We start from the raw sequence: 55,411 nt of genomic DNA on the forward strand, positions 1-55,411 counted from the left end.
TGCGGTGAAGATTCGACACCTCCACCACACACGGGGGCCTTCGCCATGATCAAGCCCGGCCAGTGTTAACAACGCTCGTGATCAATACACCTAGTCGCCGGCGGCCGGGCGGGTGGAATCGCGCAGGACGAGGCCGGGGGCGAAGACGCGGGTCTCGTGGACGTGGTCCGCGCGGGCCTCGATCTCGTCGAGGAGCATCTCCACGGCCGCCCGGCCGAGGTCCTCGACCGGCTGCCGGACCGTCGTGAGGGTGGTGGCGCCGAAGGTCGCGATGTCGAGGTCGCCGTAGCCGACGACCTGGACGTCCTCGGGGATGCGCACGCCCCGGTCGGTCAGTCCGCGGCACAGGCCGGCGGCGAGGAAGTCGTTGGTGCAGAAGACCCCGTCGGGCAGTTCCCCGAGGTCGTGCGCGATCTGCGTGCCGTACGCGACGGTCATGCGCTCGGCGACGACCTGGTCCAGCCGGGCCTCGCGCCGGCTGCGCACGGCCTGCCGGGCACCCTGGTAGCGGTCGGCGCACTGGCGTATGCCGCGCTCGCCGTTGACGACGAGGACGTCGCGCGCGCCTCGGTCGAGGAGGTGTTGTACGGCGATACGGCCGCCGGCGATGTCGTCGACGGAGGCCGAGCAGCCCTCCCGGTCGGGCATCGCGCGGTCGGCCAGGACGAGCGGGATGCCCCGCTGGCGCAGCCGGGCGAGCCGGCCCGGGTCGGCGCTGAGCGGCACGACGACGACGCCGACGGCCCGCTGCTCGACGAGCATGCTGAAGTAGCCCTGCTCCCGCTCCGGGGCGTCCCCGCTGTGGCAGAGGACGAGGGAGTAGCCGTGGTCGTAGGCCGCGTCCGCGGCGCCCCGTGCGATGCGCGCGTAGAAGGAGTTGGTCACGTCGGGCAGCACCAGGCCGATGGCCGAGGCGCGCCCGGTGCGCAGGCCGGCGGCTCCCGGGTGGGGGACGTAGTCGAGCGCGGCGACCGCGATGCGGACGCGCTCGGCGGTCTGTGCGTTGACGCGCTCTGGCCGGTTGAGCACGTTCGACACGGTGGACACCGAGACGCCGGCGGCGGCCGCGACGTCCTGGATGCGCGCGGGGCGTGCCTGAATGGCGTCCACCCCCTCGCTGTGGAAGCCGTGCGACCAGGCACGACGGTGTCCTTCATGGGCGCCGCAAGTATAACGTGACCGGGCGTGGAACGTTTTTCCCGCCCGGTCGCCGTTGTCTCCGGGTCAGGCGGAGGGCGCGCCGGTGAGGACTTCCACGCGGCCGGTGTCGAGCGAGTAGTAGGCGCTGACGACGGCCAGGTCGCCCTTCTTCACGAGCGGGGCGAGGTCCCTGTTGGTCCGCAGCTCGGCGGCGGTCTGCTCGGTGTGGATCCGCACCATGGCGTCGACGGGGTCGGCGTGCTTCGCCCTGGTGGTCTCCCGGTAGGCGGGCCGCAGGGCGTCGGAGATCGCCTGGAGGTTGCCGGGCAGCTTCTTGCCGTCGCGCATCGCCTCGTAGGCCGCCTTGACGGCACCGCAGCGCTGGTGTCCGAGGACCACGATCAGCGGGGTGCCGGACGTCATCGGCCCGTACTCCACGGAACCGACGACCACCGGTCCCACGACCTGCCCGCCCGTGCGCATCACGAACAGGTCGCCGAGGCCTGTGTCGAAGACGAGCTCCGGCGGAACGCGCGAGTCGATGCAGGAGAGGATGACGCCGTAGGGATCCTGCGCCTCGGCGACGAACTCGCGCCGCTTGGGGTCGCGGTCGGGGTGCTGGAGCTTTCCGTCCACCCAGCGCTTGTTGCCCTCCATCAGCCGCGCGAACGCCGCCCAGGGCGAGTCCGGTCGCGGGCCCGCCGCGGGCGAGGGCGAAGGGGTCTTCGCCGCGCCCACCGCCGACGTCTTCCCCGCGTTCGTGCTGTCCGAGTTCGACGAACAGGCGGTGAGCATGGCTGCCGTGGCAGCCAGCCCACCGGTGAGTATGGCCCTGCGCTGCGGTGTCCTGGCGGTACTCATGTGGCCGTCCCTTTCGGTCTCCGTTCTCCCTGGCGGGAGCGGTGATCCAACTGTCGTGGGAGGCCGGTTAGCGCTCGTACAGCGCTGATGCAGCGCAGGAGAAGTGCTGTTCCAAAACGCGGGGAGTGAGGGCTTCGGACCCTGTGTGATCCCTCGTCACAAGCCGACTGTCGTGCGGTGCTCGTAGTCCAGCCCGTGTTCGGTGCAGCGTCCCTCCCCGCGCGGGCAGATCATCGAGTACTCGCTGACCCGGGCCCGGTACACCCGCCACGGGGCGGGCGGACGCACCTCCTCCGGGGCGAGGGAGCGGCCGCCGCGCCCGGCCGGGCCTGGGATCACTCGCAGGCCCTCCAGGGCTTCGTCCCCGTGGAGTTCCTCCGCCGTGGCCTTCAGGTACAGGGCGAGGGGGCTCGCCGTGCCCACCGGGGCCCGGGAGTCGTGCAGGACGATGCCGATCCCGGGCTCGTGGGCGATATTGCGGGAGTGCGTGACCTCGGGGGACGAGACCCAGTACAAGTCCCGCCCGTCCTCGGTGGAGTAGAAGACGGGCGAGGCCCAAGGGGCGCCGTCCACGCCGACCGTGGCCAGCACCATGTACAGGTTCCGGTCGATGATCGCGCGTGCCGCGCTGCGGGTGTCCTCGCTCATGCGGTCCCCCTGTTTCCGGTGTTTCCGGTCGGATGGGGGTCACTCTAGGAGCGCTTGCCGGGGGCTTGCGCGGCACTGGGGCTCGCCCGGCGTGAACCACACGCTCGGCGTGAACCGCACAACTGCCGGTCAGGGCTGGGCCGTGCCCGTCGCCGCCGCGCTCGGCGCCTGCGGTCCGCCGCTTCCGAAGCGAACCCCTTTGGCCTCCTTGCCGATCGCGCTCAGCAGGATCACCACGGCCAGCGTGGGCACGATGGTCCATGCCATCGCCGACGGATACCCGTGGCGCTCGGCGAGGGCCTCCTGGATCGGCAGGTTGAGCGCGGCGATCAGGTTGCCGAGCTGGTAGGTGACGCCCGGGTAGAAGCCCCGGACGGCGTCCGGGCTCATCTCGGTCAGATGGGCCGGGATGACGCCCCAGGCTCCCTGCACGCACACCTGCATCAGGAAGGACGACAGCATCAGCCAGCCGACGGTCGTGGACAGCACGAAGAACGGCACCACGACCAGGCCCCCGGCCGCCGCGATCATGATCGTCCGGCGTCGGCCCAGCCGCTCGGAGTACGCACCGAGCAGCACACCGCCGATCATGGCGCCGATGTTGTAGACGACGGCGATCGCGATGGAGGTGTTCGCGGACAGGTCCAGGCCCTTCTTCACGAAGGTCGGGTAGATGTCCTGCGTGCCGTGCGACATCCAGTTGAAGGCGGTCATCAGCGCGACCAGGTACACGAAGCGCCGCAGCACCGCCGGGTTCTTGAACACCTGGTACGCGGGGGTGCGGTTGAGCCGGACGCTCTTCTCCCACACCTCGCTCTCCTCCACCCGGCTGCGCACCCACAGCGCGACCAGTGCGGGCAGCAGACTGAAGGCGAACAGTCCCCGCCAGCCGAAGACGGGCTCGATGACGAAGAACGCCACCGCGGCCAGCAGGTATCCCAGCGAATAGCCGCTCTGCAACAGCCCCGACCAGAAGCCACGCCTGGAGGCCGGGATCTTCTCCATGGCCAGGGCCGCTCCCAGGCCCCACTCGCCGCCCATGCCGATGCCGTAGAGCAGGCGCAGCACCAGCAGCACGGTGTAGTTGGGCGCGAAGGCGCAGGCGAATCCGACGATCGAGTAGAAGACGACGTCGACCATGAGCGGTATGCGGCGACCGCGGCGGTCCGCCCACATGCCGAAGAGCAGAGCACCGATCGGCCGCATCACCAGCGTCGCGGTGGTGAGGAAGGCCATGTCGGTCAGGGACACATGGAAATCGTCGGCTATCTCGCTGTAGACGAGCACGACCAGGAAATAGTCGAACGCGTCCATCGCCCAGCCGAGATAGGCGGCCAGGAAGGCGTTGCGCTGGTCTTTCGTCAGACCCGCTGCCTGCCCTTTCACGGTCTTCAGCACTGCGGCCTCCCAAGTTCGGAGCCGAGGCTAGGCACGGAACACCGGGAATCGGGCAAAGCACGAACCACGATTGGACCAAGAGCGCCGACGCCCCTTACCTGCCGGGGACCCGCCTGCCCGGCGCCGCGACACCGCCGGACGCCGCGGCGTCGAGGAGGCGGCGGAAGGTGGGGCATTCCATGTGGCTCGGCGCGGGGCACGCGGCGGCATGGCGCAGGGAGTCGCGCAGGACGCCCAGTTCCCGGATCCTGTTGTCCAGTTCGTCCGCCTTGGCCGCCAGCATCCGCCGGTCGATACGCGGCCGCCCGTCCGGCGCGAACATGAGCGCGATCTCGTCCAGCGAGAACCCGGCCGTCCGCCCCAGCGCGATCAACGCCAGCCGCTCCAGAACACCGGGATCGTACTGACGGCGCAGGCCTCGCCGGCCCGTCGAGGAGATCAGCCCTTTCTCCTCGTAGAAGCGCAGGGTCGATGCCGGAACCCCGGCGCGGCGCGCCACTTCGGCGATGTCCAGTTCTGCCATTCTGCCTTGACCTCAAGTCGACTTGAAGTAGAACGCTGTCATCCCGGTACGACGAAGGCAACACCAGAAGGAGAGAAAGCCATGGACGCTGCGCGCAGGGCCGACGACGAGCAGCCGGCCCGCTGGAACGGGCGTGCCGGCCACGCCTGGGGCGATCTGAAGGGAGTGCTGGACGAGATGTTCAGGCCCATCGAGGAGCTCCTCGTCGATGCCGTCGCCGCCGAACAGGCGAGGCATGTGCTGGAGGTCGGCTGCGGTACGGGCGGTGTCATGCTGGCCGTGGCGCGACGTCTCGGTCCGGAGGGTCGCTGTGTCGGCATCGACATCTCCGAACCGATGATCAGCACCGCCCGGGAGTACGCCGAGCAGGAGGACGTACCGGCGTCCTTCGTCTGCGCCGACGCGCAGGACCACGCCTTTGAACCGGGCACCTTCGACGCCGTCATCTCGCGTTTCGGCGTCATGTTCTTCGATGATCCCGTCCGGGCCTTCGCCAACCTCCGGCGCGCCGTCAGGGACGAGGGCGCGCTGCGGTGCGTCGTCTGGCGCGATCCGGCCGAGAACCCGTTCATGACGACGGCCCAGCGCGCCGCGTCACCGCTGCTCCCGGACCTGCCCGTCCGCCGCCCGGACGAGCCGGGACAGTTCGCCTTCGCGGACGCGGACAAGGTCCGGCGCATCCTGGCGGAGAGCGGCTGGGCCGGGATCGACATCCGGCCGGTCGACGTGGTCTGCGCCCTGCCCGAGAAGGAGCTGGTCCGTTACTTCACCCGGCTCGGTCCGGTGGGCATGTACCTGCCCGAGGTGGACGAGCAGACCCGCGGACGGGTCGTCGAGATGGTCCGTGCCGCCTTCGAGCCCTTCGTGCACGGGCCGGAAGTCCGCTTCACCGCGGCCTGTTGGACGGTCGGCGCCCGAGCCTCGACAGCGAAATTTTCGTGAGGCCCGGCCCCCTTCCGGGAGCGCGGACGCCCGGCGCATAGTGAGATCACGATGACGCCGAAGAAAGTCCTGGTGGTACGCGGCGGCTGGGAAGGGCACCAGCCGGTCGAGGCAACGGAACTGTTCCTGCCCTTCCTGCGAAGCAACGGATATACCGTCCGGGTCGAGGAGTCGACCGACGTCTACGCCGACGCCGCCGAGATGGCCGGCACCGACCTGATCGTGCAGTGCATCACGATGTCGGAGATCACGCGCGAGCAGCTGGCGGGGCTGAGCTCCGCGGTCGTGGCCGGCACCGGGTTCACCGGCTGGCACGGCGGCATCGCCGACTCGTTCCGCGCCTCCTCCGACTATCTCCACCTGGTGGGAGGGCAGTTCGCCACGCACCCGGGCAAGGAACCGTGCGAGCGCCGGGGCGGACCGGAGGACAACTTCCTGCCGCACACCATTACCCTCACCGAGACCGGCCGCGAGCACCCCGTCACCGCGGGCATCGAGGACTTCGAGCTGCACACCGAGCAGTACTGGGTGCTCCACGACGACCTCATCGACGTCCTGGCCACCACCACGCACCCCACCCGGGCGTGGGAGCCCTGGCACCGGCCGGTCACCTCACCGGCGGTCTGGACGCGCCGGTGGGGCGCCGGGCGGATCGTGGTGACGACGCCGGGGCACAGCCTCGACGTGCTGGAGAACCCCAACGTGCGCACCATCATCGAGAGGGGCATGCTGTGGGCGACGCGCACCGCATCGGCGTCGTAGGGCTCGGAGTCATCTCCCGCGCGTACCTGGACACGCTGGTCGGTCACCCCGCCGTGCGCGTGACCACGGTCGCCGACCTCGACGCCTCCCGGTCGGCCGCGGTCGCCGCCGAACTGCCCGGCGTGCGGGCGCTGACCGTCGAGGAGCTGCTGAGCAGCCCGGACGTGGACACGGTGCTGAACCTCACCACCCCCGGGGCGCATGCCGAAATCGCCCTCGGTGCCATCGGTCACGGCAAGAACGTCTACGGGGAGAAGCCGCTCGCCGCCACGCTCGACGACGCCCACGCCGTCATGGCGGCCGCCGCGCGGGCGGGCGTCGGTGTGGGGTGCGCGCCGGACACCGTGCTGGGCACGGGGGTTCAGACGGCGCGGGCGGCCCTGGCGGCGGGGAGCATCGGACGCCCCCTGTTCGCCTCGGCCGTGATGGTCACCCCGGGCCACGAACGCTGGCACCCGCACCCCGACTTCTACTACACCGAGGGCGGCGGCCCCCTGCTGGACATGGGGCCGTACTACCTCTCCTCCCTCGTCCATCTGCTGGGTCCGGTGCGGGCCGTGACGGGGGCGTCCAGCCGGCTGCGCGCCGAGCGGGTCATCGGTTCCGGCCCGCGTACGGGAGAGCGGATACCGGTGGAGGTGGACAGCCATGTCTCCGGTGTGCTGGAACACGTGGGCGGGACGCTGACGACGATCACGACGAGTTTCGACGGGGTGGCCACCACGGCGTCCCCGATCGAGGTCCAAGGCGAGGTGGGAACCCTCGCCGTCCCGGACCCGAACCGCTTCGGCGGCGACGTACGGCTCTTCGAACTCGGCGACACACAGTGGCGCACGCTCCCGCCGTCCGCGGGCTACGCCGACGGCGCACGGGGCCTCGGGCTGCTCGACTTCATCGCCGCCGACGGGCAGCGGGCACCGCGCGCGAGCGGTGAACTCGCCCTGCACGTACTGGAGACGATGACCGCGCTCCTGCGTTCGTCGGCCGAGGGACGGCGGATCGAGCTGACGACGTCGGCGCAGCCGCCCGCTCCCGTCCCGCTGACGGCCGCCGAGGAGTGGCGAGGCCCCGCCGAGGAATGGGGCGGCCAGGCCGCGCCCAGTCCCGCGTGATCCTGTGATGTCGCGACGGTCAGTCCACGGGCCAGGTGTGCGCGGGCGCGTTCATGTGCATGTAGTCCATATACGTCGTGGTCATCTGCCGCAGTGCCTCACGCCGGTCGGAGACGCCCGCCTTCTCCAGGTGGTGGACCGTCTCCGCCTGCCACAGGGCGCCGTTGCGGGCGGTGACACAGCGCTGCTCGATGACGCCCAGCAAAGGTTCGCGCCAGGCCGCGTCCATGCCGGCCAGCTCCAGGCCCCGGTGGGCCAGCGGCAGCAGGCGACGCAACACCAGTTCCGTGACCGGCACTTCGCCCGTGCCGGGCCAGTAGATGCGGGCGTCGATGCCGTCGCGGGCCGCGGTGTGCAGGTTCTCCTCGCGCAGATGCGGGCCGCTGTCGGTGACGGCGTAGACGGGGCGGTTCCAGCGGTAGATCGTGCCGTTGTGCAGGGTCAGTTCGCCCAGTTGCGGAACGCCGCCGCTGTCGAGCGTCTGCTGCGGGTCCTCGTCGTCGCACAGCGGCAGCAGGGCCGGGAAGTAGCGCACGTTCTCCTCGAAGAGATCGAAGACGCTGGTGATCCACCGGTCCCCGAACCACACCCGGGGCCGTACGCCCTGGGCCTTGATCTCCTCGGGGCGGGTGTCGGTGGCCTGCTCGAACAGGGGGATGCGGGTCTCGCGCCACAGCTCCCTGCCGAACAGGAAGGGCGAGTTCGCCGCGAGGGCGATCTGCACGCCGGCGATGGCCTGGGCCGCGTTCCAGTAGTCCGCGAACTGCTTGGGGGCGACCTGGAGATGGAACTGGGTGCTGGTGCAGGCGGCCTCGGGAGTGATGGTGTCGGCGTACGTCGACAGGCGCTCCACGCCGTCGACCCTGATCCGCAGGTCCTCGCCCCGCGCCGCGAAGATCTGCTCGTTGAGCAGCCGGTAGCGCGGGTCACCGGAGAGGGCGGCCTCGCTGACGTCAGCCTCGTCCAGGGTGGGCAGGATGCCGACCATGATCAGGTGCGCGCCCACGGCCGAGGCACGGTCCTCGGCGTGGTTCAGCGCGTCCCGGATCGTCTGCTCCCAGGCGCCGGGGCCGCCGGTCGTCAGCTCCCGCGGCGGGATGTCGATCTCCAGGTTGAAGCGGCCCAGCTCGCTCGACCAGGCCGGGTCGGCGATCGCCTGCAGCACGTCGGTGTTGCGCATCGCGGGCAGCCCGTGGTCGTCCACCAGGTTGAGCTCGATCTCGAGCCCGACCCGGGGGCGCTCGCTCTCGAAGCTGGACTCGCGCAGCATCCGGGCCAGCACCTCGAGGTCGGTCTGCATCTTGGCCCGGTACCGACGGCGGTCCTCCCGGGTGAACACCAGGGCCGGCACGTCACGTCCCATGTACGCTCCCGAGTTCCCTCGGCGGATGGCTCTCGTCCCAGCGTCGCACCTTCTCGTCCCGGCGGCGCACCTCGTCATCCCGGCTTTGCGCCTTGTCGTGGTACCCGCACCCACCTAGCCTGAGTTTGTGCCGCAAATAAACAAACCCCGAACGCACAGTGCCGTGCCGGGCAACGGCAACTCCCTCACCCGACTCCGCACGGCGATCACCGTCTTCTTCGCCCTCGACGGCTTCGTCTTCGCCGGCTGGGTCGTGCGCATCCCCGCCATCAAGGAACAGACCGAAGCCTCCGCCAGCGCCCTCGGCCTCGCCCTCCTGGGCGTCTCCGCCGGAGCCGTCGTCACCATGATCCTCACCGGCCGGCTGTGCCGCCGCTACGGCAACCACCGGGTCACCGTCGCCTGCGCCGTCCTGCTCTCCCTCAGCGTCGCCCTGCCCCCGCTGACCCACTCGGCCCTCGCGCTCGGTCTCGTCCTGCTGGTGTTCGGCGCCGCGTACGGCGGGATCAACGTCGCCTTCAACAGCGCCGCCGTGGACCTCGTGGCCGCGATGCGGCGGCCGATCATGCCGAGCTTCCACGCCGCGTTCAGCCTGGGCGGCATGATCGGCGCGGGGCTGGGCGCCCTGGTCGCGGGGTCTCTCTCCCCCACCCGGCACCTGCTGCTGCTCACCGTCGTCGGACTGCTCGTGACCGCCGTGGCGGGCCCCACGCTCCTGCGGCAGAAGCCGCCGGTGCCGCCGGAACGGGAACGGCCCGCGAAGGGCGCCGCCCCGCGCCGCCTGGACGGCCGTACCCGGGGACTCGTACTCGTCTTCGGCCTGATCGCGGGGTGCACCGCGTACGGCGAGGGGGCGCTGGCCGACTGGGGCGCCCTGCACCTCGAAGAGGACCTGGGCGCCTCGCCGGGTGCCGCGGCCATCGGCTACTCCTGCTTCGCGCTCGCCATGACGGTGGGCCGCCTGACCGGCACGACGCTCCTGGAGCGTCTGGGGCGGACCCGGACCGTCGTGGCGGGCGGTGCAACGGCGGCGGCCGGGATGCTGCTCGGCTCGCTCGCCCCCGCACTATGGGCGGCCCTGCTCGGGTACGCGGTCACGGGCATCGGCCTGGCGAACCTCTTCCCCGTGGCCGTGGAACGCGCGGGCGCGCTCGCCGGTCCCAGCGGAGTCGCCACCGCCTCCACGCTGGGTTACGGCGGCATGCTGCTGGGGCCGCCCGCCATCGGCTTCATGGCGGACTGGTTCTCCCTTCCGGCCGCGCTCACCAGCGTGGCGATCCTTGCCGCCGTGGCCGCGCTCATCGGTTTCGCGACGCGCCGCGCCGCGGCGCGCTGATCCTTCCACGACCCCGACCACTGACACGTGCATACGGAATGCGGGCCGGGCCACAGCCAACCATGTCCACGGCCAGGTGGTCCGTACCCCGGCATCGGGGTACCCGGGGCCTCGCCCGTTGTGATCACAGGGTGTGATCACCGGGCCGTACGCCATGGACAAGGAGGCAGACCCGTGACCGATCAGCAGCACCCCGGCGACCAGCACCCCACCCCGGAGTTTCCCTCCCAGGACCAGCCGCACCCGGGCTGGACCGGCCCCATGGACCCGCCCCCGGACCACGGTGAGAAGTCCTACCGGGGCAGCGGCCGGCTGTCCGACCGCAAGGCCGTGATCACCGGCGGCGACTCCGGGATCGGCCGCGCGGTCGCCCTGGCGTTCGCCCGGGAGGGAGCCGACGTGATCTTCACCCACCTGGACGACGAGAAGGACGACGCCGCCGAGACCGCCCGGCTGGTCGAGGAGGCCGGGCGGCGTGCCGTACCCGTCTCGTGCGACGTACGGGAGGAGGAGAACTGCCGGGCGCTGATCGACCGTGCCGTCGCGGAGTTCGGCCGGATCGACGTCCTGGTGAACAACGCGGCGTACCAGATGTCGCAGCCCGACGGCATCGAGGCGATCTCCACCGAGCAGTTCGACCGGGTGCTGCGCACCAACCTGTACGGCATGTTCTGGCTGTGCAAGCTGGCCCTGCCGCACATCCCGGAGGGCGGCAGCATCATCAACTCCACGTCGGTGCAGGCCTACAAGCCCAGTCCGCATCTGCTGGACTACGCGACGACCAAGGGCGCGATCGTCACCTTCACGCAGGGGCTGGCGCAGATGGTGATCGACAAGGGCATCCGCGTCAACGCCGTGGCGCCCGGCCCGGTATGGACGCCGCTCATCCCGGCGACCATGCCGGACACCCGGAAGTTCGGCGAGCAGGCGCCCATCGGGCGGCCCGCACAGCCGGCCGAGATGGCTCCGGCGTACGTCTTCCTCGCCTCCCAGGACGCGTCGTACATCACCGCCGAGATCGTCAACGCCACGGGCGGCACACCGCTGCCGTAGCGCCCCCCGGGAAGATTCCGGCGCTTGGAGCGCGCTCCATACGGCAGACTCGGCGCCATGGAGACAGCCGAGTTCCTGCAAGCGCTGGACACAGAGGGCCGGTTGCTGGCCGCGGCCGCCGAGGAGGCCGGGACGGACGCCAAGGTGCCGACGTGCCCTCAGTGGCATGTGCGCGATCTGCTGCGGCACACGGGCGCGGTGCACCGCTGGGCCGCGTCGTACGTCGCCGAGCGGTACACCGAGCGCCGCCCGCTGGATGAAGCCCCGGACCTCGACGGCGCGGAACTCGTGGCCTGGTACCGCGACAGCCACCGCCACCTCGTCGCCACGCTGGCCGACGCCTCCCCCGATGTCGAGTGCTGGTTCTTCCTGCCCGCGCCGTCCCCGCTGGCCTTCTGGACCCGGCGGCAGGCGCACGAGACGGCCGTGCACCGGGTCGACGCCGAGTCCGCACGCGGAGCCGGCACCACCGCCGTCACCCCGGACTTCGCGACCGACGGCATCGACGAACTGCTCCGCGGCTTCCACGCCCGCTCCAGGAGCCGGGTGCGCACGGACGAGCCGCGAGTCCTGCGGGTACGCACGGACGACACCGACGCGGTATGGACCGTACGGCTGTCATCCGAGCCGCCCGTGACCACGCGCGGCGCCTTCGGGGAAGCCGAGTGCGAACTGTCCGGCCCGGCCGAGAAGTTGTACCTGGCGCTGTGGAACCGGGCTCCCCTGCCGTCGGTCACGGGCGACCAGGCGCTCGCCGAGCTGTGGCGGGAGACATCGGGGATCTGACCGGACTCAGCCGTCCGCCAGCATCCGCGCCAGCACCGCACGCTGCACGGGCAGCACCTCACCGTGCAGCGTGCGCCCCTTCGCCGTGAGCGCCACGCGAACTCCCCGCCGGTCCTCCGGACACATGCAGCGCTCGACGAGCCCTTCCTTCTCCAGCCGGGCGATCAGCCGCGACAGCGCGCTCTGACTCAGATGGACCCGCTCGGAGATCTCCTGGACACGGTACGAGGGAGTGCCCTTCGCCGCCCGGCGCCCGGCGAGGACGTCGAGCACCTCGAAGTCGCTGGCGCACAGGCCGCGGTCGTGCAGAACCCGGTCGAGTTCACACTGTGTTCGCGCGTGCAGCGCCAGAATGTCCCGCCACTGTTCCACGAGCGCCTGCTCGGCCTGCTTCGCCGCCATGCGCGGCACCGTAACAGAGAACCAGGTTTGTTGCACCTGAATTAAATGCATTTGCATCTCATGCATGCGCATGTAGTGTCTCGGCCATGACCTCTCCGCTCACCTCCCCCACGTCCGACGGACGTTGGACTCCCCGGCTCTGGGGCACCCTGTTGGTGCTCTGCGCCGCGATGTTCCTGGACGCCCTGGACGTGTCCATGGTCGGCGTCGCGCTGCCCTCCATCGGTGCCGACCTCGGCCTGTCGACCTCGGCGCTGCAATGGATCGTCAGCGGCTACATCCTGGGCTACGGCGGCCTGCTGCTCCTCGGCGGACGCGCCGCCGACCTGCTGGGCCGACGCCAGGTCTTCCTGGTGGCGCTGGGCGTCTTCGCGCTGGCCTCGCTGCTCGGCGGTCTCGTCGACTCGGGGCCGCTGCTCATCGCCAGCCGCTTCATCAAGGGCCTGAGCGCGGCCTTCACGGCCCCCGCCGGCCTGTCGATCATCACCACGACGTTCCCCGAAGGCCCGTTGCGCAATCGCGCCCTGGCCATCTACACCACCTGCGGCGCCACCGGCTACTCGATGGGCCTGGTCTTCTCCGGCCTGCTCACGGAGGCCAGTTGGCGGCTCACGATGCTCCTGCCCGCTCCCATCGCGCTGATCGCCCTGCTCGTGGGCCTGAAGCTGCTGCCGCGCAGTGAGCGCGAACGCGGCCAGGGTGGCTACGACATCCCCGGCGCGGTCCTCGGCACCTCATCGATGCTGCTGCTCGTCTTCACCGTCGTCGAGGCGCCCGAGGTGGGCTGGGGATCGGCCCGGACCATCCTGTCCTTCGCCGCCGTCGCCGTCCTGCTGGCGGCCTTCGTCGCCGTCGAGCGGCGCAGCCCCAGCCCGCTCATCCGGCTCGGCGTGCTGCGCTCGGGGCCTCAAGTACGGGCCCAGCTGGGCGCGTTGACGTTCGTCGGCAGCTACATCGGCTTCCAGTTCCTGGTGACCCTGTACATGCAGCAGTTGCTCGGCTGGTCGGCGTTGCACACGGCCCTGGCCTTCCTGCCGGCGGGCGCGCTGGTGGCGCTGTCCGCGACGAAGGTGGGGGCCATCATCGACCGGTTCGGCACGGCCCGGCTGATGGTGCTGGGCTTCGCCCTGATGGTGACCGGCTACGTGCTGTTCCTGCGCATCGACCTCAATCCGGTCTACGCGGCGGTGATCCTGCCGACGATGCTGCTGGTCGGCTCCGGCTTCGCGCTGACCTTCCCCTCTCTCAACGTCCAGGCCACCAACGGCGTTGACGAACACGAGCAGGGCATGGTCTCCGGGCTGCTCAACACCTCGGTCCAGGTGGGCGGCGCGATCTTCCTCGCCGTGGTGACGGCGGTGGTGACGGCGAACTCCCCCGAGCAGGGCAACGCCTCCCCGCAGGCCGTCCTCGACAGCTACCGGCCCGGGCTGGTGGTCGTGACGCTCATCGCCCTCGCCGGCCTGCTGATCACCCTCACGGGCCTGCGCACCCGGCGGGAGCAGCCCTCCGTCGTGGTCGCCAAGTCCACCCCGAAGGAGACGGAGCGCGTCGCCGTACGCGACTAGGGAGCGTATCCCGTGGTGATCTCGACGCCCTGCGTGACCTACGGAGGGAGCGCAGGGCTGGGGCGAAAACAACAATAAAATGAAAAAGTGTACGTTTCATTCTTTTCCGGACTTCGAATGAGTTCTACCCTCAGGTACAGATGGCGGGCGGATGGCCGGCCAGTCGACCACCGCCGCCTGTAACGAGCGGAGGCGGAGATGAAAGCGTCGATACGGCGGTCCGCGATCTTCGCAAGCGCGGCTGCTCTTGTGATAGCCGTCTGCGGTACGACGGGCACTGCCCAGGCCGAGCCGGGCGATGGTGAGCTCCAGTTCGGCTACGTCCTGCCGGAGACGGGACAGCTGGCCTACCTGGGCCCGCCCCAGATCGAGTCGTTGAAGTTCGCGATAGAGAAGGTCAACGAAGCCGGCGGAGTCCTGGGCAAGCCCGTGCCGACTGTGGTCTCCAGTGACGAGGCGGGCCAGGAGGCCGTTGCCGCGCAGTCGGCGGACCGGGTCCTCGCGGCAGGCGTGGACGCGATCATCGGCGCCGCGGCTTCCGGCATGTCGCTGTCGTTCATCGACCGGGTGACCGGAGCGGGCGTCGTGCAGTGTTCGGGGTCGAACACCGCTCCCACCTTCACCGACTACGAGGACGACGGCTTCTACTTCCGTACCGTCCCGAGCGACGCGCTGCAGGGGCCCATCCTGGCGGATGTCGTCCGCGATGACGGCCACAACCGGGTGGCCCTGGTCGCACGGGCGGACGACTACGGGCGCGGCCTGATGGAGGCCACCCGGAAGTCGCTGGAGGAGCGCGGTGCGACGGTGACGCTCGCCGAGACCTACGACCCGAAGGCGACCAACTTCGACCAGGTCGCCCAGCAGATCGAGAACTCCAGGCCGGACGCCGCCGTGGTGATCGCCTTCGAGGAAGGCGCCCAGATCCTGCAGAGCATGATCGAGTCCGGTCTCGGGCCCGACCGGATCGGCGTCTACGGCGCCGACGGACTGCGCAGCGAGGAGCTGCCCTCGCTGGTCGCCCCGGGTCAGCCGGAGAGGCTCTCCGGGATGAAGGGGACCGCGCCGGCATCGGCGGAGAACGAGCAGTACGTGAAGGACCTCAAGGAATTCGCGCCGAAGCTGAAGGAGCTGCAGTTCGCGCCGCAGGTCTTCGACTGCGTGACGACGATCGCGCTCGCCGCCGAGAAGGCGGAGTCCGACGATCCCGGCGAGTACGTGAAGGAGATGAACGGGATCACCAAGGACGGCGAGAAGTGCAACTCGTTCGCCGCCTGCAAGGAGCTGCTCGCCGACGGCAGGGACATCGACTACGACGGTGTGAGCGGTCCGCTCAACTTCACCGACAAGGGCGAACCCGGCCAGGCGACGATCGAGGTGTACGGCTACGACGACAAGGGAGCGTTGCAGACCCTGCGTACCGAGACCAGCAGGGCCGAGGAGTGACCGGGAGGAGCGACACCGGGAGTCAACGGACGCGGGCGAGCGTGCCGAGGTAGAGCTCGATCACCTTCTCGTCGTGCAGCAGGGCCGTACCCGTGCCGGTGTACGCGTTGCGGCCCTGGTCGAGGACGTAGCCGCGGTCGCAGAGCTGAAGGCACCTGCGGGCGTTCTGCTCGACCATGAGCACGGCGACGCCCGCGCTGTTGATCATTCTGCACCGGTCGAAGACGTGGTCCTGATGGAGCGGTGACAGGCCGGCCGACGGCTCGTCGAGCAGCAGCAGCTGCGGCTCCATCATCAGCGCGCGGGCCATCGCGAGCATCTGGCGTTCGCCGCCGGACATCGCGCCGGCCTTCTGCCTGCGGCGGTCGGCCAGCACGGGGAAGAGCTCCTCGACCGCCGCGACCCGCCGCGCGTGGTCCTTGGGCCGCAGATAGACCCCCATCCGCAGGTTCTCCTCGACGGTCAGCGTGGGGAACACGTTCTGCAGCTGCGGTACGTAGCCCACGCCCCGCCGGACCAGCTCGTGCGCGGGCCGGCCGGTCACGTCCTCACCCCGCAGCCGCACGGTCCCGCCGCGCACCCGCAGCAGCCCGAAGACGGCCTTGATCAGCGTCGACTTGCCCGCGCCGTTGGGGCCGATCACGCCGACCACCTCGCCCGGCCGCACCTCGACACTGCATCCGCGCAGCACATCGACACCGGGGACGTAACCGGCGACGATGTCGTCGGCCGCCAGCACCGGTGCCTGTTCCTCGGTGGACATCGCTACTCCTGCCTGCCCTTCTCCTCGCCCCTCGCCCCGCCCTTCTCCTCGGTCGCCTCCGGCTCGTCGTGCCGCTTGCCCAGGTAGGCATCCACGACGGCGGCGTTCCGGCCGATCGTGTGCGGTGGGCCCTCGGCCACCAGGTGGCCGTCGGCCATGACGGCAACCCAGTCGCTGATGCCCATCACCACGTCCATGTCGTGCTCGACGAAGCACACCGTCAGCCCCTCGTCCCGCAACCGCGTGATGTGTCCGAGCAGCGACTGGGTCAGCGCGGGGTTCACCCCGGCCATCGGCTCGTCGAGCAGGAGCATGACCGGCCGGGTCATCAGCGCGCGGGCCAGTTCCAGCAGTTTGCGCTGACCGCCGGAGAGCGTGCCGGCATGGTCGTCGCGCAGCGCCCCGAGCCGGAACCGGTCCAGCAGTTCGTCGGCCCGGCGCTCGAACTCACGCTCCTGCCCACGCCACAGCGGCCGCAGCAGCGCGGGCAGCGCCCGCTCGCCGCGCTGCCCGGGCGCGGCGAGCAGCAGGTTCTCCAGCACCGTGAGCCGGGCGATCGCCCTGGAGAGCTGGAACGTACGGACCATTCCGCGCCGCGCCACCCGGTGCGCCGGGGCGCCGGTGAGCGGCTGTCCGTCGAACGACCACCGGCCGCCGTCGGCCCGGTCGAACCCGCTCACCACGTTGAACAACGTCGTCTTGCCGGCGCCGTTGGGCCCGATGAGCGCCGTGATGGCCCCGCGCTGCACCTCCAGGTGCTCGACCCGCACGGCGACGAGGCCGCCGAAGGTGCGGGTCACCTGGTCCAGGACCAGCAGGGGATCGGGCTTGCGCACCCCCGGCTCGGGATCGATCGCGGAGAGCCGGCCGGTGTGGGGCACGACAGGGTCAGCGGCCACTGAGCAACATCTCCTTCCGGCTGCCGAGGATGCCCTGTGGCCGGAACGCGACCAGCAGGATCAGGGCGACCCCGACCAGGGCGAAGCGCACCGCGCCGACCTCCGAGGTGCTGATGAGGTCCGGCGAGATGTACTCGGCGTCGATGGCCTGGCGCAGCGCGCTGTCGAGGAAGCTGAGGACGAACCAGAACAGGACCGAGCCGACGACCGGCCCGAGGATCCGCCCGGCGCCTCCGAGCACGAGCAGCGTGTACAGGAAGAACGTGACGCCCGGATCGTAGTTGTCCGGGTTCACGGACTGCACCTGGATCGCCTGCATCATGCCCGCGACCGCCCCGATGACGCCGCCGAGCACGAGGCTCTGCATCTTGTACGCGTAGACGTTCTTGCCGAGGCTGCGCGCGGCGACCTCGTCATCACGGATCGCCCGGATGACACGGCCCCACGGGCTGTGGATCAGCAAGGCGAGCAGACTGCCGACCACGAGCACCAGCGCCCATCCGACGATCATCACCCAGAGGTCGCGGGAGCTGAACCTCACGAGCCACACGCCGTAGGTGCCGGGCTCGATGGGGCTGAGCGCGTAGAAGTCGTTCGCGAACCTCTGGAGCCCGAACACCCCACCGGTGACCGGCTCGGCCCAGTTTGAGCGGTAGAACAGCCGTAGCGTCTCCCCCGCCGCGATCGTGGTGATCGCGAGGTAGTCGGCGCGCAGCCGCAGGGTGGGCAGGCCGAGGAGCAGGGCCAGCACCATCGCGCATGCCATTCCGCCCAGGACGCCGAGCCACATCGGGCCGTCGTACGTCGACACCGTGATGGCGAGCCCGTAGCCGCCGACCAGCATGAATCCGACCTGGCCGAAGTTGAGGAGCCCCGTGTAGCCGAAGTGCAGGTTCAGCCCCATCGCGGCGAGCGCGTAGACGGCGGCGATGGGGCCGATTCCCGAGCGCAGGGCGTCGGAGACGATGGCGGAGAAGTCCATGGCGCCCCCTCACCCGACGCGTTCGGCCCGGCCGAGGATGCCCTGCGGCCGGACGAGGAGGACGACGATGAGGACGAGCAGCGCCCAGGCGTACTGCAGGTCGACGGGGAACCACAGGGTGGACATCTGGGCGACGACGCCGATGACGAGGCTGCCGACCATCGCGCCGTAGGCGGAGCCGAGCCCTCCCAGGATGACCCCGGCGAACATGAGCAGCAGGAGCTTGAAGCCCATGTCCCAGGTGACGATCTCGACCAGGCCGAAGAAGACCCCGCCGAGCGCGGCCAGCCCGCCGCCGAGCATCCAGACGAACAGCACCACCCGCTGTACGTCGATGCCCGACGCCTCCGCGAGGTCACGGTTGGCGGAGACGGCCCGCACGGCCGTACCGATCCGCGTCTTCTGCAGGAGCGCGGCGATGCCGAGCAGCACCAGCACGGCGAGCAGGGTGACCGTGAGGTCCCGTGGAGTGATGCCGGCCGGCCCGATGCTGATCGTGCTCTGGATGTCGTACTGGGCGTAGGAGGCCGGTCGCGTTCCGTACAGCACGAGTACGACGTGGCGCAGCAGCAGCGAGAGCCCGATGGTGACGATGAACATGTTGATCAGCCCGGTGCCTCGGGCCCGCAGCGGGCGCCAGATGCCGCGCTCGACCGCCCCGCCCAGCAGGGCGCCGAAGACCACCGCGGCGAGGGCGGCGGGAATCAGGTGCCAGCCCGGACCGGCCGCGGAGACGTTGAGGAAGAACGCGAAGGTCGCGCCGATCGTCACGAACTCGCCGTGCGCGAAGTTGATCAGGTGGATGGTGCCGAAGATCAGCGAGAGCCCGACCGATGTGATCGCGATGATCACCCCGAACTGGATACCGTCGATCAGCGCCTGCAGAGCGCGCGCGGCGAAGGTGGGGCCGCGCGGGACCTCCTCACCCTGTGCCCGGCTGGAGATCGCGGGCACCATCACGAGGACCAGGGCGAGGACCGGTACGAGCATCCGCTGATAGCGCATGGCGGTTCCGGTACGTCACGAACATCCCTTATGGGCTCAGTGTAAGCGCAGGTCGGGGTGGTGACACGGGCAGTGGGCCACGGTGGGTGCCCTCGGAGAAGCGGAGGAGGCGGGATGGGTGACAGCGGGGACCTCGCGCGTGCGTACAGCGACGACAGTGTGCTCTTCCGAGTGCTGCGGCACCTCGGCTGGGACAGCCTGGCCAACATCGGCTACTTCACGCCGCCCACCCTGCCGTTGGCGGCCCTGACCGGGCCGGTGCCCTTTCAGCGCCGTCTCGTCCGCCGGTCGCTGGCGCTGCTGGACGCCCGGCCCGGACAGCTCGTCCTGGATGCCGGATGCGGTCGCGGCGACACCACCGCGCGGTTGGGCGCCTCGGGTTGCCGGGCGCTGGGGGTGGACATCCAGCCCGCGCAGATCGACCATGCACGTCGCCGCTTCGGCGACAGCGCGCGTTTCGCCGTCGCCGACGCCACGGCTCTGCCGCAGCGGGCAGCGGGGGTCCCGCTGACGGATGGTTCGTTCGATCGAGTGCACTGCCTGGAGGCCGCCTTCCACTTCGGCCATGAGGGCCGCAGGTCGTTCGTGAACGAAAGCTTCCGGCTGCTCCGCCCAGGAGGCCGGCTCGTCCTCGTGGATGTCACTTCCCGCACGGATCAGCCGATCGGGACCCTCGACCCGAACGGCCTCGTGCGCGGGACCTGGCGCTTCGACGACATCGAACCGTACGAGCGGTACCCGCTGATGGCTTCCGCCGCCGGCTTCACCACGCGCCGGATCCTCGACTGGACGACTCCCGTACTCCACAGGGCAGCCCAGCTCTGTGCCCTGTTCGTCGGCACCGCGTCCACCCGGGCCGGCCGACAGGCCCTGTGCGTGCGGTGGCCCGGCCTGAGGACACTCGACGCACAGGACTGGGACGAGGTCATCACCGTGGTCCGGGCTCACCGGGCCATCGGGCGCGTCACTCGCTACACGGCGTACGTCCTCGACAAACCCGCAGACGGCGTCGCAGCGCGCCCGGCGGGACGCTTGCCCAACGGGCGCCCTGCTGTTTGACTCGCCGTATGACCAGTCACGGGGGACGGCGCACGCAGGCCGAACGGGACGCGATCACCGTCGAGATCGGGTACGCGCTGTGCAGCGCGGCCTTCGCGGCGGCGGTCGTCTTCGGGGCCGTGGCCGGTCCCGCGCTGCTCTTCGACCTCCCGGACACGCCGGAGAGTCTGCTGCTGCGCACCGGGCTGGTGCTCGCGCCCGTCCTCTTCGTCGCCCGGGTCGTCAGCGTGCTGGTCCGATTCCGCTCGGCGGGTCAGCCCAGCCAGCCCGGCCGCACCAGCCCCGACTCGTAGGCGAGCACGACCAGTTGGGCCCGGTCGCGGGCGCCCAGCTTCACCATCGTGCGGCTGACGTGGGTCTTCGCGGTGAGCGGGCTGACGACCAGGCGGCGGGCTATCTCCTCGTTGGACAGGCCGATGCCGACCAGGGCCATCACCTCCCGCTCCCGCTCGGTGAGCCGGGCCAGCGCGTCGGCCGCCGTCGGCTCCTTGGAGCGGGCCGCGAACTCGGCGATCAGGCGGCGCGTCACCCCCGGCGAGAGCAGCGCGTCGCCCGCGACCACCGCCCGTACGGCGCGCAGGAGTTCCTCCGGCTCGGTGTCCTTGACCAGGAAGCCGGAGGCGCCCGAGCGGATCGCCTCGAAGACGTACTCGTCGAGCTCGAAGGTGGTGAGCATGACCACCTTGACGTCCCCGAGGTCCGGGTCCTCGGTGACCCGGCGGGTCGCGGCCAGGCCGTCGAGCACGGGCATGCGGATGTCCATCAGGACGACGTCGGGCCGCAGTTCGCGGATCCCGCGCACGGCCTCCTCCCCGTCGGCGGCCTCCGCGGCCACCTCGATGTCGGGCTGCGCGTCGAGCAGCGCCCGAAACCCGGCCCGGACCAGTGACTGGTCGTCGGCGAGCAGTACGCGGATCACCGGTCCTCCTCGACCTCGGCGGAAGCCGTCAGCGGCAGTACGGCGAGCACCCGGAAACCGCCGTCCGGACGGGGCCCTGCCTCGATGGTGCCACCCAGCGCGGCGGCCCGCTCCCGCATCCCCGCCAGCCCGTTGCCGCTGCCACCGGCGTCGGCGCCGGTCGCGGGCCCGCCGTCGTCGACACGCAGCCGCAGCACGTCCGAGTCGTGCGCGAGGTGCACGCGCGCGTGCCGCGAACCCGAGTGGCGTACGACGTTGGTCAGGGCCTCCTGGACGATCCGGAAGGCGGCGAGGTCCGTGCCGGGCGCGAGGCGCGGCGGCTCGCCCTCGACGTCGACGGTCAGGCCCGCGCTCGCCGCCTGCTCCACCAGCTCGGGCAGCCGGTCCAGCCCGGGCGCGGGGGCGCGCGGCGCGTCACCGGGCGCGCGCAGCGTGTCGAGCACCTGGCGCACCTCGCCGAGCGCCTCCTTGCTCTGGGCCTTGATCGTGGTGAGCGCCGTACGGGCCTGCTCGGGATCGGAGTCGAGGAGCGCGAGGCCGACACCCGCCTGCACGTTGATGACGGAGATGCTGTGGGCGAGGACGTCGTGCAGTTCCCGCGCGATCCGCAGCCGCTCCTCGTCGGCCCGTCGCCGCGCGGCCTCGGCACGCTCGGCCCGCTCGCGGACCCACTGTTCGCGCCGGATCCGGAACAGCTCCGACACCGCCGCGATCGCCACCACCCAGGTGGCGACCACCAGTTCCCCGCCCCAGGAGGCGGCGGAGTCCCCCGACGGCGGCAGCCACCGGTAGAGCCAGTGCGCCACCAGGACGTGCCCGGCCCAGAGGGTGCCCATCGCCGCCCACGCGGCCCGGCGGTGCCCGGCGACGATCGCACTGAAACAGGCCAGGGCGACGGTGAGGAACACCGGCCCGTACGGATACCCGGCTCCCAGGTAGAGCATGACGGCACCCGCCGTACCGAAGGCCACGGCCACCGGGTACCGCTTGCGCCACAGCAGCAGCGCCCCTGCCACCACCAGCAGCACCCGTGCGAAGGGGTCCAGGGCCGCGCGCTCGCCCTCCTGGCCGTGAGCGGCGAAGTTCGAGCCGACCAGGACGAAGACCGTGACGACGACGGCGGACCGCCAGGGCCACCGGGGCGCACGCGCCCCCTCCCCCCACCGGTCCCACCACACAGGCCCGTGCCGCCACCACTGCGGCGGCCCGCCCCGCAGACGCTGCTCGTCCATACCGGCCACGCTAGATGCCGCCCGCCCTGAGCGGCGTCAGCCAGGCGTGGTGATCACGCGTACTCCCGGCGGAGTACGTCGTCCGCCGGGGCGGCCTCGCCGTCCCTGATCCGCAGCCGGCGCAGCCGCCGCGGCGCCCACCAGTTCGCCCGCCCGGCCAGTCGCATGGTCACCGGCAGCAGCACGACCCGGATCAGGGTGGCGTCGACGAGGATCGTCAGGGCCGTGCCGATGCCGAGTTCCTTGAGGAAGACGACCCCTCCGGTGGCGTACGACAGGAAGGACAGCGCCAGGATCCCGGCCGCGGCCGTGATCAGCGGGGCACTGCGCCGGATGCCCTCTCCGACCGCGCTCCGGGTGTCGCCGGTGCGGTCGTGCTCCTCCTTGATCCGGGCCAGCAGGAACACCTCGTAGTCCATCGACAGGCCGTACGCCACGCAGAACATCAGCACCGGGATGCTCGGCTCGATCGACCCGGTGGGGGTGAAGCCGAGCGGTCCGGACAGGTGCCCGTTCTGGAAGACCCACACCAGGCAGCCGAACATCACCGACAGGCTGAGCAGGTTCAGCACGGTCGCTTTCACCGGCAGCAGCACGCTGTTGGTCATCAGGAAGAGGATCACGTACGTCGCCACCAGTACGATCCCGACGGCGTACGGGAGCCGGTCCAGGAGCGTGGACCGGAAGTCGGTGGTCTCGCCGGGATAGCCGCCGACCAGGACGGGCGCCGGAGCCGGGGTCTGCCGGATACCTTCGACGAACGCCGGCACGTCCCCGGACAGGGCCTGCTGGGTGGGTACGACGGCCAGGCGCACCCGTCCGTCGGACGCCGTCAGCCGGTCCTGGCCGGGCGGGCCGGTGCGCCGGCCGTCCTGGTAGGCGCCTTCGGGCGCGTCGACCTGGAACACACCGGGCAGTCGGGAGAGTTCGGCGGCGTACGCGCGCGTGCCGGCCGGTTCGGCCGCGTGTGCGCCGAGGAGGACCTGGACGGTGTCCGTGGGTTCGGCGGCGAACTCCCGGTGCACGATCTCCGCGGTGGTGCGCGAGGAGGTGCCCTCGGGCAGCGTGCGTTCGTCGGGCAGGCCGAACCGCAGCCCGAGCAGGGGCGAGGCCGCGACGAGCAGGACGGTCAGCACTCCGGCGCCGGCGAGGAACGGGCGGCGCATGGCGGTGAGCGCGGCGCGGTGCCAGAAGCCGGAAGGGGGCGCGGCGGCACGCTCCACCCGGTGCCCCCAGCGGGCGAGAGCGGCGGGCAGGAACAGCACCGCGCCGGCGACCGCCGTCACCACCACGAGCACACCCGCGTACGCGAAGGAACTGAGGAAGAAGAACGGGAAGACCAGCAGCGCGCACAGCGACACCGCGACGGTGACACCGCTGAAGAGGACCGTGCGTCCCGCCGCGGCGGTGGCGCGGGGCACGGCTGCTAGCTGGTCATGCCCGGCGGCCCGCTCCTCGCGGTACCGGCTGATCATGAACAGGCTGTAGTCGATGCCCAGTCCCAGTCCGAGGACCAGCGCGAGGTTGGCGGCGAACGTCGACACTTCCGTGAACTGCGCGATCACCCGCAGCCCGGCGAGCGTGCCGACGACGGAGAACAGCCCGACCGCCACGGTCAGCAGGGCGGCGACCGTGCGCCGGTAGACGAGGATCAGTAGGAGCAGCACGACAGGCAGCGCGAACGCCTCCGCGCGCAGGAAGTCGGCGCGGGCCTGCTGGCCGACCTGCCGGGAGATCTCCTCCTGGCCACCCACGCGGACCTCGATGTCGGCGGTGGTGCGGGCCAGCCGGGGTGAGAGGGAGGCGAGTTCCTCACGGGTCTCGGTGGCGGTGCCCTCCAGGTGGACGAGGATCAGGGCCCGTCGGCCGTCCTTGCCGCGCAGGGCGGGACTGTCGGCGTCCCAGTAGGCGGTGACGTCCGTGACGAGGGGCAACCGCTCGACCTCGTCGGTGAGTTGTCTCGCCGCTCGCTCGGTGCGCGGGCTGTCCACGTCGCCGTCGCGCGCCGTGACCAGGAGGGCGAGGTTGGGGTTGCCGGTGCGGAAGCCGTCGCGCAGCTCGTCGGCGGCACGCACCGACTCCGTGCCGGGGGAGCTCCAGCGCGAGAGGTCGAGGTCCTCCTGTGCGCCGGCGCCGTAGCCGCCGAGGCCCAGGAAGAGCAGGAGGAAGCCGAGCAGCACGGCACGGCTGTACCGCGCCGACCGACGGCCGAGCCGGGTGAGCATGAGGTGGCCTTTCGCAGCAAGTCCGGGGAAGTCGCGGGGACTTCGGTGTGCGAACACCGTCGGTCCGGCCGCTGGAAGGCCCGCTGGAAGATCCACTGGAACGCGGCGCTCGGGATACGCTCGACGCATGGCTGAGCAGACGTCCGGGACCTCGCACACCGTGCGCATCGAACTGCTCGGCCCGCTGCGCGCGTTGCGCGACGGCGCCGAGATCCCGCTCGGCCCGCCCAAGCAGCGGGCGGTGTTCGCCGTCCTGCTGCTGCAGGAGGGCCGCCCCCTGTCGTACGACGGTCTGGTCGAGGACGTGTGGGGCGGCGCGCCGCCGGTGCATGTGCGCAACCTCGTGCAGAAGTACGTCTCCGGGCTGCGCCGCGCGCTCGGGGACGGGCCTGAGCTGTCCTGGACCGGCTCCGGTTACCGGCTGACCGGCGTCCGCGTCGACGACCTGGCGGAGCGCCGGCTGCTGGTGGACGAGGCGCTCGCGGCACGGCGGGCCGGCGAGGTGCGGCGTGCGGTCGAACTGGCGCGCCGCGCCGAGGAGCTGTGGCGCGGAGACTTCGCCGAGGGCCTGCACGCGCCGTACCTCACCGCGGAACGGCTGCGCTGGACCGAGAAGCGGCTCACGGTCCTCGAAGCGCGGCTGGAGGGCGAGATCGAACTGGGCCGCTCCTTCGAATACGTCCACGAACTCGTCCGGCTCGTCGCGGCCCACCCGCTGCGCGAACGCCTCGCCGAGCTTCTGATGCTCGCCCTGTGCCGAACCGGCCGCCCGGCGGACGCCCTCACCGTGTACGAGGCGGCACGGCGGCGGCTCGCCGACGCGATGGGCACGGACCCGGGGCCCGGCCTGCGGTCCCTGCACGCCCGCGTCCTGCGCCAGGATCCGGCGCTGCTGCCCGGGCCGCCGGTTCCGGTGGCCTGAGAGGTCCGGGCAGCCGCGGCCGCCTCGGTCAGTCCGCAGATCCGGCAAGCGGCCTCGGCCTCAAGACGTGGGGCTCTCTGACTGATCGTTTCAGGATGAGTTGAGCTGCCGGTCTTGTGCACGACGATCTTGGTGGGCATGGTGTCGGTGCGTGCTGATCTTGTTCCTGACGACCTGTGGGAGTGGGTGGCCCCGCCGCTGCCGCCTGCTCCCGAGCGCCGACGTCGGCATCCGGGACGGTTGCGCGTGCCCGACCGAGTGGCACTCGCCGGCGTGATGTACGTGCTGCGGACCGGTGTCGCATGGCGTGATGTCCCCGCGGAGACGGTGGGCTGCTCCGGGGTGACGACTTCGACAAGTACCGCCGCCTGCTGCGCAAGCGCGGCATCAAACCCCTGATCGCCCGACGCGGTATAGCCCACGGCTCCGGACTGGGCAAGGTGCGCTCGAACTGGCCTGCAGCCTCATATGACTCCGCCGCCTACGAACCTCATCCTGAGACGATCAGTTGGCTAACTGAACCACCCCGGCCGCACCTCGTTCAGAAGCGGTTGCAGCGACTGCGCTGCGGACCGCATCTCCTGACCCGTGACGTCAAGAGGCTCCGGCAGGCTCATCCCGTACCCGCGCAGTAGCCAGAGGTCGAAGACTTCGCTCCCGTCGGCTGCGAAGTCCACATCGACCTCAGTGCCGTTGTCGCTAACGAAGCGGCACCCTGCCCCATGAACCTTGTAGAAGTAGGGCCGACGTGATCACTCCGGCTGATCCGGCGCGAACGGGCCAGGGCCGACGACGTCCGTCAGCCGCTCAAGCGAGGGGAGCGCCACCCTCATGGCCTCGCCTCCAGCGCCTGCGTAGGACGGCATTCTGAAACGATCAGTAAGACGCGTGACCCTTGGAGGCAGGCCCCGGCTGCGGATACACCAGCCCCACCCCGTGGGCGAGTTGCCCCGCAGCGTGCCGGAAGAACGTCTCCCGGTCCTCGACCACCCGGTGGAACTGTCCGAACAGCTCGAAGCCGACCAGCCCGAACAACTGGGCCCAGGCCGCGACGAGGGCCGTCACCGTCTCGGGCGGGAGGTCCGGCGCGAGGTCGGCGGCCATCCGCTCGGCCTCCGGGCGCAGGTCGGCCGGCAGCGAGGGCCTGGCCAGGCCGAGGCCGCGGTAGGCGTCGCGCACGATGCCGAAGAACAGCAGACCGACGCGGGCAGCGGCCGGGACCGTGGTGTCGGGGGCGGTGTAGCCGGGCACGGGCGATCCGTAGATGAGGGCGTACTCGTGCGGATGGCCGAGCGCCCAGCGCCGCACCGCCTCGCACACCGCGATCCAGCGTTGCGGGGGGCCGGAGCCGGCGGCTGCCTCGTGGGCGGTCTCGGCGGCCTCGCCGAGGGAGTCGTAGGCGTCGATGATGAGGGCGGTCAGCAGGTCGTCACGGCTGGGGAAGTAGCGGTAGAGCGCGGAGGAGACCATGCCGAGCTCGCGGGCGACGGCCCGCAGCGAGAGCCTGGCGGCGCCCTCGGCCGCGAGCTGTCTGCGGGCCTCGTCCTTGATGGCCGCGGTGACTTCGATCCTGGCCCGGGCACGGGCGCCGTGTGCGGTGCTCATGCGGGGCAGTGTGCCATGGAAGCGGAGCAGTGCACGCAAACGAGAGCGGCGCACATAAACGAGAGCGGCGACCAAAAAGGAGAGCAGTGCTCTTGCTTTGGAGCACAGGCCTCGGGCAGACTTGCAGCAAGCGAGCGAGAGCAGTGCTCACAAACGAGGGCACTGCTCCCACACCCAACAGGGGGACCCCATGTCCACGCACGTCCGCAAGCCCGGCTGGTTCACGGTCAACGTCTTCAACCGGCTCGTCACCTGGCTGACCCGCCGCGGCATCAGCGTCTGGGGCTCCCGCGTCCTCGCCGTCCGCGGCCGCAAGAGCGGCCAGTGGCGCACCACCCCGGTCAACGTACTGACGCTGGACGGCCGCCAGTACCTGGTCGCGCCCCGCGGCCACGTCCAGTGGACGCACAACATGCGCGTGGCGGGCGGCGGCGAACTGCATCTCGGCAAGCACGTGGACACCTTCACCGCGACCGAGGTGGCCGACGACGACAAGACCCCGGTCCTGCGCGCCTACCTCAAGCGCTGGAAGGCGGAGGTCGGGGTCTTCTTCAACGGAGTCGGCCCCGACTCCCCGGACGACCAGCTGCGCCGCATCGCCCCCGACCACCCGGTCTTCGAGATCACTGTGACGGGCTGACCTCGTCGCCCGTCGCAGCGGGACGGCGATCAAGGGCCGTCAGGGCCCGCTGGGCCACCGGGTACGTGCGGACGATCTCGCCCAGCGACGTCGCGCCCTGCGTGATCTCCTTGAACGCCTTCCAGGCCGGGCGGAAGCCCGTCAGCGCCGCGTGGAACAGTCCGGGACGGCGCTCGAACACGGTCAGCAGCCGCTTGCCGACGCTCATCTCCACGCCGAGCCCGGCCTTGACCGCGAACGCGTAGTTGAGGGCCTGGCGACGGGTGTCCACGGCGTCGTGCGCCTCGGAGATCCGCACCGCCCACTCCCCCGCGAGCCGCCCGGACCGCAGCGCGAAGGAGATGCCCTCGCGGGTCCACGGCTCCAGCAGCCCCGCCGCGTCACCGCACACCAGCACCCGTCCGCGCGAGAGCGGCGAGTCGTCGGCCCGGCAGCGGGTCAAGTGCCCGGAGGAGATGCTCGGTTCGAAACCGGCGAGACCGAGCCGCCCGACGAACTCCTCCAAGTACCGCTTCGTCGCGGCGCCTTCGCCACGCGCCGAGATCACCCCGACCGTCAGGGTGTCGCCCTTGGGGAAGACCCAGCCGTAACTGCCGGGCATGGGGCCCCAGTCGATGAGCACCCGCCCCTTCCAGTCCTCGGCGACGGTCTCCGGCACCGGGATCTCCACCTCCAGGCCGAGGTCCACCTGGTCGACCTTGACCCCGACATGCGCCCCTATGCGGCTGGCACTGCCGTCCGCGCCGACCACCGCCCGAGCGAGCAGGACCTCGCCGCCCTGGAGGATCACGGCGACCGTGCGCCGGTCGGGCACCGCCGAGCCGTGCTGCTCGACCCGCTGGACCGTCACACCCGTACGCAGCTCGGCGCCCGCCTTCTGCGCGTGCTCGACGAGCTGCTGGTCGAACTCGGGCCGGTTGATCAGCCCGAACAGCATCTGCTTGGACCGGCGGGTGCGCGTGAAGCGGCCGTTGTTCGAGAACGTCACCGCGTGCACCCGGTCCCTGAGCGGCAGCTCGAAGCCGGGCGGGAGGGAGTCGCGCGAGGGGCCGATGATGCCGCCGCCGCACGTCTTGTACCGCGGCAGCTCCGCCTTCTCCAGCAACAGCACGCGTCTGCCGGCGACCGCCGCCGCGTACGCGGCCGAAGCGCCCGCGGGTCCCGCGCCCACCACGACGACGTCCCACACCTGCCGCACGTCGTCCGCCGAAGAGTTCTCGCTGCTCACGATGGTCTACTGCTCCCGATCAAGCCGCCTGCCCCTGCTGTCTCCCGCATCCTACGGCGGACCTGGCCGAAGGCCGCTGTGGGAGGATCTACGGCACTCACCGCTACAACGTCGCACCCACGAGGAGCGTGCCCATGTCGTCGAATCCGGTCGCCGAGACCGTCGCCTCGCTGATGCCCAGGGCGAAGGAAGAGCTCACCGAACTGGTGGCCTTCCGGTCGGTGGCGGACTTCGACCAGTTCCCGAGGAGCGAGAGCGAGGGCGCCGCCCGCTGGGTCGCGGACGCGCTCGCCGCCGAGGGTTTCCAGGACGTGGCCCTGCTCGACACCCCCGACGGCACGCAGTCGGTCTACGGCTACCTGCCCGGCCCCAAGGGCGCGAAGACGGTCCTGCTGTACGCCCACTACGACGTGCAGCCGCCGCTGGACGAGGCCGGCTGGACGACCCCGCCGTTCGAACTGACCGAGCGGGACGGGCGCTGGTACGGGCGCGGGGCCGCCGACTGCAAGGGCGGGGTCATCATGCACCTGCTGGCGCTGCGGGCGCTGAAGGCGAACGGCGGCGTACCGGTCCATGTGAAGGTGATCGCCGAGGGCTCGGAGGAGCAGGGCACGGGCGGCCTGGAACGGTACGCGGAGGAGCACCCTGACCTGCTGGAGGCCGACACGATCGTCATCGGCGACGCGGGCAACTTCCGTGTCGGGCTGCCGACCGTCACGTCCACCCTGCGTGGCATGACTCTCGTCCGCGTGCGGATGGACACGCTCGCCAGCAACCTGCACTCGGGCCAGTTCGGCGGTGCCGCGCCCGACGCGCTGGCCGCCATGATCCGTGTCCTGGACTCGCTGCGCGCCGAGGACGGCTCGACGACCGTCGACGGACTCGCCGGGGACACGGCCTGGGAGGGGCTCCAGTACGACGAGGAGCGGTTCCGGCAGGACGCCAGGGTGCTGGACGGCGTGGAGCTGATCGGCTCCGGGACGGTCGCCGACCGTATCTGGGCGCGCCCGGCTGTGACGGTCCTCGGCATCGACTGTCCGCCCGTCGTCGGCGCCACCCCGTCCGTGCAGGCGAGCGCCCGGGCGCTGATCAGCCTGCGGGTGCCGCCGGGCGTGGACGCGGCCGAGGCGACCAAGCTGCTCCAGGCGCACCTGGAGGCGCACACGCCGTGGGGCGCGCGGGTGAGCACCGAGCAGATCGGCCAGGGCCAGGCCTTCCGCGCCGACACGACGAGCCCGGCGTACCAGGCCATGGCGGACGCGATGGCGGTGGCGTACCCCGGCCAGGAGATGCAGTACGCCGGCCAGGGCGGCTCCATCCCGCTGTGCAACACGCTCGCCGCGCTCTACCCGCGGGCGGAGATCCTGCTCATCGGGCTGAGCGAGCCGGAGGCCCAGATCCACGCGGTGAACGAGAGCGTGTCCCCCGAGGAGCTGGAGCGGCTGTCGGTGGCGGAGGCGCTGTTCCTGCGCAACTACGCGGCGAGCTGACCGCTCTGCCCACAGCAAAGGCGCTCGTCCGCGGACGGGGGCCTTGCCTACGGTCGTCCCATGGACGTCATCGAGCTCCTCCCCCGCCTCCACTTACTGCGCTTCCCCGTCGGCCAGGCCTACCTGTGGCGCGACGGCGACGGCCGCGGCGAGCTGACGCTGATCGACTCCGGCCCGGCGGGCTACGGCGCCCCGATCGCCGAGGCGGTGACCGCGCTCGGCCGGGATCCGCGGGACGTACGGCGGATCGTGCTCACCCACTTCCACGAGGACCACGTGGGCGGGGCGGGCGAGTTCGCCGCGCTCGGCGGTGCCGAGGTACTGGCCCACCGGCTGGACGCGCCCGTCGTCCGGGGTGAGGTCCCCGGCCCCCCGCCGGTGTTCGAGGACTGGGAGCGGCCGCTGTACGAGCAGGCGGCGAAGCTCCTGCCCGAGGGTGACTTCGTCCGGCCGGCGCAGGTCACGGAGCTGGCCGGGGGCGAGATCCTGGACTGGGGCGGCAGGGCGCACGTCGTCCACGTGCCGGGGCACACGCACGGCAGCATCGCGCTCCATCTCCCGGAACACGGGGTGCTGTTCACGGGTGACACGGTCGCCGCGTCGCCCGTGGACGGCACGGTGATACCGGGAGTGCTCAACCTCGACCGCTCCCAGGTGCTGGCCGCCTGCCGGCGGCTGGCGGAGCTGGACCCGGACGTGGCCTGCTTCGGTCACGGGGATCCGGTGACGCGGGGGGCGGCTGGGGCGCTGCGGGCCATGGCGTACGCGTGACCCGGCGGCGGTCAGAGGCTGCCCTTCAGCTCCGTGAGCGCCGGGTCGAGGACGATGTCCTCCGCGCGCGCCGCGACCGTCGGTTCCTCGGGGAAGTGGCAGGCGGTGAGGTGGCCCGCGGGGCTGCCTTCGACGCTGACCAGCTGCGGTTCCTCCGTGGCGCACTTGTCCCGGGCTTTCCAGCAGCGGGTGCGGAAGCGGCAGCCGGAGGGCGGGTCGATCGGTGAGGGCACGTCCCCGGCCAGCCGTATGCGCTCGCGCCGCTCGGTGGCGTCCGGGTCGGCCTCGGGGACGGCGGACAGCAGCGCGTGGGTATAGGGGTGCCGTGGCCGGGTGTAGAGCGACTCCCGGTCGGCGACCTCGACGATCTTGCCGAGGTACATGACGGCGACCCGTTCGGAGAAGTGCCGTACGACGGCGAGGTCGTGGGCGATGAAGACGAAGGCGATGCCGAACTCCCGCTGGAGGTCCTGGAGCAGGTTGACGACCTGCGCCTGGATGGAGACGTCCAGCGCGGAGACGGGTTCGTCGGCCACGATCAGCTTCGGCCGCAGGGCGAGGGCCCGGGCGATGCCGATGCGCTGGCGCTGGCCGCCGGAGAACTCGTTCGGGTAGCGGTTGTAGTGCTCGGGGTTGAGACCCACCGTCTCCAGGAGTTCCTGGGCGCGCCGCTTGTGGCCCTGGGGCGGGTTGATGCCGTTGAGCCGCATCGGCGTCTCGATGATGGTGCCGACGGTGTGCCGGGGGTTCAGCGAGGAGTACGGGTCCTGGAAGATCATCTGGAGGTTGCGTCGGGCCTCCTGCATCCGTGCGGCGGGCCGGTGCGTGATGTCCTCGCCGTCGAACACGACGGAGCCGCCGGTGGGTTCGAGCAGCCGGGTGATCAGGCGGCCGGTGGTCGACTTGCCGCAGCCGGACTCGCCGACCAGGCCCAGCGATTCGGCGGGCCCGACCGAGAAGTCGATGCCGTCGACGGCTCGTACGGCCCCGATCTGCCGCTGGAAGATGATGCCCTGCCGGAGGGGGAAGTGCTTCTGCAGACCGCGTACTTCGAGGAGGTTCTCACCGGTGGGGCGGTCGGTGGTCTGCCCGGTGAGGGACTGAGTGGTGCTCACGTCATGCTCCCTTTCGTCCGCCGCCGTCACTGCGCGGCCCGTGCGGCTGCGGCGCCCCGGTCGTCAGGGCCGGTCCCGCCGCGGATCTCGTGTTTGGCCTCGTCGGTGAGGTGGCAGGCGGCAAGGTGTCCTCCGGTGCCGGCGACGAGGCGCAGCTCGGGCCGTTCCACGGTGCAACGCCCCTGAGGGACCCAGCCCTTGTAGGCACAGCGCGGGTGGAAAGAGCAGCCGTCCGGCAGGTTGATCAGGCTCGGCGGGGTGCCGGGGATCGGGTTCAGCCGTTCGCCGACGTCGCCGGTGAGGTGCGGCATCGACTGCAACAGGCCCCAGGTGTAGGGGTGCTGGGGCTGCTTGAGAACCTCGCGGGTGGTGCCGTACTCGATCCGGCGGCCGCCGTACATCACCAGGATGTCGTCGGCGACGTCGGAGACCACTCCGAGGTCGTGTGTGATGATGACGACGGCGGAGCCGAACTCCTCCTGAAGGTCGCGGATCAGGTCCAGGATCTGCGCCTGGACGGTGACGTCCAGGGCGGTGGTGGGTTCGTCGGCGATGAGCAGGGTGGGGTCGCAGACCAGGGACATGGCGATCATGGCGCGCTGGCGCATGCCGCCGGAGAACTGGTGCGGATAGTCCCTGACCCGGCGTTCGGGCTGCGGGATGCCGACCCGCTTGAGCATCTCCACCGCGCGGTCCTTGGCCTCCTTCTTGGAGACCTTGTGGTGCACGCAGTAGGCCTCGGCGATCTGGGCGCCGACGGAGAAGAAGGGGTGCAGCGCGGAGAGCGGGTCCTGGAAGATCATGGAGACCGTACGGCCGCGCAACTCGCGCATGTCGGCCTCGGGCAGGGCGACGAGTTCCTTCCCCTCCAGCCAGATCTCGCCGGAGACCCGGGCGCGGGTGCCCTTGTGCAGTCCGAGCAGGGCCAGCGAGGTCACCGACTTGCCGGAGCCGGACTCGCCGACGATGCCGAGGGTGCCGCCCTTCTCCAGGGTGAAGGAGACGCCGTCGACGGACTTGACGATGCCGTCCTCGGTCGGGAAGTGCACCCTCAGGTCGCGTACGTCGAGGAAGGGTGCGGGCGCGGGCGTGACGTCTGCGGGCTGCGGTGAGGTCTGAACGGACACGGGTGTTCCTAAGGACGGAAGAAGGGCTCAGGCGAGGCGCACGCGCGGGTCGACGAGGCCGTACACCAGGTCGACGACCACGTTGGCGAGGACGACGAACGTCGCGGCGAAGAGCGTGGTGCCGAGGATGACGGGCAGGTCGGAGTTCTGGACGGAGTCGACCGCGAGCTTGCCGATGCCGTTGATGCCGAACACCGACTCGGTGATGACCGCGGAGCCGCCGATCAGGGAGCCGACGTCCATGCCGAAGATGGTGATGATCGGGGTGATGGCGGCCCGCAGCCCGTGCTTGAGGACGATGGTCGCGGCCGGCAGGCCCTTGGCGCGGGCGGTGCGCATGTAGTCCTCGGCGAAGACCTCCAGCATGGAGGAGCGGGTGAGCCGGGTGTACATCGCGAGGTAGACGATGACCAGGGTGATCCAGGGCAGGATCAGGCCCTTGAACCAGTCGGCCGGGTCCTCGGTGATCGAGGTGTAGCCGGAGGTCGGCAGGATCTGGAACTTGTCGACGAAGAGGTACAGCAGGAGCAGGCCGATGAAGTAGATCTGCACCGAGACGCCGAACAGGGCCAGTCCGACCGCCGCCTTGTCGGCGGCCCTGCCCCTTCGGACAGCGGCCACCGTACCGAGGCCGACACCCAGGATCAGGAACGCCACCGCGGCGCCGAGTCCGAGGGAGAGGTCCGCCGGGAAGTCCTGGAGCAGCGTGGTCAGGACGGGGGTGTCGGTCTGGAAGGAGATGCCGAGGCAGGGCGCCGCGCAGTGGATGCGGACGCTCTGGTCGCCGTAGTCACGGCCTACGACCAGCCCCTTGACGAACTCCCAGTACTGCGTCAGGTAGCTCTGGTCCAGGCCCAGCGAGTGCTTGATCTCCGTGAGACGGGAGGGCGAGCAGGTCTTTCCGCAGGCCAGGAGAGCGGGGTCGGACGGCAGCGCGAAGAAGATGAAGAAGGTGATCGTGGTGATCACCAGCATGATCACGGCCGCTGCCAGCAGGCGTCTGATGAGGTAACGAAACATGGGGTGCCGGGACCTGACGTGAGTGGGATGCCCGCCGGCGGCCCAGGCCGCCGGCGGGGTTCAGAAGGGATGCGTCACTGCTTGATGTAGGCGTGCACCAGGCTGGGTTCGGCCATGATCGGGTCGTCGATGACACCGCCGACCTTCGAGCCGCTCACCTCGCTGAAGTTCATGTACATCAGCGGGACCACGGCGGCGTCCTTCAGGATCTGCTCGTCCAGCTCCCCGTAGGCGGTGTTGCGCTGCTTGAGGTCGGTCATCTTGCCGATCTTGTCGATCTGCGCGTTGATCTTCGGGTCGTTCAGGTACGAGATGTCCTGGTTGGACTGCGGGAGCTTCTTGATCTGACGCCCGTCGAAGAGTGTGGGCAGCACGGTGGAGGCGTTCGGCCAGTCCGCGATCCAGTCGCCCCAGGTCAGGTCGTACTGGTTCTTCACGTTGTCCACGGTGCTGAAGTAGTTGTTCTTGTCGATCGGAGTGATGTTCACCGTGATGCCGATCTTCGCGAGCGCGGTCTTCACGGCGTCCGCGAAGTGCTCGTGCGTGGGAATGTTCTCCACCGCGAGCGACATCGTCGGCTTGGGGTTGCCGGCCTGCTTCATCAGGGCCTTGGCCTTGGTGAGGTCACCGGCGGGGTTGCTGCTGTAGAGGTTGAAGTCCTTGTGGCCGTCGATGCCCGGGGCGAGCATCGTGGCGGCGTAGTTGCCGTAGGCCGAACCGCCGAAGGCCCCGCGTACGGTGGTCTTGTCGACGGCGTACTCGATCGCCTCGCGGACCTTGATGTCCTTGACCCGGTTCATGTTGATCGCCATGTAGTTGATGCCCGGGGCCGGGATCTTGTAATAGCGCGACTTGAGCGACGGGTCGCCCGCCATCGTCGTCAGGTCGGAGCCGGCGATCGGCGTCTGCGTGATCGCGGTCTGTGCGGATCCTCCGTCGGACTTGATCTGCTGGTCGATGGCGGCCTGGTCCTGCCCGAACTTCGCGTCGATCTCGTCGACGTTCTGCTGGCGGATCGGGTCGGTCGACTGGCTCCAGTTCTTGTTCCGGACGAGGACCATTTCCTTGTTCTTCGTGTACGACTTGATCATGTAGGGCCCGTCGGACCAGACATGCGTGTCGTACGTGGCGCCGGTGTCGTGTGCCTTGGGCACCGCCGACCACCCGGTCATGGCCGTCGTCTCGTTGAAGTCGGCGACGGGCTGGTTGAGGTGGAAGACGAGGGTGTACTTGTCCGGTGTCTGGATCGAGTCCAGCTGCTTGCCTTGGTACGGGCCCTTGTAGGAATCGCCGCCGGCCAGCCACTGACTGGCGTACGGCGGGCCGCCGTTGATGTCCGGGGAGAACGCCCGCTCGACGCCGTACTTGACGTCCTGCGCGGTGACTTCGCTGCCGTCCTGCCACTTGACCCCGTGGCGCAGGTGGAACGTCCACACCGTGGCGCCCTTGCTGGGCTTTCCGGTGTCGGTGGCCAGGTCGCCGACCAGCTTGGGCGTGGATGCCGCCTCGTCCCATCCGGTGAGGGTGCGGACGAGCTCGTAGTCCATGCTCGAACCCTCGGTGGTGTAGGTCCGCTGAGGGTCGATGTGGTTGAAGTCGGCGTCGTCGAGGATCGTCAGCGTGCCGCCCTTCGACGGGGAGCCGCTGGCGCTGTTGCCGGAGGACCCTCCGCATGCGGTGGCTCCGAGGGCGATCACGACGGCGGTTGCCGTGAGAGCGACCGTGCGCGATCTGCGCGTGCTGCGCGTCATTGAGGAAACTCCGTTTCTTGCTACGGGCTCGGCGGTCGCTCGTGGGACCGCCGGGCCGAGACTCGGGGGGTGGCTTTGTCAGCCGCGCCGGGCGCGGGGATCCAGGGCGTCCCGGACGCCGTCCCCGAGGAGGTTGAGCGCCAGGACCAGGAGGAAGAGCAGGACGCCGGGCACGAAGAGGTACATCGGGTCCTGGAGGAAGAACTGGGAGGCGTCCGACAGCAGGGCTCCCCAGTCGGGGTTGGGCGGGATGACGCCGACGCCGAGGTACGACAGGGCCGCCTCGGTGGTGATGTTCTGCGGCACTGCGAGGGCGAAGGAGATCAGGATCGGCGCCCACAGGTTGGGCAGCAGCTGCCGGAAGAGGATGTGCCGCCGGCCGGCGCTCATCAGCCGCGCGGCGTCGACGAACTCCCGCTCGCGCAGGGACAGCACCTGTCCGCGCACCAGACGGGCGGTGTACGCCCAGGCGAAGACGGCGATGTTGAGGACCAGGACGAGCAGCCGGAGGTTCTCGTCGGTGCCGCCGTGGCTGTTGGTCTGCAGCGCGTTCTGGATCACCGGGGTGAGCGCGATGATGAACAGCAGCTGCGGGAACGCCAGCATCACGTCCATGATCCGGGACAGCACGGAGTCGACCCAGCCGCCGAAGTAGCCGGCCGCGAGCCCCGCCACGACACCGACCGCGGTGGACAGCACGGCCGAGGCGAAGCCCACGTAGAGGGAGGTGCGCAGGCCGTAGACGATGCGGGCGAACAGGTCGTAGCCAGTGCCCGGTTCGACGCCGAGGAGGTGCTGGGCGCTGATGCCGCCCAGCGATCCGTAGGGGAAGTTGCCCGTGTCGGGGTTGATCGCCTTGTTGTCGGGGGTAATCGGTCCCCAGCTGGTCATCGCGGTGAGGACCGGCGCGAGCAGCGCGATCGCGATGAACAGGAGGGTGGCCGCCAGGGCGGCCGTGGTGACCTTGTCCCGCCGGATCCGCTTCCAGGCCATGCGGGCCGGTGAGCGGCCGGCGACGACCGTGCCGCCGGGTCTGGGGTCCTGCGTCGGCGGCTCGGTCAGCAGCGCGGTGCCGCCGCCGGTGTCGGCCGGCTGGTGTTGCGTGGTCATCGTACGGACATCCCGGATCTGCCCCTGAGGCAAGGAAATTGAGTGGCGGTCGCAATCACCGCCGTGAGACTCTGCGGACTTTCGCAATGCCGTGCGAGTCCGGTCAAGCCGAGCAGGGGCTGGAAAAGGGATTGTTTGCGGTCATGGAAAAGTGTTGACGAGAGTGGGGAATGTGATTACCCGCCGCGTGAAGGAGTGCGGGAGATTCCTTGGGCAGTGATTGGCGATGGGTCCGTGGACGTTTCCTTTTGCTTTTCCCTCGGAATCGCCCGCGCCGGGTAAAGAGCAGGAAGGGACAGCTCGGCGTCAGCCGACCGGCACCCCGGCTTCCAGATAGAACGCCGCTCCGCGTTCGCGTGCCCTCAGCGCCCAGCGCAGCCGCTCGTAGCGCACCGGTGGCAGCAGGTCGGCGGCCTCCTCCTCGGTGACGAACCGCCAGTCGCGCAGCTCCGGCCCGGGCAGCAGCAGCCGTCCGGCCTCCGTGGAGTCGAGGGTGCCGCCGTCGAAGAGGAGCCGCAGTCCGCCGAACCCGGGGGGCGAGGGGCGCTCCCAGTCGACGACGAGCAGGCTCGGCACCTCGTCGAGGTGGATGCCGGTCTCCTCGGCGACCTCTCGCACACCGGCGCGTGCGGGCGCCTCACCGGGTTCGACGACCCCGCCGGGGAACTCCCAGCCGGCCTTGTAGGTGGGGTCGACGAGCAGCACCCGGTCCTGCTCGTCGAAGAGGAGCACACCGGCGGCGAGTGTCTCGGCGGTGGGCTCGGGCGTCTGCACGATGTCGCAGACGGGCACGGAGCCGCTGCTGACCGCCTCGGCGATCCGGGCGGCGGTCTCGTAGGGCGTGAGGTCGCTGGTGTCGACCGGGTGGGCGTCGGCGGTGAGCCAGGAGGCGAGGGCGGTCCGGTAGGGCTCGATGTGGTCGAAGGACCACTGGCGTATTCGCATCTCGCCGTCGGGCAGGTCCCGCGGGACCTCGCGGCCCGCTATCCGCTCCCGCAGTATCGTTTCGGCCGGAGCGAGCAGGATGTGACTGACCGGAATCCTGCGGGCGGCCAGGCCGCCGAAGATCTCGTCGCGGTACTCCTGGCGCAGCAGCGTCATGGGGACCACCAGGGTCCCGCCGAGCTCGGCGAGCATCGCGGCCGCCGTGTCGATCACGAGCCGTCGCCAGATCGGCAGGTCCTGGAAGTCGCCGACCTCGGCGAGGTGTTTGGGCGGCAGCAGATACCGGAGCGCTCCGCCGATGACCTCGGGGTCGAAGAGCGTGCTGTTCGGGATCAGTTCGATCAGTTCCTGTGCGGTGGTGGTCTTCCCCGCACCGAACGCGCCGTTGATCCAGACGACGGTCACAGGTCCCCCTCTTCTGTTGGCCCCCTGAGGCTTGCCCGCTCCACCCTGCCACGGAAACCAGCCGCAGTTGAGGGCGCATGACGACGGCGCCGGCGCCCCCTTGCTCGGGAGCGCCGGCGCCGTGGGCCGGGGACGGGCGGACCCGTCAGCCCTTCCCCTTCTCCTGCGCGCCGTCCTCCTTGTCCAGGGACAGGCTGTCCTTGGCGACGGTGTCGGGGAGGGTGCGGAGGGTCTCGTCCACGTTGAGGGAGCCGAGGCCATCTCCGAGGGCGTGCGACGGGGTGACCGCCGCGACGACGAAACCGGTGGCGAGGGAGGCGATGGCGAGCATGCTGCGCTTCTTCATGCCCGACTCAACTGCCGGACCCGTCGCGGGGTCACGCACCCGGACCCGACCGGGCGAAGCACGGGCTTCACACCAGGTCGTCGTCCGGGTCGGTGCCCCAGGCGCCGGGGCCGCCACCGCGCCATTCGATCAGCCCGGACGCCGCCACGTAGGCCTCGTCCGCGTCCTCGATCCCCGCCCGCCGCAGGAACTCGGCGACGTCCAGCAGCCCGTACGCGATCCCGAGGAACCGGTCGCCCACGCGTACCCGCCGGCCACCGTCCGTGGCGGGCGGGTAGACCACGACGGGTTTCGCGGACGCCATGGCACCAGGGTGCGCGGGAACGGCGCCGGACGCTCGCCGGAGTAGGCCGTTCAGCTCGCCTTCTGGGTCTGCCGGAATTCGTGGACGTCGGCGGTGAGGGTGCCGTCATGCTGCTCGTAGTGGGACAGGGCGAGGCCCAGACCGAAGAAGGTGGGTGCCCATTCGCCGACGAAGATGCCCCAGCGGTCGGCACGGGCGAGGCCGGTGCCCGGCTCCATCTTCATGGAGCCCATCCAGGCGACGACGCTGAGGCCGACGGACGCCATGGCGGCCATGTAGGCGTGTTCGCTGCGAACGCCCTTCTCGTGCATCTTCTTGATGATCATCAGCGGCTCCGTTCTGTGGGGGTGCTCAGGAGACGGAGTGCCCTCGGAACTTGCCGTTATTCGACCGTTTTGCGGCTTATCTACAGATTGGTCTGCGGTCCCCGGGAGCGGCCTCGATGCCGCTCCCGGGGACCCGCGTCAGGCGCCGACGTAGGCGGCGAGGTGCTCCCCGGTCAGGGTGGAGCGGGCCGCGACGAGGTCGGCCGGTGTGCCCTCGAAGACGATCCGGCCGCCGTCGTGGCCGGCGCCGGGGCCGAGGTCGATGATCCAGTCGGCGTGCGCCATGACCGCCTGGTGGTGCTCGATGACGACGACCGACTTGCCGGCGTCGACGAGCCGGTCGAGCAGGCCGAGCAGCTGCTCCACGTCCGCGAGGTGGAGGCCGGTGGTCGGCTCGTCGAGGACGTAGACGCCGCCCTTGTCCGCCATGTGCGTGGCCAGCTTGAGGCGCTGCCGCTCGCCGCCGGAGAGCGTGGTGAGCGGCTGGCCGAGGGTGAGGTAGCCGAGCCCGACCTCGGCGAGCCGCTCCAAGATCTTGTGCGCGGCCGGGGTGCGCGCCTCGCCGGCGCCGAAGAACTCCTCGGCCTCGGCCACCGACATCGCGAGCACCTCGCTGATGTCACGGCCGCCGAGGTGGTACTCCAGCACGGAGGCCTGGAACCGCTTCCCCTCGCAGTCCTCGCAGGGGGTGTCGACGCCGGCCATCATGCCCAGGTCGAGGTAGATGACGCCGGCGCCGTTGCAGGTGGGGCAGGCGCCCTCGGAGTTGGCGCTGAACAGGGCCGGCTTCACGCCGTTGGCCTTCGCGAAGGCCTTGCGGATCGGGTCGAGCAGCCCGGTGTACGTCGCGGGGTTGCTGCGCCGCGAGCCCTTGATCGGGCTCTGGTCCACCGAGACGACCCCCGCGTCGGCGGGGACCGACCCGTGCAGCAGGGAGCTCTTGCCGGAGCCGGCGACACCTGTGACGACGGTGAGCACCCCGAGCGGGATGTCGACGTCGACGTGTCGGAGGTTGTTGGCCGTCGCGCCCCGGATCTCCAGCGCGCCGGTGGCCTTGCGGGCCGTCTCCTTGAGGGTGGCCCGGTCGTCGAGGTGACGGCCGGTGACGGTGTCCGCGGCCCGCAGCCCCTCGACCGTGCCCTCGAAGCAGACGGTGCCGCCCGCCGTGCCGGCGCCGGGGCCGAGGTCGACGACATGGTCGGCGATCGCGATCGCCTCCGGCTTGTGCTCCACGACGAGCACCGTGTTCCCCTTGTCGCGCAGTCGCAGCAGCAGGTCGTTCATCCGCTGGATGTCGTGCGGGTGCAGGCCGATGGTCGGCTCGTCGAAGACGTAGGTGACGTCCGTGAGCGAGGAGCCGAGGTGGCGGATCATCTTCACGCGCTGCGCCTCGCCGCCCGACAGCGTGCCCGCCGGCCGGTCGAGCGAGAGATAGCCCAGGCCGATCTCCACGAACGAGTCGAGCGTCCCCTGCAACGCGGTGAGCAGCGGCGCCACGGACGGCTCCGAGAGCTTCCGGACCCACTCGGCCAGGTCCCTGATCTCCATCGCGCAGGCGTCGGCGATGCTGATGTTGTCGATCTTCGACGATCTGGCGCCCTCGCTCAGCCGGGTGCCGTCGCACTCGGGACAGACGGTGAAGGTGACCGCCCGCTCCACGAACGCCCGGATGTGCGGCTGCATCGCCTCCTTGTCCTTGGACAGGAACGACTTCTGGATCTTGGGGATCAGTCCCTCGTAGGTGAGGTTGATGCCGTTGACCTTGATCTTGACCGGTTCCCCGTAGAGGAAGGCGGCCCACTCCTTCTTGGTGTACTCGCGGATCGGCTTGTCCGGGTCGACGAAGCCCGACTGGGCATAGAGCTGCACGGTCCACTGGCTGTCCGACTTCCAGCCGGGGATGGTGAACGCGCCCTCGGACAGCGACTTGGAATCGTCGTAGAGCTGGGTGAGGTCGATGTCGGAGACCTTGCCGCGGCCCTCGCAGCGGTTGCACATGCCGCCGGTGCGCTCGTAGGTCGCCTTCTGGGCCTTGGTCTTGGCGCCGCGCTCGACGGTGATGGCGCCGCTCGCCCGGACGGAGGCGGTGTTGAAGGAGTACGCGCTGGGCGGGCCGATGTGCGGCTTGCCGAGCCGGCTGAAGAGGATGCGCAGCATCGCGTTGGCGTCGGTGGCGGTGCCGACCGTGGAGCGGGGGTCGCCGCCCATCCGCTGCTGGTCCACGGCGATGGCGGTCGTCAGCCCGTCGAGCACGTCGACCTCGGGCCGGGCCCGGTTCGGCATGAAGCCCTGCAGGAAGGCGCTGTAGGTCTCGTTGATCAGTCGCTGCGACTCCGCGGCGATGGTGTCGAACACGAGCGAGCTCTTGCCCGAGCCGGAAACGCCCGTGAACACCGTCAGCCGGCGCTTGGGGATCTCGATGCTGACGTCCTTGAGGTTGTTCTCGCGCGCGCCGTGCACGCGGATCACATCGTGGCTGTCGGCAACGTGCGGCCCGGACGACTGTTTGTCCGTCCTCGTGGCCATGCTCATCGGTCTCCATCTGTCGGGCGGGGCTGCCGCGGTCGGACGATCTTGTTTCCCCGCGCCGGCCCGGAGGTGCGGCGCGGGGGTATCTGCTGCGTGTGGACCTGCGGGCCGGCTGCTACCGCGCCGTCACGGCTTCAGCTGCTGGATGCGGACCATGTTGCCCGCGGGATCGCGGAAGGCGCAGTCGCGAACGCCGTACGGCTGATCCACGGGCTCTTGGACCACCTCGGCGTCGCCTGCCTGCACCCGCTCGAATGTGGCGTCGACGTCGGGGGTGGCCAGCACGATGCTGGCGTAGGTGCCCTTGGCCATCATCTCGGCGATGGTCCTGCGCTCGTCCTCGGTGATGCCGGGGTCGGCGGCGGGCGGATGCAGCACGATGTTCGTGCCGGGCCGGCCGACGGGGCCGACCGTGATCCAGCGCATCCCCTCGTATCCCACGTCGGCCCGGACTTCGAAGCCGAGGGTGTCGCGGTAGAACGCCAGGGCGGCGTCCGGGTCGTCGTGCGGAAGGAAGCTGGCGTGAATGGTGAGGTCCATGGCCATCACGCTAGTTTCGGCCCGGGGCGGACGCTTCTCGATTCCTGATCGGTCTGGTCACCTGCTTCGCCACGCACGACGGAATTCCCGCGGTGGCGAGCACCGCCTGGCGCCGGTAGGCGCTCGGCGGCATGCCGACCAGCTCGGTGAAGCGGGTGCTGAAGGTGCCCAGCGACGAGCAGCCGACCTCGAAACACACCTCGGTGACGCTGAGGTCCCCACGGCGCAGCAACGCCATGGCACGCTCGATGCGGCGCGTCATGAGGTAGCTGTACGGCGACTCGCCGTAGGCGAGCTTGAACTCGCGGCTGAGATGCCCGGCCGACATGTGCACACCCCGGGCCAGCGCCTCGACGTCCAGAGGCCGCGCGTACTCCCGGTCGATCCGGTCCTTGACCCGGCGCAGGAGTGCGAGGTCGCGCAGGCGCTGCGCCGGGGCGGGTCTGCTGCTCACAGGCGCGATCGTGCCACATCGCACGGACATTCGGACGCGTTCCGAGAGAAAACCCGGTATCCCGGACCGGCCGGCTGGTGCGTGGTGTCGTAGGCATGCCGGTCCGGGAAAGCGAGGGGCGGCGGGGAAGCGTTCGGCCGGCTTCTCCGGGAGCCGGCCGGAGGCGGCGCGCTGCGGCGGCCGCGGCTCGGTCCGGCAGGCCTCCCAGTTCCCGACCGCTTCACGGCGCGTGTCGAGCCTTCGCGACCTGGGTCTGGCTCAGCCCGGCAGCCGGCTCAGGTCACCATGCGTCGATGACCGGCGCGTCGGGTTCGTGCTGCCGCCAGGCCTCATTGAGGCGCACGAGCCGGTCCGCGGCGGCGATGCCGCGCAGGGACGCGACCTTGCCGTCGCTGACCTCGAACGCCACGGCGCCCACGACCCGGTCGCCGACCACGGCGAGGACGGCCGGTGAGCCGTTGACCAGCGCGATATGCATCGCGAGCGAGCCACCGGCCAGCCGCCGCTTCGCCGGCGTGGGCTTGAAGCCGGCCCGCACGAAGGAGGCGACCCGCTCGCGCGACTTGTACCGCAACAGCCGCCTGGCCAGTCCGGCGCCGTCCGAGACCGCGGTCGCGTCGGCGGTGAGCATGGCCACCAGCCGTTCGGTGCGCCCCGACGTGGCGGCGGCGAGGAACTCCTCGACGACCCGGCGCGCGGACACGGGGTCCACCTCGCCGACGCCGCGGCGCTCGGCGGCGACCCGGCGTCGGGCCCGGTGGACATGCTGCTGGCTCGCGGACTCGGTGATGTCGAGGATCCGGGCGATCTCGGCGTGGGGGTACGAGAAGGCCTCGCGCAGGACGTAAGCGGCCCGCTCGACCGGCGAGAGGCGCTCCATGAGGGTCAGTACGGCCAAGGACACCGATTCGCGCTGCTCGAAGGTATCGGCAGGGCCGAGCATCGGGTCCCCGTCGAGGAGCAGCTCGGGCAGCCAGTCTCCGGCAGCGCGCTCATGGCGCGCCTGCGCCGAGCGGAGCCGGTCGAGACAGAGATTGGTGACGACCTTGGTCAGCCACGCCTCCGGCACCTCGATACGTTCCCGGTCCGCGGCCTGCCAGCGCAGGAACGTGTCCTGCACGGCGTCCTCGGCGTCGGCGGCCGAGCCGAGCAGACGGTACGCGAGCGAGGCCAGCCGGCCCCGGCCGGCCTCGAACCGATCGATGGCTGCACTGTCCATGCGGAGCAGCCTATGCCGCGACCCTCACACCGGCCGGGCCAGGCGCGGTGGCCAGGCGGCGCCTGCGCTTCGGCATGCCGAAGGTCGGGTGGGCGATGCCCCACCCGGCCCCCTTGAGCACGCCCGACTTGAGCCGGGCGGCGGTCCGCCCGCCCAGGTACCAGGACTTCGACCGGGCGTCTGCGTCCACCATCTGGAAGATCGCGTCCCGCCGCCCGAGGCTGATGTGGTTGCCGTGGTACTTCAGCCCGGTGGTCGGGACCTTGCCGCCCGTCAGGCGCGCGATGATCGCGGAGGTCGCCTGCATGTTGGTGTAGCCGGCCGAGGCACAGGACATCGGCAGCGGCCGGCCGTTCTCGCCGATCGCGTAGGCGCAGTCACCGGCGGCGTAGACGTCCGGGTGCGAGACCGAGCGCATGGTGCGGTCGACGACGATCTGGCCGGTCTCGGCGACCTCCAGGCCGCTGGCGGCCGCGATGGGGTGCACGGCGAACCCGGCCGACCACACGGTCACGTCCGCCGGGATGGACCTGCCGTCGGCGGCGATCGCCCGTGTCGGCTCGACGGCTTCGATGGCGGTGTACTCGTGGACGGTGATGCCGAGCCGGTCGAAGGCCTGGCGCAGGTGACGGCGGGCCTTCGGGGAGAGCCAGGCGCCCAGCTCGTCGCGGGCGGCGAGGGCGACCGAGAGGTCGGGCCGGGACTCGGCGAACTCGGTGGCGGTCTCGATGCCGGTCAGCCCCTCACCGACGACCAGCACGGTGCCGCCCTCGCCCAGGCCGGCCAGGCGCTCGCGCAGACGCAGCGCCGAGGACCGGCCGGTCACATCGAAGGCGTACTCGGCCACGCCCGGGACGTCATGGTGGGCCACGAAGCTGCCGAGCGCGTAGAGAAGCGTGTCGTACGCGAGCTCGCCGTCACCGTCCTCGCCGGTCACGGTGACGGTCCTGCGCTCGGGGTCGACACCGGTGACGCGCCCCAGACGCAGCCGCACCCCGGTGCCCGCGAATATGTCGGCGAGCTTGCGGAACGCGAGGTCCTGGCCGATCGCGAGCTGGTGGAGCCGCATCCGCTCGACGAAGTCGGGCACGGCGTTGACGACGGTGATCTCGGTGTCGGCGGAGGAGAGCCGACGGGCCAGGTTTCCGGCGGCGAAGGCCCCGGCGTATCCGGCACCGAGTACGACGATGCGGTGCTTCATGGCGTTGCTCCTGTCTCGTTCGCGTGCCCCTTGAACGAGACGGCGCCCCGATTGCTGACAGGAGCTGGGTGTGACGCGGGTCACTGAACCAAGACGAGCGGCTGAGCCTCCTCCGGCACAGCTGCTGCACGCTTGCCGGCGTCGCCCTGTCCCGGGTGCGACGCGGGTTGTTCAGAGGGCTGGAGCAGGTTCCCGAACAACCAGGCGGGCGCTGGAATCGGTTCAGCGGGACACACCCCGGCCGGCTCGGAGCCGAGCGCACGAGCGCCTGGGCTCCGGCGGCGCAGGAACTCCCCGCCGTACCGTTTCCGACCGACCGAAGGGCTATGACGTGAACTGCAGCCGTATGGGCCATCCGGCAGCCGCCATCCTGGTGACCAGCTCCGGTGTGCGCCGGCGGGCCGTGACGACCGCCATGACGCTGACCATGGCGGGCACACTCGGGTTCGGCCTGATGACGCCCGTGGCGTCGGCCGCCAACGGGCCCTGCTACGACGGGCGATGCAAGACCACCGTGTCGGCGCCCAAGACCATCAAGGTCGACAGCCGCAAGTTCGGGTTCGGGAAGCTCAAGATCACGAGCATCAGCTCCCGATCCGTGAAGATGTCGGCCGCCGACGGGAGTCTCAGCGGCAGCACCAGCCCGGGCGGCACGGTCAAGTTCAACAACCTGAAGATCTGGGTGAAATCGGTCTCCGGCAAAAAGGCCAGGCTCCAGCTGTTCCCTACGCGGTACTGAGCCAGTCATGGAACCCCGGTGCGTCCACCTCGCGCCGGGGTTCGCCATTCCCCGGAAGGCAGGCGTGCACCCTGCGGATCCCTCACCCGTTGGGACGAGTCCGTACGACCAGGCCCGAAGAGTCTGGAACGGAATGATCGATCTCTCACGGATGCGCCGCGTCGCGGTCGATTTCCTTGAGGAGATCAGGGAGGACGCGATCGAGGCCACCGTGGACCACTTCGCCAGTGCTCCCGAAATGCGCAGTACGACAACTTCGCAGCGTCGGCATGGACGGATCCGCAGGAACGCGACATGCGCAAGGAATGGGCACGGCAGTGGTGGGACAAGACGATCCGCTTCTCCGCCGGAGCCGAGTATGTGACTGCGGCGAGACGCAGCTGGACAGGGCCTCCCGCCAACTCGGCCATGGGTCAGGTGTAGTACGTGTCGAACGCTCCGATCCACCACGCGGCGAGCGGCAGGAGGCACACCTGCGCGCCGGCCGTGAGCCGGCACCGGCCGAGGACCGCGATCCCGCACGTCCACCACGCCGTGGAGTGCAGCGCACTCACCACACCGGCCTGGTATCCCCGCCCGGTGAGGTCCATCATCGCGGGGTAGCCCATCCAGTCCTCGGTGAACGCGGGCGCCGGCATCAGCAGCCGCGCCACGGGGTGTCCATGGCGCCGCAGCCAGTCCTCCGGCCAGATGCGAACGAGCGTGACGGCGGCGTACACCAGCGCGCCGAGCGCCGCCGCACATCCGCCCGTCCGCCCATCTGCCCATCCGCCCATGAAGGCGAGCCCGAAGAACAACATCCCGACACCCACGCCGGGCCGGATGCCGCCCGCGTCCGAGTGGTTCCTTCAGCATCACGAACGTGCCGGCTCACGAACGTGCCGGCTCAGGAACGTGCCGGCTCACGAACGTGCCGGCTCAGGAACGTGCCGGACTCAGGGACGCGCCGGGCGTCGGAAACATCCCGACTGAACGTTCCTGCTCGGTCTCACACTCCCGCCGCGGCCGTGTCCGTCCGCTTCGCCAGCGCTGCCGCCGCCGCGCCCACCAGTCCGGCGTCGGTGCCCATCTGGGCCGGGGCCACGGTCAGGTGCCGGACGAAGGACAACGTCGCGTAGCTGCTCAGGGCCTGACGCAGGGGCGTGAACAAGACGTCGCCCGCCTTGCCCACTCCCCCGCCGATCACCGCGATGTCGATCTCCACGAGGGTCGCGGTCGCGGCGATCCCGGCGGCCAGGGCCTGAGCGGCCCGTTCGAAGGAGGCGACGGCGACCGGGTCACCGGCCCGGGCGGCGGCGGCCACCGCGGCGGCGGACGTGTCGCCGTCGGGGCCGGGCCGCCAGCCGTTCTCCAGGGCGCGCCGGGCGATGTTGGGGCCGCTCGCGATGCGCTCCACGCAGCCGTGCGAGCCGCACGGGCACAGGTCGCCGTCGAGGTCCACGCTGATGTGACCGATGTGGCCGGCGTTGCCGGTGGGCCCGGCGTGCAGATGGCCGCCGAGGACCAGGCCGCCGCCGACGCCCGTGGAGACGACCATGCACAGCGCGTTGTCGTGGCCGCGGGCGGCGCCCTGCCAGTGTTCGGCCGCCGTGATCGCCACTCCGTCGCCGATCAGATCGACGGGCAGGTCCCCGGCCACGGCCCGGACGCGCCCGACGAGCGGGTAGTCGCGCCAGCCGGGCACGTTCACCGGGCTGACGGTGCCCGCCGTCCTGTCCACCGGACCGGCGCTGCCGATCCCCACGGCCGTGGCCCGCTCCCAGAGCGGCGACCCGGTGAGTTCGCCGAGCACCTCCTCCACGGCCCGCATCACGGTGTCGCCGTCCTCCCGGGCGGGCGTCGGCCGCTGGGCGCGGAGCAGGATCCGTCCCTGGCCGTCCACCAGAGCGCCGGCGATCTTGGTGCCGCCGATGTCGAGCGCGGCCACGAGGTCGGTGTGCATCAGTGTCGGATCTCCCCGTTGACAGTGAAAAAGGACTGGCCGGCCAGCGGTGGGGCACGGTCCGGAGATTGCGGTGGACAGTCTCCCCCGAGCCTGACAACGTTGTCCAGGCTCTATGCTCGACGCCACATCCTCATACAAACCCAGGACCGACGCACCCGTCGTGGACGACAGGACAGGACACCGCACCGTGCCCCAGACCAACCTCCGATCCGCCACGCGCTACGGCACCCGGCCGACCATGAAGGACGTCGCGGCACGGGCCGGGGTCGGACTCAAGACGGTCTCCCGCGTCGTGAACGGGGAGCCGGGCGTGACCCCGGAGACGGAGCGGCGTGTCCAGGAGGCGATCGAGGCGCTCGGTTTCCGCCGCAACGACAGCGCGCGGGTCCTGCGCAAGGGCCGTACGGCGAGCATCGGTCTGGTCCTGGAGGACCTCGCGGACCCCTTCTACGGGCCGCTGAGCCGGTCGGTCGAGGAGGTGGCGCGTGCGCACGGCGCCCTGCTGATCAACGGCTCCAGCGCGGAGGACCCGGACCGCGAGCAGGAGCTGGTGCTGGCCCTGTGCGCGCGGCGGGTGGACGGGCTGGTGGTGATCCCGGCCGGTGACGACCACCGGTATCTGGAGCCCGAGCTCAAGGCGGGCGTCGCCACGGTGTTCGTGGACCGGCCGGCCGGACACATCGGCGCCGACGTGGTGCTGTCGGACAACTTCGGCGGTGCCCGGGACGGCGTCGCCCACCTCATCGCGCACGGGCACCGCCGGATCGGCTTCATCGGCGACATGCCCCGCATCCACACCGCCGCCGAGCGGCTGCGCGGCTACCGGGCCGCGATGGAGGACGCGGGCATACCGGTGGCGGACTCCTGGATGTCCCTCGGTGTCACCGACCCCGAGCGGGTGCGCAGGGCGGCCGAGGAGATGCTGTCCGGCCGGGACCCGGTCACCGCGATCTTCGCGGCCAACAACCGGGTCACGGTCACCGTGATCCGCGTGCTCGCCGAGCAGACCCGCCGGGTCGCCCTGGTCGGCTTCGACGACATCGAGCTCGCCGACCTGCTCCAGCCGGGCGTCACGGTCGTCGCCCAGGACGCGGCGGCCATCGGCCGCACCGCGGCGGAACGTCTCTTCCGGCAGCTGGACGGCACCCTGGTCACCCCCGAACGCATCGAGCTGCCGACCCGGCTGATCACCCGTGGCTCGGGCGAGCTGCCCCCGGCGGACTGAGCGGCCCATGGAACATACGGAGCATATGAAGCACCTCACCGATCGCACGCTGCGAGCCCTCTGCCTGGCCGAGGCCCCGCGCGAGCACCCCCTGCTCTACCCAGGCGCGTGGCCCGCCGACTCCGGGCTCCTCGACGGGGACCGCTTCCTGCCGCTGGACCGGCTCGTGCACGAGGATCGCACGCCGGTTCTCGCCATCGGCTCCAACGCCTGCCCAGGGCAACTGCGGCACAAGATGGAGGAGTTCGGGATCGTGTCGCCGATCCCGATGGTCAAGGCCCGCGTGACGGGCGTCGACGCCGGTGTGTCGGCGCATGTGAGCCGCATGGGGTACGTGTCGGCCTCGCCGGTCAGCGCCCCCGACACCGTACGGGAGCTGTTCGTCATCTGGCTCGACGCCGAGCAGCTCGCCGTGATCGACGCGAGCGAGGGTGTCCCGGCGCCGGCCGGCAACTACGACCGTGCCTGGCTGCCCTCGCCCGACGTCCGCATCGACCTCGCGGACGGCACCCGCTTGCCCGGCGCGTACGCGTACGTCAACCGGCACGGGGTCCTGCACGACGGCACGGGCGAGCCGCGCACCCACCCGGGTCAGCGGGAGCTGCTCACCGAGCTGCTCGTCGGCCTGCCGCGCTTGCGGGAGCTGTTCGGCGTCGTGCCCGAGGAGTTCTCCGCACGGGCCCGCTACGACCGGCGGTTGTGCGAGCGGGGCACGCGGCTGTTCGTCGAGGAGAAGCTGGTGACGGCCTCGGGGCTGGAGCGGTACGCGGTGGTGTCGCTGCGCGCTCAGCAGACCGGGAGCCCGGGGACGGGCGCGTCGTTGTCGCCGCCCTTGATGTAGACGTCGCTGACCCAGACGTTGGTGTTGCCGCTGTCGTCGTCGGTCTTGGCCCACCAGACGTTGGTCCACTGGCCGTCGGTCTCTCGCCGGCCCAGGTTCTGCTGGCAGTAGAAGTAGTTGGTGCCCGCGTTGAGGACGCCGACCTCGGTGCCGGAGGCGGTGTACGACTTGGCGGTCTTCCAGACCTGGCAGTTGTACTTGCCGCCGCCGATGGCGTGGCAGACGGGTGCCTCGGTGGTGGTTCCGCCGCCGCCTGTCGTACCGCCGTCGCCGGATCCGCCGCCGGTGCCGCCGCCTCCGGAGGTGCCGCCCGACGTCCCCCCGGTCGTGTCGCCGGTGGTGCCGCCGGAGGACTTGGCGGGGGCCGAGGTGGTCGCCCGGCCGGTGGGCTCCGGCTTCTTCTCGTCCCCGGGCTTCTTCGACGGGGCCTTGCCCTTCTCGTCGCCCTGTCCCTCGGGCCTGGGGGCGTTCGAACCGTCGTCGCTACGACCGGACTCGGCCGCGGAGGCCCCGGCATCAGCTCGGGCGGCGTCGGTCCGCGCGCCCGTGTCCTTGCCGTCGGAGTCGGCCAGCAGGGCGACCGTGGTACCGGCCGCCGCGAGCACGACGGTGACGGCCGCGACGGCGAGCAGGACGCGGGGCTTACGGCGAGGCGTGGCGGGGGAGTTCATCGGACCTGTGGGAGCGGAGGCGCCGGGGGCGGTGCCGCCCGGGCCGGCCGGCCCGAAGCCCTGGGGGCCGGGTCCTGGGGCGAGCGGGCCGGGGGCTGAGGCATGCGGGCTGGCTCCCGAGCCGTGCGGGCCGGGCGCTGAGCCGTGCAGGCCGGGCCCTGAAGCCTGCGGGCTGGCCCCCGAGCCATCCGAGCCGAGCGCCGAGCCATGCGAGCCGGACCCCGAACCCTGCGGACCGTGTCCTGAGGAGCCATCCGAGCCGGGCCCTGCACCGTGCAGCCCTGCCCCCGAGCCGTGCAGGCCGGGCCCTGAGTCATGCTGAGCGGACCCTGAGCCCTGCGAGCCAAACCCTGAACCCTGCGGACCTGGCCCTGCTTGCGCCGGTTGGCCCGAACCCGATCCCGTCTGTCCTGGTGCGCCGAAGGCCGTCGCCCCTGGAGTGCCGGTGGTTCCGAAGGCGGCAGCCGTGCCGGAGCCCGGGGTGGCCGGGTCCTCTTGGGGTCCGGCGGCGCCCGGCCGCAGGTGCTGCGGTGGGCCGAATCCCGGCGGTACCGACGGGACACTGCGCTCCGTCTCCGGGCGCGTGGGGGAGGCCGGGGCCGCAGTGCCTCGGAGTGAGGAGGTCGGTGTGTCCGTGCTGCCCGTGTCCGCCACCGTCTGGAGCATCTCGCGGGCCCGGTCGGCCTCCGGTCGGCCCTCGGGGCGCTTGTCCAACAGCTGCTTGAGGACGGGGGCGAGAGGACCGGCGCGCCGGGGCTCGGGCAGCGGCTCGGTGACGATCGCGGTGAGCGTCGAGAACGTGGACGTACGGCGGAACGGCGAGGAGCCCTCGACGGCCGCGAACAGCGTGGCGCCCAGGGCCCAGATGTCGGAGGCGGGGCCCGGGTCGGCGCCCTGGGCCCGCTCGGGAGCCAGGTAGTCGAGAGAGCCGACGAGTTCGCCGCTGCGGGTGAGGCGCGTGGCCGAACCGTCGCCCGGGTCGTCCATGGTGGCGATGCCGAAGTCGGTGAGGACGACCCGGCCCGAGCGGTCGAGCAGGATGTTGCCGGGCTTCACGTCACGGTGCAGGACGCCCACGCGGTGGGCGGCGGCCAGCGCGTCCATGACCTTGGCGCCGATCCCGGCCGCCTCGCGCGCGTCCAGCGGGCCGCGGTCGCGCAGTACGTCGTCCAGGGACGGCCCGTCGACCAGCTCCATGACGATGAGCGGGCGGCCGTCGACCTCGGCGATGTCGTGCACGGCGATGACGCCGGTGTGGCGCACCCGGGCCGCCGCGCGCGCCTCGCGCTGCATCCGCACTTGCAGATCGGCCAGTTCGGGACCGGCCGCGTCGGTGTAGGTGCGCAGTTCCTTGACGGCCACCTCACGGCCGAGGACCTCGTCGACGGCCTTCCAGACGACGCCCATGCCGCCTCGCCCCAGCTGGGCCGTGACGCGATAACGGCCTGCCAGTAGCCGACCGGCCCCGTCCGCCTGCCCGTACTCCCCCGTTGACACCGCTGCCCCGTTCCTCTGACCCCACCGGATTCACCGACACGCCTGTGCGTGGCGTACAGACTACGGGGCGGCGGTGACAGCGACAGCCGGTGGTGACGGCTGTGACAGTGCCGGTACGGGGCAGCAGAACCCTCGCAGAGCAGCCGTCAGGCGGACGCCGTCAGGTCCCCCCGCCGGGGTACCGCGAAGCTCTCCAGGTCGGCGCGGGTCAGGCCGGTCAGCCGGGCGACCTCCCCGATGTCCAGGGCGCCGCAGTCCAGGCCGCGCAGCAGGTAGCCGCTGAGGGCCTTGGCGGTGGCGGGTTCGTCCATGACGTCGCCGCCGGTGCGGCCCGCGTAGCGGGCGAGACGGGCGGCGGCCTGCTCCAAGCCCTCGCGGTAGAAGGCGAAGACGGCCGCGTAGCGGGTGGGGATGTGGCCCGGGTGCATGTCCCAGCCCTGGTAGTAGGCGCGGGCCAGGGCGCGGCGGGTGAGGCCGTAGTGCAGGCGCCAGGCGGCGTGCACCTTCTCGGTCGGGCCGATGGGCAGGACGTTGGTGGAGCCGTCCGAGACGCGGACGCCGGTGCCGGCCGCGGCGACCTGCATGACGGCCTTGGCGTGGTCGGCAGCCGGGTGGTCGCTGGCCTGGTGGGCGGCGGAGACGCCGAGGCAGGCGCTGTAGTCGAAGGTGCCGTAGTGCAGGCCGGTGGCGCGGCCCTCGGCGGCCTGGATCATGCGGGCGACGGTGGCGGTGCCGTCGGCGGCGAGGATGGACTGGCTGGTCTCGATCTGGATCTCGAAGCCGATCCGGCCGGGCTCCAGCCCGTGCGTCTTCTCGAAGGCGTCCAGCAGTCGCGCCATGGCGGTGACCTGCTCGGCGTAGGTCACCTTCGGCAGGGTGAGCACCAGCCCGCCGGGCAGGCCGCCGGCCTCCATCAGGCCGGTGAGGAAGATGTCGAGGGTGCGGATGCCCCGGGCCCGTACGGGCGCCTCCATGCACTTCATGCGGATGCCCATGCAGGGGGCCGCGGTGCCGTCCTCGTACGCCTCGGCGATCAGCCGGGCGGCGCGGGCGGCGGCCTCGTCCTCCTCGCCCTCGGGGCGGTTGCCGTAGCCGTCCTCGAAGTCGACGCGCAGGTCCTCGATCGGCTCGCGCTCCAGCTTGGCGCGCACGCGCGCGTGGACGGGCTCGGCGAGTTCGTCGGCCAGGCCGAGGACGGCGGCGAAGGACGCGGCGTCCGGGGCGTGTTCGTCGAGGGCGGCCAGGGCCCGGTCGCCCCAGGAGCGGACGGTGTCGGCGGCGAAGGCGTCGCCGGGGACGTAGACGGTGTGGACGGGCTGGCGGGTGCCGGGGTCTCCGGGGTAGCGGCGCTCCAGTTCGGCGTCGACCGGCGCGAGGGAGGCGCTGATCTCCTCGCTGACGGCGCCCGCGAGGCTCGTCGCCACCTTCTCCTGCTGGCCCTGACCCATTCCGAGACCCTCCTGTTTTCCGCTGTACGGAATCAACAATCCGTAGAGCGAAGTTATCGGCCGACCTTCCCGCTGGTCAACACCGTCTTACGTCCCGATCCACACCGCCATCTCGGCATGTTCACGTCCATCTGGCACCGTTTCCCTCGGAACCGCACACACCTCCACACCTCCCTACGCACGACTCGCCCGTAAGCCGCCACAGAAGGAGTCCCTGTGCCGCACCTCCGAGTCACGCGCCGCCTGGGCCTGAAGACCGCGCTGGCCGGCGCGGTCGCCCTGCCGCTCTCCAGTACAGCAGTCTCCCCCGTGTCCGCCTCGGCCGAGGGACGCTCGGACGGCCGTCTGGAGGTCATGTCGTTCAACCTCCGCTTCGCCAGTACCGCCGAACCCAACAGCTGGGCCGCCCGCAGACCGGTCATGCGCGCCCTGCTGCGCCGCGAGCGCCCGCATGTCATCGGCACCCAGGAGGGCCTCTACCAGCAGTTACAGGACATCGAGGCCGACCTCGGAGCGCACTACGACTGGATCGGAACCGGACGCGCCGGCGGCAGCCGCGACGAGTTCATGGCGATCTTCTACGACACCCGCCGACTCGCCCCGGCCGAGTACGACCACTTCTGGCTCTCCGACACCCCGAACGTGATCGCCTCCAACACCTGGGGCAACGCCTCGATCCGCATGGTCACCTGGGTGCGCTTCCGCGATCTGCGCGACGAGGGACGGGAGTTCTATGTCCTCGACACCCATCTGGACAACGCGAGCCAGTACGCACGCGAGCGTGCCGCGTCCCTCACTGCGCAGCGGATAACCGGGCTGGACCGCTCGCTCCCGGTGATCGTGACGGGCGACTTCAACGTCGCGGCGCACGGGAATCCGGTCTACGACACGATGCTGGGCGCCGGGCTCGTCGACACCTGGGACGCGGCGGCCGAGCGCGGCGAGCTCTACGGGACCTTCCACGGGTACAAGCCGCTGGTGCCCGGCGGCACCCGCATCGACTGGATCCTGTCCACGCCGGGCGTCACGGTGCACCGCGCGGCGATCAACACGTTCGCGCTGAACGGGCAGTTCCCGAGCGACCATCTGCCGGTGCAGGCCTCGCTCCGGCTGGAGTGACGGCCGAGGCGACGACGAGGCCCCCGTGACCGGCGTGGTCACGGGGGCCTGCCACGGCCGGGAGGCGATCAGCCCTTGCGGGTCTTGATCTCCTCGGTCAGCTGCGGGACGACGTCGAACAGGTCGCCGACGACGCCGTAGTCGACGAGGTCGAAGATCGGGGCCTCGGCGTCCTTGTTGATCGCCACGATCGTCTTCGAGGTCTGCATACCGGCACGGTGCTGGATCGCGCCGGAGATGCCCGAGGCGATGTACAGCTGCGGGGAAACGCTCTTGCCGGTCTGACCGACCTGGTTGGTGTGCGGGTACCAGCCGGCGTCCACCGCGGCGCGCGAGGCGCCCACGGCCGCGCCGAGCGAGTCGGCGAGGGCCTCGATGAGTCCGAAGTTCTCCGCGCCGTTGACACCACGGCCACCGGAGACCACGATCGCGGCCTCGGTCAGCTCCGGACGGC

The 55,411-nt window shown here is 70.9% G+C and carries 53 protein-coding genes and 3 pseudogenes (1 of these 56 cut by a window edge); 20 read left to right on the forward strand and 36 right to left on the reverse strand.

Translation table 11 applies throughout. From position 1 onward, the window contains the following. Positions 1-90: 90 nt before the first annotated feature. The 5 genes from ACIBNA_RS37435 to ACIBNA_RS37455 form a co-directional block, all read right to left on the reverse strand. Complete coding sequence (locus ACIBNA_RS37435; protein WP_399169676.1) at positions 91-1,110, reverse strand: LacI family DNA-binding transcriptional regulator; 1,020 nt, start codon at positions 1,108-1,110, stop codon at positions 91-93. Between the two features lie 114 nt (positions 1,111-1,224). Further along, on the reverse strand, positions 1,225-2,001 hold the full coding sequence (locus ACIBNA_RS37440) for a carbonic anhydrase (RefSeq protein ID WP_399169677.1): 777 nt from the start codon (positions 1,999-2,001) through the stop codon (positions 1,225-1,227). Between the two features lie 156 nt (positions 2,002-2,157). Then, positions 2,158-2,649 carry a pyridoxamine 5'-phosphate oxidase family protein gene (locus ACIBNA_RS37445; protein WP_399169678.1) on the reverse strand — a complete coding sequence of 164 codons (492 nt, stop codon included), beginning with the start codon at positions 2,647-2,649 and terminating at the stop codon, positions 2,158-2,160. A gap of 129 nt (positions 2,650-2,778) precedes the next feature. Next, on the reverse strand, positions 2,779-4,047 hold the full coding sequence (locus ACIBNA_RS37450) for an MFS transporter (protein WP_399169679.1): 1,269 nt from the start codon (positions 4,045-4,047) through the stop codon (positions 2,779-2,781). A gap of 94 nt (positions 4,048-4,141) precedes the next feature. Then, positions 4,142-4,570, reverse strand: coding sequence for a helix-turn-helix domain-containing protein (locus ACIBNA_RS37455; RefSeq protein ID WP_399169680.1), 429 nt, complete (start codon positions 4,568-4,570; stop codon positions 4,142-4,144). Positions 4,571-4,651: 81 nt separating this feature from the next. On the opposite strand from ACIBNA_RS37455, the gene ACIBNA_RS37460 reads away from it, so the two are divergent. From ACIBNA_RS37460 to ACIBNA_RS37470, 3 genes are read left to right on the forward strand one after another with little or no spacing between them, the layout of a single operon-like run. Then, entirely contained in the window at positions 4,652-5,512 is an 861-nt protein-coding gene (locus ACIBNA_RS37460; protein ID WP_399169682.1) for a class I SAM-dependent methyltransferase, read from the forward strand. Between the two features lie 51 nt (positions 5,513-5,563). Next, entirely contained in the window at positions 5,564-6,274 is a 711-nt protein-coding gene (locus ACIBNA_RS37465; protein ID WP_399169683.1) for a ThuA domain-containing protein, read from the forward strand. Next, positions 6,244-7,386: a Gfo/Idh/MocA family protein gene (locus ACIBNA_RS37470; protein ID WP_399169684.1), complete on the forward strand. Its 1,143-nt coding sequence runs from the start codon at positions 6,244-6,246 to the stop codon at positions 7,384-7,386. The genes ACIBNA_RS37465 and ACIBNA_RS37470 overlap by 31 nt, the downstream gene beginning before the upstream one ends. Before the next feature lie 19 nt (positions 7,387-7,405). On the opposite strand, the gene ACIBNA_RS37475 is transcribed toward ACIBNA_RS37470, so the two are convergent. After that, entirely contained in the window at positions 7,406-8,749 is a 1,344-nt protein-coding gene (locus tag ACIBNA_RS37475; protein ID WP_399169685.1) for a glutamate--cysteine ligase, read from the reverse strand. 163 nt (positions 8,750-8,912) lie between these two features. On the opposite strand from ACIBNA_RS37475, the gene ACIBNA_RS37480 reads away from it, so the two are divergent. The 3 genes from ACIBNA_RS37480 (at position 8,913) to ACIBNA_RS37490 (ending at position 11,924) form a co-directional block, all read left to right on the forward strand. Then, positions 8,913-10,085, forward strand: coding sequence for an MFS transporter (locus ACIBNA_RS37480; RefSeq protein WP_399169686.1), 1,173 nt, complete (start codon positions 8,913-8,915; stop codon positions 10,083-10,085). A 174-nt stretch (positions 10,086-10,259) separates the two neighbouring features. Then, complete coding sequence (locus tag ACIBNA_RS37485; protein WP_399169687.1) at positions 10,260-11,138, forward strand: SDR family oxidoreductase; 879 nt, start codon at positions 10,260-10,262, stop codon at positions 11,136-11,138. Between the two features lie 57 nt (positions 11,139-11,195). Further along, positions 11,196-11,924, forward strand: coding sequence for a maleylpyruvate isomerase family mycothiol-dependent enzyme (locus ACIBNA_RS37490; protein WP_399169688.1), 729 nt, complete (start codon positions 11,196-11,198; stop codon positions 11,922-11,924). A gap of 6 nt (positions 11,925-11,930) precedes the next feature. Here ACIBNA_RS37490 and ACIBNA_RS37495 read toward each other — a convergent pair whose 3' ends face one another. Further along, positions 11,931-12,326 carry a MarR family winged helix-turn-helix transcriptional regulator gene (locus ACIBNA_RS37495; RefSeq protein ID WP_399169759.1) on the reverse strand — a complete coding sequence of 132 codons (396 nt, stop codon included), beginning with the start codon at positions 12,324-12,326 and terminating at the stop codon, positions 11,931-11,933. 86 nt (positions 12,327-12,412) lie between these two features. Here ACIBNA_RS37495 and ACIBNA_RS37500 point away from each other — a divergent pair, with 86 nt between their 5' ends. Both ACIBNA_RS37500 and ACIBNA_RS37505 read left to right on the forward strand, forming a co-directional pair. Continuing rightward, entirely contained in the window at positions 12,413-13,894 is a 1,482-nt protein-coding gene (locus tag ACIBNA_RS37500) for an MFS transporter (RefSeq protein WP_399169689.1), read from the forward strand. A gap of 198 nt (positions 13,895-14,092) precedes the next feature. Beyond that, positions 14,093-15,340, forward strand: a complete 1,248-nt coding sequence (locus ACIBNA_RS37505) for an ABC transporter substrate-binding protein (RefSeq protein WP_399169690.1) — start codon at positions 14,093-14,095, stop codon at positions 15,338-15,340. Between the two features lie 22 nt (positions 15,341-15,362). Here the strand turns inward: ACIBNA_RS37505 and ACIBNA_RS37510 are convergent, their stop codons facing one another. From ACIBNA_RS37510 to ACIBNA_RS37525, 4 genes are read right to left on the reverse strand one after another with little or no spacing between them, the layout of a single operon-like run. Then, entirely contained in the window at positions 15,363-16,103 is a 741-nt protein-coding gene (locus tag ACIBNA_RS37510; RefSeq protein WP_399169692.1) for an ABC transporter ATP-binding protein, read from the reverse strand. A 2-nt stretch (positions 16,104-16,105) separates the two neighbouring features. After that, entirely contained in the window at positions 16,106-17,002 is an 897-nt protein-coding gene (locus ACIBNA_RS37515; RefSeq protein WP_399169693.1) for an ABC transporter ATP-binding protein, read from the reverse strand. Then, the gene (locus ACIBNA_RS37520) at positions 16,992-17,984 is read right to left on the reverse strand and encodes a branched-chain amino acid ABC transporter permease (RefSeq protein WP_399169694.1); all 993 of its coding nucleotides are present in this window, start codon (positions 17,982-17,984) and stop codon (positions 16,992-16,994) included. The genes ACIBNA_RS37515 and ACIBNA_RS37520 overlap by 11 nt, the downstream gene beginning before the upstream one ends. Positions 17,985-17,993: 9 nt before the next feature. After that, entirely contained in the window at positions 17,994-18,989 is a 996-nt protein-coding gene (locus ACIBNA_RS37525; RefSeq protein ID WP_399169695.1) for a branched-chain amino acid ABC transporter permease, read from the reverse strand. A 114-nt stretch (positions 18,990-19,103) separates the two neighbouring features. Between ACIBNA_RS37525 and ACIBNA_RS37530 the strand changes: the two genes are divergently transcribed. Then, positions 19,104-20,048, forward strand: coding sequence for an SAM-dependent methyltransferase (locus ACIBNA_RS37530; protein ID WP_399169696.1), 945 nt, complete (start codon positions 19,104-19,106; stop codon positions 20,046-20,048). An 8-nt stretch (positions 20,049-20,056) separates the two neighbouring features. Then, positions 20,057-20,341: a DUF6332 family protein gene (locus tag ACIBNA_RS37535; protein WP_399169698.1), complete on the forward strand. Its 285-nt coding sequence runs from the start codon at positions 20,057-20,059 to the stop codon at positions 20,339-20,341. Here ACIBNA_RS37535 and ACIBNA_RS37540 read toward each other — a convergent pair. The 3 genes from ACIBNA_RS37540 to ACIBNA_RS37550 are packed head-to-tail and all read right to left on the reverse strand — an operon-like array spanning position 20,302 to position 24,424. Beyond that, positions 20,302-20,967, reverse strand: coding sequence for a response regulator (locus ACIBNA_RS37540; RefSeq protein ID WP_399169699.1), 666 nt, complete (start codon positions 20,965-20,967; stop codon positions 20,302-20,304). The genes ACIBNA_RS37535 and ACIBNA_RS37540 overlap by 40 nt on opposite strands. Further along, positions 20,964-22,199 carry a sensor histidine kinase gene (locus ACIBNA_RS37545; RefSeq protein WP_399169700.1) on the reverse strand — a complete coding sequence of 412 codons (1,236 nt, stop codon included), beginning with the start codon at positions 22,197-22,199 and terminating at the stop codon, positions 20,964-20,966. The genes ACIBNA_RS37540 and ACIBNA_RS37545 overlap by 4 nt, the downstream gene beginning before the upstream one ends. A gap of 53 nt (positions 22,200-22,252) precedes the next feature. Continuing rightward, entirely contained in the window at positions 22,253-24,424 is a 2,172-nt protein-coding gene (locus ACIBNA_RS37550) for an MMPL family transporter (protein WP_399169701.1), read from the reverse strand. Positions 24,425-24,551: 127 nt separating this feature from the next. Here ACIBNA_RS37550 and ACIBNA_RS37555 point away from each other — a divergent pair, with 127 nt between their 5' ends. The 3 genes and pseudogenes from ACIBNA_RS37555 to ACIBNA_RS37565 all read left to right on the forward strand — a co-directional run. Continuing rightward, positions 24,552-25,346 (forward strand): BTAD domain-containing putative transcriptional regulator, encoded by a 795-nt coding sequence (locus ACIBNA_RS37555; RefSeq protein ID WP_399169702.1) that lies wholly within the window; start codon positions 24,552-24,554, stop codon positions 25,344-25,346. Positions 25,347-25,484: 138 nt separating this feature from the next. Next, a pseudogene (locus ACIBNA_RS37560) lies at positions 25,485-25,694 on the forward strand (transposase); the annotation flags it as partial. Next, positions 25,685-25,792 (forward strand): annotated as a pseudogene (locus ACIBNA_RS37565) (IS5/IS1182 family transposase); the annotation flags it as partial. The pseudogenes ACIBNA_RS37560 and ACIBNA_RS37565, both read left to right, overlap by 10 nt. A gap of 66 nt (positions 25,793-25,858) precedes the next feature. Here the strand turns inward: ACIBNA_RS37565 and ACIBNA_RS37570 are convergent. Next, positions 25,859-26,074: pseudogene (locus ACIBNA_RS37570) on the reverse strand (DUF6896 domain-containing protein); the annotation flags it as partial. A 148-nt stretch (positions 26,075-26,222) separates the two neighbouring features. Next, positions 26,223-26,951, reverse strand: a complete 729-nt coding sequence (locus tag ACIBNA_RS37575; RefSeq protein ID WP_399169703.1) for a TetR/AcrR family transcriptional regulator — start codon at positions 26,949-26,951, stop codon at positions 26,223-26,225. A 190-nt stretch (positions 26,952-27,141) separates the two neighbouring features. On the opposite strand from ACIBNA_RS37575, the gene ACIBNA_RS37580 reads away from it, so the two are divergent. Continuing rightward, positions 27,142-27,591: a nitroreductase family deazaflavin-dependent oxidoreductase gene (locus ACIBNA_RS37580; RefSeq protein WP_399169704.1), complete on the forward strand. Its 450-nt coding sequence runs from the start codon at positions 27,142-27,144 to the stop codon at positions 27,589-27,591. Here ACIBNA_RS37580 and ACIBNA_RS37585 read toward each other — a convergent pair. Further along, positions 27,575-28,819: a geranylgeranyl reductase family protein gene (locus ACIBNA_RS37585; protein ID WP_399169706.1), complete on the reverse strand. Its 1,245-nt coding sequence runs from the start codon at positions 28,817-28,819 to the stop codon at positions 27,575-27,577. The genes ACIBNA_RS37580 and ACIBNA_RS37585 overlap by 17 nt on opposite strands. A 134-nt stretch (positions 28,820-28,953) precedes the next feature. Between ACIBNA_RS37585 and ACIBNA_RS37590 the strand changes: the two genes are divergently transcribed. After that, positions 28,954-30,309, forward strand: coding sequence for a dipeptidase (locus tag ACIBNA_RS37590; protein WP_399169707.1), 1,356 nt, complete (start codon positions 28,954-28,956; stop codon positions 30,307-30,309). A gap of 60 nt (positions 30,310-30,369) precedes the next feature. Then, positions 30,370-31,080 (forward strand): MBL fold metallo-hydrolase, encoded by a 711-nt coding sequence (locus ACIBNA_RS37595; RefSeq protein ID WP_399169708.1) that lies wholly within the window; start codon positions 30,370-30,372, stop codon positions 31,078-31,080. An 11-nt stretch (positions 31,081-31,091) separates the two neighbouring features. Here ACIBNA_RS37595 and ACIBNA_RS37600 read toward each other — a convergent pair whose 3' ends face one another. The 14 genes from ACIBNA_RS37600 to ACIBNA_RS37665 form a co-directional block, all read right to left on the reverse strand. After that, a complete protein-coding gene (locus ACIBNA_RS37600; RefSeq protein ID WP_399169709.1) occupies positions 31,092-32,195 on the reverse strand; it encodes an ABC transporter ATP-binding protein in 1,104 nt (367 codons plus the stop codon). Between the two features lie 26 nt (positions 32,196-32,221). Continuing rightward, the gene (locus tag ACIBNA_RS37605; protein ID WP_399169710.1) at positions 32,222-33,322 is read right to left on the reverse strand and encodes an ABC transporter ATP-binding protein; all 1,101 of its coding nucleotides are present in this window, start codon (positions 33,320-33,322) and stop codon (positions 32,222-32,224) included. A gap of 27 nt (positions 33,323-33,349) precedes the next feature. After that, complete coding sequence (locus tag ACIBNA_RS37610; protein WP_399169711.1) at positions 33,350-34,342, reverse strand: ABC transporter permease; 993 nt, start codon at positions 34,340-34,342, stop codon at positions 33,350-33,352. A 74-nt stretch (positions 34,343-34,416) separates the two neighbouring features. Further along, complete coding sequence (locus ACIBNA_RS37615) at positions 34,417-36,093, reverse strand: ABC transporter substrate-binding protein (RefSeq protein ID WP_399169712.1); 1,677 nt, start codon at positions 36,091-36,093, stop codon at positions 34,417-34,419. Between the two features lie 78 nt (positions 36,094-36,171). Beyond that, complete coding sequence (locus ACIBNA_RS37620; RefSeq protein ID WP_399169713.1) at positions 36,172-37,203, reverse strand: ABC transporter permease; 1,032 nt, start codon at positions 37,201-37,203, stop codon at positions 36,172-36,174. Positions 37,204-37,509: 306 nt separating this feature from the next. Further along, positions 37,510-38,553, reverse strand: a complete 1,044-nt coding sequence (locus ACIBNA_RS37625) for an NUDIX domain-containing protein (protein WP_399169714.1) — start codon at positions 38,551-38,553, stop codon at positions 37,510-37,512. 145 nt (positions 38,554-38,698) lie between these two features. After that, on the reverse strand, positions 38,699-38,899 hold the full coding sequence (locus ACIBNA_RS37630) for a hypothetical protein (protein ID WP_399169715.1): 201 nt from the start codon (positions 38,897-38,899) through the stop codon (positions 38,699-38,701). A 67-nt stretch (positions 38,900-38,966) separates the two neighbouring features. Next, entirely contained in the window at positions 38,967-39,203 is a 237-nt protein-coding gene (locus ACIBNA_RS37635) for a hypothetical protein (protein ID WP_399169716.1), read from the reverse strand. Between the two features lie 50 nt (positions 39,204-39,253). Further along, the gene (locus ACIBNA_RS37640; RefSeq protein WP_274814378.1) at positions 39,254-39,529 is read right to left on the reverse strand and encodes a hypothetical protein; all 276 of its coding nucleotides are present in this window, start codon (positions 39,527-39,529) and stop codon (positions 39,254-39,256) included. 138 nt (positions 39,530-39,667) lie between these two features. Then, on the reverse strand, positions 39,668-42,061 hold the full coding sequence (locus ACIBNA_RS37645) for an ATP-binding cassette domain-containing protein (protein WP_399169717.1): 2,394 nt from the start codon (positions 42,059-42,061) through the stop codon (positions 39,668-39,670). A gap of 123 nt (positions 42,062-42,184) precedes the next feature. Beyond that, positions 42,185-42,598 carry a VOC family protein gene (locus ACIBNA_RS37650; RefSeq protein ID WP_399169718.1) on the reverse strand — a complete coding sequence of 138 codons (414 nt, stop codon included), beginning with the start codon at positions 42,596-42,598 and terminating at the stop codon, positions 42,185-42,187. Positions 42,599-42,608: 10 nt separating this feature from the next. After that, positions 42,609-43,082 (reverse strand): helix-turn-helix transcriptional regulator, encoded by a 474-nt coding sequence (locus ACIBNA_RS37655; RefSeq protein WP_399169719.1) that lies wholly within the window; start codon positions 43,080-43,082, stop codon positions 42,609-42,611. A gap of 250 nt (positions 43,083-43,332) precedes the next feature. Next, positions 43,333-44,271, reverse strand: coding sequence for a sigma-70 family RNA polymerase sigma factor (locus tag ACIBNA_RS37660; protein WP_399169720.1), 939 nt, complete (start codon positions 44,269-44,271; stop codon positions 43,333-43,335). 10 nt (positions 44,272-44,281) lie between these two features. Then, positions 44,282-45,472, reverse strand: coding sequence for an NAD(P)/FAD-dependent oxidoreductase (locus ACIBNA_RS37665; RefSeq protein ID WP_399169722.1), 1,191 nt, complete (start codon positions 45,470-45,472; stop codon positions 44,282-44,284). A 331-nt stretch (positions 45,473-45,803) separates the two neighbouring features. Between ACIBNA_RS37665 and ACIBNA_RS37670 the strand changes: the two genes are divergently transcribed. Beyond that, positions 45,804-46,211, forward strand: a complete 408-nt coding sequence (locus ACIBNA_RS37670; protein ID WP_399169723.1) for a hypothetical protein — start codon at positions 45,804-45,806, stop codon at positions 46,209-46,211. A gap of 413 nt (positions 46,212-46,624) precedes the next feature. On the opposite strand, the gene ACIBNA_RS37675 is transcribed toward ACIBNA_RS37670, so the two are convergent. Together ACIBNA_RS37675 and ACIBNA_RS37680 are read right to left on the reverse strand one after the other, a co-directional pair. Next, on the reverse strand, positions 46,625-47,023 hold the full coding sequence (locus ACIBNA_RS37675; protein WP_399169724.1) for a hypothetical protein: 399 nt from the start codon (positions 47,021-47,023) through the stop codon (positions 46,625-46,627). 176 nt (positions 47,024-47,199) lie between these two features. After that, a complete protein-coding gene (locus ACIBNA_RS37680) occupies positions 47,200-48,153 on the reverse strand; it encodes an ROK family protein (RefSeq protein WP_399169725.1) in 954 nt (317 codons plus the stop codon). A 241-nt stretch (positions 48,154-48,394) separates the two neighbouring features. Between ACIBNA_RS37680 and ACIBNA_RS37685 the strand changes: the two genes are divergently transcribed. Together ACIBNA_RS37685 and ACIBNA_RS37690 are read left to right on the forward strand one after the other, a co-directional pair. Then, on the forward strand, positions 48,395-49,381 hold the full coding sequence (locus ACIBNA_RS37685) for a LacI family DNA-binding transcriptional regulator (RefSeq protein ID WP_399169760.1): 987 nt from the start codon (positions 48,395-48,397) through the stop codon (positions 49,379-49,381). A gap of 25 nt (positions 49,382-49,406) precedes the next feature. Further along, positions 49,407-50,222 carry a hypothetical protein gene (locus tag ACIBNA_RS37690; RefSeq protein ID WP_399169761.1) on the forward strand — a complete coding sequence of 272 codons (816 nt, stop codon included), beginning with the start codon at positions 49,407-49,409 and terminating at the stop codon, positions 50,220-50,222. On the opposite strand, the gene ACIBNA_RS37695 is transcribed toward ACIBNA_RS37690, so the two are convergent. After that, positions 50,168-52,390: a protein kinase gene (locus ACIBNA_RS37695; protein WP_399169726.1), complete on the reverse strand. Its 2,223-nt coding sequence runs from the start codon at positions 52,388-52,390 to the stop codon at positions 50,168-50,170. The two genes, ACIBNA_RS37690 and ACIBNA_RS37695, sit on opposite strands and share 55 nt — an antisense overlap. Before the next feature lie 146 nt (positions 52,391-52,536). Beyond that, positions 52,537-53,838, reverse strand: a complete 1,302-nt coding sequence (locus tag ACIBNA_RS37700; RefSeq protein ID WP_399169728.1) for a DUF6986 family protein — start codon at positions 53,836-53,838, stop codon at positions 52,537-52,539. A gap of 216 nt (positions 53,839-54,054) precedes the next feature. On the opposite strand from ACIBNA_RS37700, the gene ACIBNA_RS37705 reads away from it, so the two are divergent. Continuing rightward, positions 54,055-54,957, forward strand: a complete 903-nt coding sequence (locus ACIBNA_RS37705) for an endonuclease/exonuclease/phosphatase family protein (protein WP_399169729.1) — start codon at positions 54,055-54,057, stop codon at positions 54,955-54,957. 68 nt (positions 54,958-55,025) lie between these two features. Here ACIBNA_RS37705 and ACIBNA_RS37710 read toward each other — a convergent pair whose 3' ends face one another. After that, positions 55,026-55,411: the end of an electron transfer flavoprotein subunit alpha/FixB family protein gene (locus ACIBNA_RS37710; protein ID WP_399169730.1), read on the reverse strand. Its footprint extends 577 nt past the window's final position; 386 of the gene's 963 nt are visible here — the last part of the coding sequence; its start codon lies off the right edge, out of view — the gene reads right to left on this strand; the stop codon is at positions 55,026-55,028.

Origin of the sequence: Streptomyces sp. NPDC050164 (assembly GCF_044459945.1) — a bacterium.
GTDB lineage: Bacteria > Actinomycetota > Actinomycetes > Streptomycetales > Streptomycetaceae > Streptomyces > Streptomyces coeruleorubidus_A.

Coding starts and splice junctions, on each gene's coding strand:
- ACIBNA_RS37440 (WP_399169677.1), bottom strand. CDS start 2,001: ATGAGTACCGCCAGGACACCGCAGCGCAGGGCCATACTCACCGGTGGG.
- ACIBNA_RS37445 (WP_399169678.1), bottom strand. CDS start 2,649: ATGAGCGAGGACACCCGCAGCGCGGCACGCGCGATCATCGACCGGAAC.
- ACIBNA_RS37455 (WP_399169680.1), bottom strand. CDS start 4,570: ATGGCAGAACTGGACATCGCCGAAGTGGCGCGCCGCGCCGGGGTTCCG.
- ACIBNA_RS37460 (WP_399169682.1), top strand. CDS start 4,652: ATGGACGCTGCGCGCAGGGCCGACGACGAGCAGCCGGCCCGCTGGAAC.
- ACIBNA_RS37465 (WP_399169683.1), top strand. CDS start 5,564: ATGACGCCGAAGAAAGTCCTGGTGGTACGCGGCGGCTGGGAAGGGCAC.
- ACIBNA_RS37475 (WP_399169685.1), bottom strand. CDS start 8,749: ATGGGACGTGACGTGCCGGCCCTGGTGTTCACCCGGGAGGACCGCCGT.
- ACIBNA_RS37490 (WP_399169688.1), top strand. CDS start 11,196: ATGGAGACAGCCGAGTTCCTGCAAGCGCTGGACACAGAGGGCCGGTTG.
- ACIBNA_RS37495 (WP_399169759.1), bottom strand. CDS start 12,326: ATGGCGGCGAAGCAGGCCGAGCAGGCGCTCGTGGAACAGTGGCGGGAC.
- ACIBNA_RS37500 (WP_399169689.1), top strand. CDS start 12,413: ATGACCTCTCCGCTCACCTCCCCCACGTCCGACGGACGTTGGACTCCC.
- ACIBNA_RS37505 (WP_399169690.1), top strand. CDS start 14,093: ATGAAAGCGTCGATACGGCGGTCCGCGATCTTCGCAAGCGCGGCTGCT.
- ACIBNA_RS37510 (WP_399169692.1), bottom strand. CDS start 16,103: ATGTCCACCGAGGAACAGGCACCGGTGCTGGCGGCCGACGACATCGTC.
- ACIBNA_RS37520 (WP_399169694.1), bottom strand. CDS start 17,984: ATGGACTTCTCCGCCATCGTCTCCGACGCCCTGCGCTCGGGAATCGGC.
- ACIBNA_RS37525 (WP_399169695.1), bottom strand. CDS start 18,989: ATGCGCTATCAGCGGATGCTCGTACCGGTCCTCGCCCTGGTCCTCGTG.
- ACIBNA_RS37530 (WP_399169696.1), top strand. CDS start 19,104: ATGGGTGACAGCGGGGACCTCGCGCGTGCGTACAGCGACGACAGTGTG.
- ACIBNA_RS37535 (WP_399169698.1), top strand. CDS start 20,057: ATGACCAGTCACGGGGGACGGCGCACGCAGGCCGAACGGGACGCGATC.
- ACIBNA_RS37545 (WP_399169700.1), bottom strand. CDS start 22,199: ATGGACGAGCAGCGTCTGCGGGGCGGGCCGCCGCAGTGGTGGCGGCAC.
- ACIBNA_RS37550 (WP_399169701.1), bottom strand. CDS start 24,424: ATGCTCACCCGGCTCGGCCGTCGGTCGGCGCGGTACAGCCGTGCCGTG.
- ACIBNA_RS37555 (WP_399169702.1), top strand. CDS start 24,552: ATGGCTGAGCAGACGTCCGGGACCTCGCACACCGTGCGCATCGAACTG.
- ACIBNA_RS37575 (WP_399169703.1), bottom strand. CDS start 26,951: ATGAGCACCGCACACGGCGCCCGTGCCCGGGCCAGGATCGAAGTCACC.
- ACIBNA_RS37580 (WP_399169704.1), top strand. CDS start 27,142: ATGTCCACGCACGTCCGCAAGCCCGGCTGGTTCACGGTCAACGTCTTC.
- ACIBNA_RS37590 (WP_399169707.1), top strand. CDS start 28,954: ATGTCGTCGAATCCGGTCGCCGAGACCGTCGCCTCGCTGATGCCCAGG.
- ACIBNA_RS37595 (WP_399169708.1), top strand. CDS start 30,370: ATGGACGTCATCGAGCTCCTCCCCCGCCTCCACTTACTGCGCTTCCCC.
- ACIBNA_RS37610 (WP_399169711.1), bottom strand. CDS start 34,342: ATGTTTCGTTACCTCATCAGACGCCTGCTGGCAGCGGCCGTGATCATG.
- ACIBNA_RS37615 (WP_399169712.1), bottom strand. CDS start 36,093: ATGACGCGCAGCACGCGCAGATCGCGCACGGTCGCTCTCACGGCAACC.
- ACIBNA_RS37620 (WP_399169713.1), bottom strand. CDS start 37,203: ATGACCACGCAACACCAGCCGGCCGACACCGGCGGCGGCACCGCGCTG.
- ACIBNA_RS37630 (WP_399169715.1), bottom strand. CDS start 38,899: ATGAAGAAGCGCAGCATGCTCGCCATCGCCTCCCTCGCCACCGGTTTC.
- ACIBNA_RS37635 (WP_399169716.1), bottom strand. CDS start 39,203: ATGGCGTCCGCGAAACCCGTCGTGGTCTACCCGCCCGCCACGGACGGT.
- ACIBNA_RS37640 (WP_274814378.1), bottom strand. CDS start 39,529: ATGATCATCAAGAAGATGCACGAGAAGGGCGTTCGCAGCGAACACGCC.
- ACIBNA_RS37645 (WP_399169717.1), bottom strand. CDS start 42,061: ATGAGCATGGCCACGAGGACGGACAAACAGTCGTCCGGGCCGCACGTT.
- ACIBNA_RS37650 (WP_399169718.1), bottom strand. CDS start 42,598: ATGGACCTCACCATTCACGCCAGCTTCCTTCCGCACGACGACCCGGAC.
- ACIBNA_RS37655 (WP_399169719.1), bottom strand. CDS start 43,082: ATGTCCGTGCGATGTGGCACGATCGCGCCTGTGAGCAGCAGACCCGCC.
- ACIBNA_RS37660 (WP_399169720.1), bottom strand. CDS start 44,271: ATGGACAGTGCAGCCATCGATCGGTTCGAGGCCGGCCGGGGCCGGCTG.
- ACIBNA_RS37665 (WP_399169722.1), bottom strand. CDS start 45,472: ATGAAGCACCGCATCGTCGTACTCGGTGCCGGATACGCCGGGGCCTTC.
- ACIBNA_RS37680 (WP_399169725.1), bottom strand. CDS start 48,153: ATGCACACCGACCTCGTGGCCGCGCTCGACATCGGCGGCACCAAGATC.
- ACIBNA_RS37685 (WP_399169760.1), top strand. CDS start 48,395: ATGAAGGACGTCGCGGCACGGGCCGGGGTCGGACTCAAGACGGTCTCC.
- ACIBNA_RS37690 (WP_399169761.1), top strand. CDS start 49,407: ATGAAGCACCTCACCGATCGCACGCTGCGAGCCCTCTGCCTGGCCGAG.
- ACIBNA_RS37700 (WP_399169728.1), bottom strand. CDS start 53,838: ATGGGTCAGGGCCAGCAGGAGAAGGTGGCGACGAGCCTCGCGGGCGCC.